The sequence below is a fragment of the Streptomyces sp. NPDC088732 genome (genome assembly GCF_044751205.1).
Taxonomy (GTDB): domain Bacteria; phylum Actinomycetota; class Actinomycetes; order Streptomycetales; family Streptomycetaceae; genus Actinacidiphila.
The window spans coordinates 85,299-140,246 of record NZ_JBIVLI010000010.1 but is presented as its reverse complement, the minus strand read 5'-3'; the positions used below and the strand labels follow the sequence as shown (position 1 = coordinate 140,246).

Annotated in this window: 57 protein-coding genes and 2 pseudogenes; 22 read left to right on the top strand and 37 right to left on the bottom strand. The window is 73.6% G+C overall.

The window, feature by feature from the left end; translation table 11 throughout:
* Positions 1-343 precede the first annotated feature (343 nt).
* A complete protein-coding gene (locus tag ACIP9H_RS18750; protein ID WP_401959823.1) occupies positions 344-994 on the top strand; it encodes a TMEM175 family protein in 651 nt (216 codons plus the stop codon).
* A gap of 22 nt (positions 995-1,016) precedes the next feature.
* Here the strand turns inward: ACIP9H_RS18750 and ACIP9H_RS18745 are convergent, their stop codons facing one another.
* Entirely contained in the window at positions 1,017-1,982 is a 966-nt protein-coding gene (locus tag ACIP9H_RS18745) for a zinc-binding alcohol dehydrogenase family protein (RefSeq protein ID WP_401959821.1), read from the bottom strand.
* Positions 1,983-2,083: 101 nt separating this feature from the next.
* Between ACIP9H_RS18745 and ACIP9H_RS18740 the strand changes: the two genes are divergently transcribed.
* Both ACIP9H_RS18740 and ACIP9H_RS18735 read left to right on the top strand, forming a co-directional pair.
* Complete coding sequence (locus ACIP9H_RS18740) at positions 2,084-2,530, top strand: MarR family winged helix-turn-helix transcriptional regulator (protein ID WP_401959820.1); 447 nt, start codon at positions 2,084-2,086, stop codon at positions 2,528-2,530.
* Between the two features lie 117 nt (positions 2,531-2,647).
* Complete coding sequence (locus ACIP9H_RS18735) at positions 2,648-4,285, top strand: phosphonate degradation HD-domain oxygenase (RefSeq protein WP_401959819.1); 1,638 nt, start codon at positions 2,648-2,650, stop codon at positions 4,283-4,285.
* Positions 4,286-4,391: 106 nt separating this feature from the next.
* Here the strand turns inward: ACIP9H_RS18735 and ACIP9H_RS18730 are convergent, their stop codons facing one another.
* The 5 genes from ACIP9H_RS18730 to ACIP9H_RS18710 form a co-directional block, all read right to left on the bottom strand.
* Positions 4,392-5,777, bottom strand: coding sequence for a Fic family protein (locus ACIP9H_RS18730; RefSeq protein ID WP_401959818.1), 1,386 nt, complete (start codon positions 5,775-5,777; stop codon positions 4,392-4,394).
* Positions 5,778-5,832: 55 nt separating this feature from the next.
* Positions 5,833-6,201, bottom strand: coding sequence for a hypothetical protein (locus ACIP9H_RS18725; protein ID WP_401959816.1), 369 nt, complete (start codon positions 6,199-6,201; stop codon positions 5,833-5,835).
* A 47-nt stretch (positions 6,202-6,248) separates the two neighbouring features.
* Entirely contained in the window at positions 6,249-7,028 is a 780-nt protein-coding gene (locus tag ACIP9H_RS18720) for a GntR family transcriptional regulator (RefSeq protein ID WP_401586946.1), read from the bottom strand.
* A gap of 156 nt (positions 7,029-7,184) precedes the next feature.
* Positions 7,185-9,158, bottom strand: a complete 1,974-nt coding sequence (locus ACIP9H_RS18715; protein ID WP_401586944.1) for a phosphocholine-specific phospholipase C — start codon at positions 9,156-9,158, stop codon at positions 7,185-7,187.
* A gap of 25 nt (positions 9,159-9,183) precedes the next feature.
* Positions 9,184-10,950 (bottom strand): hypothetical protein, encoded by a 1,767-nt coding sequence (locus ACIP9H_RS18710; protein ID WP_401586942.1) that lies wholly within the window; start codon positions 10,948-10,950, stop codon positions 9,184-9,186.
* A gap of 435 nt (positions 10,951-11,385) precedes the next feature.
* Between ACIP9H_RS18710 and ACIP9H_RS18705 the strand changes: the two genes are divergently transcribed.
* Together ACIP9H_RS18705 and ACIP9H_RS18700 are read left to right on the top strand one after the other, a co-directional pair.
* Positions 11,386-11,967, top strand: coding sequence for a dihydrofolate reductase family protein (locus ACIP9H_RS18705; protein ID WP_401586940.1), 582 nt, complete (start codon positions 11,386-11,388; stop codon positions 11,965-11,967).
* 143 nt (positions 11,968-12,110) lie between these two features.
* Positions 12,111-13,343: a PP2C family protein-serine/threonine phosphatase gene (locus ACIP9H_RS18700; RefSeq protein ID WP_401586937.1), complete on the top strand. Its 1,233-nt coding sequence runs from the start codon at positions 12,111-12,113 to the stop codon at positions 13,341-13,343.
* Between the two features lie 27 nt (positions 13,344-13,370).
* Here ACIP9H_RS18700 and ACIP9H_RS18695 read toward each other — a convergent pair whose 3' ends face one another.
* From ACIP9H_RS18695 to ACIP9H_RS18660, 8 genes are all read right to left on the bottom strand, one after another.
* Complete coding sequence (locus ACIP9H_RS18695) at positions 13,371-14,342, bottom strand: aldo/keto reductase (RefSeq protein WP_401586935.1); 972 nt, start codon at positions 14,340-14,342, stop codon at positions 13,371-13,373.
* A gap of 72 nt (positions 14,343-14,414) precedes the next feature.
* A complete protein-coding gene (locus ACIP9H_RS18690; protein ID WP_401959813.1) occupies positions 14,415-14,576 on the bottom strand; it encodes a PQQ-binding-like beta-propeller repeat protein in 162 nt (53 codons plus the stop codon).
* A gap of 177 nt (positions 14,577-14,753) precedes the next feature.
* Entirely contained in the window at positions 14,754-15,608 is an 855-nt protein-coding gene (locus tag ACIP9H_RS18685) for a DUF4232 domain-containing protein (RefSeq protein WP_401586929.1), read from the bottom strand.
* On the bottom strand, positions 15,592-16,080 hold the full coding sequence (locus ACIP9H_RS18680) for an RNA polymerase sigma factor (RefSeq protein WP_401959812.1): 489 nt from the start codon (positions 16,078-16,080) through the stop codon (positions 15,592-15,594). Before ACIP9H_RS18680 ends, ACIP9H_RS18685 begins: the two co-directional genes overlap by 17 nt.
* A gap of 55 nt (positions 16,081-16,135) precedes the next feature.
* Entirely contained in the window at positions 16,136-17,377 is a 1,242-nt protein-coding gene (locus tag ACIP9H_RS18675; protein ID WP_401587326.1) for a hypothetical protein, read from the bottom strand.
* 196 nt (positions 17,378-17,573) lie between these two features.
* Positions 17,574-18,095, bottom strand: coding sequence for an AAA family ATPase (locus ACIP9H_RS18670; RefSeq protein WP_401959810.1), 522 nt, complete (start codon positions 18,093-18,095; stop codon positions 17,574-17,576).
* Between the two features lie 392 nt (positions 18,096-18,487).
* Complete coding sequence (locus ACIP9H_RS18665; RefSeq protein WP_401959809.1) at positions 18,488-19,369, bottom strand: YegS/Rv2252/BmrU family lipid kinase; 882 nt, start codon at positions 19,367-19,369, stop codon at positions 18,488-18,490.
* Between the two features lie 52 nt (positions 19,370-19,421).
* On the bottom strand, positions 19,422-21,017 hold the full coding sequence (locus ACIP9H_RS18660) for an FAD-binding oxidoreductase (RefSeq protein ID WP_401959808.1): 1,596 nt from the start codon (positions 21,015-21,017) through the stop codon (positions 19,422-19,424).
* Between the two features lie 79 nt (positions 21,018-21,096).
* Between ACIP9H_RS18660 and ACIP9H_RS18655 the strand changes: the two genes are divergently transcribed.
* From ACIP9H_RS18655 to ACIP9H_RS18635, 5 genes and pseudogenes are all read left to right on the top strand, one after another.
* The gene (locus ACIP9H_RS18655; protein WP_401586918.1) at positions 21,097-21,699 is read left to right on the top strand and encodes a TetR/AcrR family transcriptional regulator; all 603 of its coding nucleotides are present in this window, start codon (positions 21,097-21,099) and stop codon (positions 21,697-21,699) included.
* The gene (locus ACIP9H_RS18650; RefSeq protein WP_401586915.1) at positions 21,696-23,294 is read left to right on the top strand and encodes a glycerol-3-phosphate dehydrogenase/oxidase; all 1,599 of its coding nucleotides are present in this window, start codon (positions 21,696-21,698) and stop codon (positions 23,292-23,294) included. Before ACIP9H_RS18655 ends, ACIP9H_RS18650 begins: the two co-directional genes overlap by 4 nt.
* Positions 23,295-23,607: 313 nt before the next feature.
* Positions 23,608-23,778, top strand: a complete 171-nt coding sequence (locus ACIP9H_RS18645) for a hydrophobic protein (RefSeq protein WP_360903042.1) — start codon at positions 23,608-23,610, stop codon at positions 23,776-23,778.
* Between the two features lie 139 nt (positions 23,779-23,917).
* Positions 23,918-24,136, top strand: coding sequence for a DUF5133 domain-containing protein (locus ACIP9H_RS18640; protein ID WP_401586911.1), 219 nt, complete (start codon positions 23,918-23,920; stop codon positions 24,134-24,136).
* Positions 24,133-25,156 (top strand): annotated as a pseudogene (locus ACIP9H_RS18635) (glutamate--cysteine ligase). Before ACIP9H_RS18640 ends, ACIP9H_RS18635 begins: the two are co-directional and overlap by 4 nt.
* A gap of 23 nt (positions 25,157-25,179) precedes the next feature.
* Here ACIP9H_RS18635 and ACIP9H_RS18630 read toward each other — a convergent pair.
* Positions 25,180-25,611, bottom strand: a complete 432-nt coding sequence (locus ACIP9H_RS18630; RefSeq protein ID WP_401586908.1) for a response regulator — start codon at positions 25,609-25,611, stop codon at positions 25,180-25,182.
* Between the two features lie 321 nt (positions 25,612-25,932).
* On the opposite strand from ACIP9H_RS18630, the gene ACIP9H_RS18625 reads away from it, so the two are divergent.
* From ACIP9H_RS18625 to ACIP9H_RS18610, 4 genes are all read left to right on the top strand, one after another.
* Positions 25,933-27,525: an ATP-binding protein gene (locus ACIP9H_RS18625; protein WP_401959807.1), complete on the top strand. Its 1,593-nt coding sequence runs from the start codon at positions 25,933-25,935 to the stop codon at positions 27,523-27,525.
* Complete coding sequence (locus ACIP9H_RS18620; protein WP_401586903.1) at positions 27,522-28,703, top strand: PP2C family protein-serine/threonine phosphatase; 1,182 nt, start codon at positions 27,522-27,524, stop codon at positions 28,701-28,703. Before ACIP9H_RS18625 ends, ACIP9H_RS18620 begins: the two co-directional genes overlap by 4 nt.
* On the top strand, positions 28,700-29,050 hold the full coding sequence (locus tag ACIP9H_RS18615; RefSeq protein WP_401586900.1) for a hypothetical protein: 351 nt from the start codon (positions 28,700-28,702) through the stop codon (positions 29,048-29,050). Before ACIP9H_RS18620 ends, ACIP9H_RS18615 begins: the two co-directional genes overlap by 4 nt.
* Positions 29,051-29,173: 123 nt before the next feature.
* Complete coding sequence (locus ACIP9H_RS18610; RefSeq protein WP_401586898.1) at positions 29,174-29,977, top strand: thioesterase family protein; 804 nt, start codon at positions 29,174-29,176, stop codon at positions 29,975-29,977.
* 18 nt (positions 29,978-29,995) lie between these two features.
* Here ACIP9H_RS18610 and ACIP9H_RS18605 read toward each other — a convergent pair whose 3' ends face one another.
* Positions 29,996-30,184, bottom strand: coding sequence for a hypothetical protein (locus ACIP9H_RS18605; RefSeq protein WP_360903017.1), 189 nt, complete (start codon positions 30,182-30,184; stop codon positions 29,996-29,998).
* Between the two features lie 218 nt (positions 30,185-30,402).
* Between ACIP9H_RS18605 and ACIP9H_RS18600 the strand changes: the two genes are divergently transcribed.
* The gene (locus ACIP9H_RS18600; RefSeq protein ID WP_401586894.1) at positions 30,403-31,545 is read left to right on the top strand and encodes a glutathione-independent formaldehyde dehydrogenase; all 1,143 of its coding nucleotides are present in this window, start codon (positions 30,403-30,405) and stop codon (positions 31,543-31,545) included.
* 71 nt (positions 31,546-31,616) lie between these two features.
* On the opposite strand, the gene ACIP9H_RS18595 is transcribed toward ACIP9H_RS18600, so the two are convergent.
* Both ACIP9H_RS18595 and ACIP9H_RS18590 read right to left on the bottom strand, forming a co-directional pair.
* Positions 31,617-32,405, bottom strand: a complete 789-nt coding sequence (locus tag ACIP9H_RS18595) for a VOC family protein (protein WP_401586892.1) — start codon at positions 32,403-32,405, stop codon at positions 31,617-31,619.
* Positions 32,406-32,543: 138 nt separating this feature from the next.
* Positions 32,544-33,110 carry a nitroreductase/quinone reductase family protein gene (locus tag ACIP9H_RS18590; RefSeq protein ID WP_401959806.1) on the bottom strand — a complete coding sequence of 189 codons (567 nt, stop codon included), beginning with the start codon at positions 33,108-33,110 and terminating at the stop codon, positions 32,544-32,546.
* 157 nt (positions 33,111-33,267) lie between these two features.
* Between ACIP9H_RS18590 and ACIP9H_RS18585 the strand changes: the two genes are divergently transcribed.
* The 3 genes from ACIP9H_RS18585 to ACIP9H_RS18575 all read left to right on the top strand — a co-directional run bounded on the left by ACIP9H_RS18585 (position 33,268) and on the right by ACIP9H_RS18575 (position 34,757).
* Positions 33,268-33,615, top strand: a complete 348-nt coding sequence (locus ACIP9H_RS18585; protein WP_401959804.1) for a hypothetical protein — start codon at positions 33,268-33,270, stop codon at positions 33,613-33,615.
* A 66-nt stretch (positions 33,616-33,681) separates the two neighbouring features.
* Entirely contained in the window at positions 33,682-34,335 is a 654-nt protein-coding gene (locus tag ACIP9H_RS18580; protein ID WP_401586883.1) for an RNA polymerase sigma factor, read from the top strand.
* Entirely contained in the window at positions 34,332-34,757 is a 426-nt protein-coding gene (locus ACIP9H_RS18575) for a hypothetical protein (protein WP_401586880.1), read from the top strand. Before ACIP9H_RS18580 ends, ACIP9H_RS18575 begins: the two co-directional genes overlap by 4 nt.
* 21 nt (positions 34,758-34,778) lie before the next feature.
* Here ACIP9H_RS18575 and ACIP9H_RS18570 read toward each other — a convergent pair whose 3' ends face one another.
* The 10 genes from ACIP9H_RS18570 to ACIP9H_RS18525 all read right to left on the bottom strand — a co-directional run bounded on the left by ACIP9H_RS18570 (position 34,779) and on the right by ACIP9H_RS18525 (position 44,366).
* The gene (locus ACIP9H_RS18570) at positions 34,779-35,078 is read right to left on the bottom strand and encodes a hypothetical protein (RefSeq protein ID WP_401959802.1); all 300 of its coding nucleotides are present in this window, start codon (positions 35,076-35,078) and stop codon (positions 34,779-34,781) included.
* A 29-nt stretch (positions 35,079-35,107) separates the two neighbouring features.
* Positions 35,108-35,419, bottom strand: coding sequence for a hypothetical protein (locus tag ACIP9H_RS18565; protein ID WP_360909207.1), 312 nt, complete (start codon positions 35,417-35,419; stop codon positions 35,108-35,110).
* Positions 35,420-35,537: 118 nt separating this feature from the next.
* A complete protein-coding gene (locus ACIP9H_RS18560) occupies positions 35,538-36,944 on the bottom strand; it encodes an MFS transporter (RefSeq protein WP_401959801.1) in 1,407 nt (468 codons plus the stop codon).
* Between the two features lie 74 nt (positions 36,945-37,018).
* Positions 37,019-38,272, bottom strand: coding sequence for a hypothetical protein (locus ACIP9H_RS18555; RefSeq protein WP_401959800.1), 1,254 nt, complete (start codon positions 38,270-38,272; stop codon positions 37,019-37,021).
* Complete coding sequence (locus tag ACIP9H_RS18550; protein WP_401959798.1) at positions 38,269-39,510, bottom strand: glycosyltransferase; 1,242 nt, start codon at positions 39,508-39,510, stop codon at positions 38,269-38,271. Before ACIP9H_RS18550 ends, ACIP9H_RS18555 begins: the two co-directional genes overlap by 4 nt.
* Positions 39,511-39,660: 150 nt before the next feature.
* Positions 39,661-40,275 (bottom strand): hypothetical protein, encoded by a 615-nt coding sequence (locus tag ACIP9H_RS18545; RefSeq protein WP_401959796.1) that lies wholly within the window; start codon positions 40,273-40,275, stop codon positions 39,661-39,663.
* 26 nt (positions 40,276-40,301) lie between these two features.
* Positions 40,302-40,808 carry a SigE family RNA polymerase sigma factor gene (locus ACIP9H_RS18540; protein ID WP_401586867.1) on the bottom strand — a complete coding sequence of 169 codons (507 nt, stop codon included), beginning with the start codon at positions 40,806-40,808 and terminating at the stop codon, positions 40,302-40,304.
* Between the two features lie 179 nt (positions 40,809-40,987).
* On the bottom strand, positions 40,988-41,863 hold the full coding sequence (locus ACIP9H_RS18535) for a LysR family transcriptional regulator (protein WP_401586864.1): 876 nt from the start codon (positions 41,861-41,863) through the stop codon (positions 40,988-40,990).
* A gap of 69 nt (positions 41,864-41,932) precedes the next feature.
* The gene (locus tag ACIP9H_RS18530; RefSeq protein ID WP_401586861.1) at positions 41,933-42,802 is read right to left on the bottom strand and encodes an NAD-dependent epimerase/dehydratase family protein; all 870 of its coding nucleotides are present in this window, start codon (positions 42,800-42,802) and stop codon (positions 41,933-41,935) included.
* Between the two features lie 118 nt (positions 42,803-42,920).
* A complete protein-coding gene (locus tag ACIP9H_RS18525) occupies positions 42,921-44,366 on the bottom strand; it encodes a hypothetical protein (protein ID WP_401959795.1) in 1,446 nt (481 codons plus the stop codon).
* Positions 44,367-44,442: 76 nt separating this feature from the next.
* Here ACIP9H_RS18525 and ACIP9H_RS18520 point away from each other — a divergent pair, with 76 nt between their 5' ends.
* Together ACIP9H_RS18520 and ACIP9H_RS18515 are read left to right on the top strand one after the other, a co-directional pair.
* Positions 44,443-45,189 (top strand): TetR/AcrR family transcriptional regulator, encoded by a 747-nt coding sequence (locus tag ACIP9H_RS18520; protein ID WP_401959794.1) that lies wholly within the window; start codon positions 44,443-44,445, stop codon positions 45,187-45,189.
* 10 nt (positions 45,190-45,199) lie between these two features.
* Positions 45,200-45,661 (top strand): GNAT family N-acetyltransferase, encoded by a 462-nt coding sequence (locus ACIP9H_RS18515; RefSeq protein ID WP_401586853.1) that lies wholly within the window; start codon positions 45,200-45,202, stop codon positions 45,659-45,661.
* A 39-nt stretch (positions 45,662-45,700) separates the two neighbouring features.
* On the opposite strand, the gene ACIP9H_RS18510 is transcribed toward ACIP9H_RS18515, so the two are convergent.
* The gene (locus tag ACIP9H_RS18510) at positions 45,701-45,898 is read right to left on the bottom strand and encodes a hypothetical protein (RefSeq protein ID WP_360909228.1); all 198 of its coding nucleotides are present in this window, start codon (positions 45,896-45,898) and stop codon (positions 45,701-45,703) included.
* Between the two features lie 164 nt (positions 45,899-46,062).
* Positions 46,063-47,082: an aldo/keto reductase gene (locus tag ACIP9H_RS18505; RefSeq protein ID WP_401586850.1), complete on the bottom strand. Its 1,020-nt coding sequence runs from the start codon at positions 47,080-47,082 to the stop codon at positions 46,063-46,065.
* Positions 47,083-47,223: 141 nt separating this feature from the next.
* On the opposite strand from ACIP9H_RS18505, the gene ACIP9H_RS18500 reads away from it, so the two are divergent.
* Complete coding sequence (locus ACIP9H_RS18500) at positions 47,224-48,201, top strand: AraC family transcriptional regulator (protein WP_401586847.1); 978 nt, start codon at positions 47,224-47,226, stop codon at positions 48,199-48,201.
* Here ACIP9H_RS18500 and ACIP9H_RS18495 read toward each other — a convergent pair.
* The 4 genes from ACIP9H_RS18495 to ACIP9H_RS18480 form a co-directional block, all read right to left on the bottom strand.
* Positions 48,122-48,352, bottom strand: a complete 231-nt coding sequence (locus tag ACIP9H_RS18495; protein WP_401587324.1) for a S1 RNA-binding domain-containing protein — start codon at positions 48,350-48,352, stop codon at positions 48,122-48,124. The genes ACIP9H_RS18500 and ACIP9H_RS18495 overlap by 80 nt on opposite strands.
* Positions 48,353-48,389: 37 nt before the next feature.
* Positions 48,390-48,743 (bottom strand): hypothetical protein, encoded by a 354-nt coding sequence (locus tag ACIP9H_RS18490; RefSeq protein WP_401586845.1) that lies wholly within the window; start codon positions 48,741-48,743, stop codon positions 48,390-48,392.
* 110 nt (positions 48,744-48,853) lie between these two features.
* Positions 48,854-50,407, bottom strand: coding sequence for a CehA/McbA family metallohydrolase (locus ACIP9H_RS18485; protein ID WP_401586843.1), 1,554 nt, complete (start codon positions 50,405-50,407; stop codon positions 48,854-48,856).
* Between the two features lie 139 nt (positions 50,408-50,546).
* Positions 50,547-52,070 (bottom strand): aldehyde dehydrogenase family protein, encoded by a 1,524-nt coding sequence (locus tag ACIP9H_RS18480; protein WP_401586840.1) that lies wholly within the window; start codon positions 52,068-52,070, stop codon positions 50,547-50,549.
* Positions 52,071-52,241: 171 nt separating this feature from the next.
* Here ACIP9H_RS18480 and ACIP9H_RS18475 point away from each other — a divergent pair, with 171 nt between their 5' ends.
* The gene (locus tag ACIP9H_RS18475; RefSeq protein WP_401586837.1) at positions 52,242-53,543 is read left to right on the top strand and encodes a GAF domain-containing protein; all 1,302 of its coding nucleotides are present in this window, start codon (positions 52,242-52,244) and stop codon (positions 53,541-53,543) included.
* 21 nt (positions 53,544-53,564) lie between these two features.
* Here the strand turns inward: ACIP9H_RS18475 and ACIP9H_RS18470 are convergent, their stop codons facing one another.
* From ACIP9H_RS18470 to ACIP9H_RS18460, 3 genes and pseudogenes are all read right to left on the bottom strand, one after another.
* Positions 53,565-54,314 carry a GNAT family N-acetyltransferase gene (locus ACIP9H_RS18470; RefSeq protein WP_401586834.1) on the bottom strand — a complete coding sequence of 250 codons (750 nt, stop codon included), beginning with the start codon at positions 54,312-54,314 and terminating at the stop codon, positions 53,565-53,567.
* A 129-nt stretch (positions 54,315-54,443) separates the two neighbouring features.
* Positions 54,444-54,635: pseudogene (locus ACIP9H_RS18465) on the bottom strand (zinc-binding dehydrogenase); the annotation flags it as partial.
* A 48-nt stretch (positions 54,636-54,683) separates the two neighbouring features.
* A partial coding sequence (locus ACIP9H_RS18460; RefSeq protein WP_401959792.1) for a zinc-binding dehydrogenase occupies positions 54,684-54,948 on the bottom strand: 265 nt, incomplete at its 5' end.

The following is a 54,948-nucleotide window of genomic DNA, read 5'->3' as shown; positions in this document are numbered from 1 at the left end:
TTCGGACGGTCAACGGTCAACCGGCGGCAGGGGACGACCTGTAAGGGACATGACCGGATCAGGAAGGGGAACTGTGAATATCACCTTTTCCCTGAGTGAACGGACGGCCAATCGGCATGGTCCGGCGGGGGCCGCTCGGGAGTGGAGTCCGGTCCGACCTGGGAGGATCCGTCCGGCGCACTCCCCCGCGGCGCCGCGACCGGCACCCCGGTCGGCACGGACCGGACGCGCCGGCCGACGGCCCGCGGCGCGCCCGGCGCACCGCGAACCTGTCCGTAAGATCCCTTGCATGACGGGCCAACACCATGGTGACCATGCGTCGGATTCGTCCGGTGAGGGCGGTATGCGCCTGTCGGACACCGGCCGGGTCGAAGCCTTCAGCGACAGCGTCTTCGCCATCGTGATCACGCTCCTGGTGCTCGACCTCTACGACCACGACGTCCGGCCCGGCGACCTCGCGTCGGACCTGCTCGCGCGGTGGCCCGCCTATGCGGCGTTCGTGGTCTCGTTCGTCTACGTCGGCGTCATCTGGCTCAACCACCACGCGCTCTTCCGCCGGATCCACCGGATGGACGGCGGCCTGCTGTGGATCAACCTCGCGATCCTGTTCAGCACGGTGATCGTCCCCTTTCCCACCTCCGTGCTCGGGGACGCCGTGGCCGAGGGCGGGGGCACCGACGACCAGCGGGTCGCCGTCGTGCTCTACGCCCTGGTCGCCGCCGTCATGTCGGCACCGTGGTGGGGGGTGTTCTCGTACCTGTGCCACCACCCGGAACTGCTCGAGCCGGGCGTCCCGACCGGCTACCTCCGCGCGCAGCGGATCCGGCCGTTGACCGGTCTCGTGCTGTACGTGGTCTGCGGGGTCGGAGGCTGGTTCGTCGGCCCGGCCTTCGGGATGGCCTGCATCGCCGTGGTGATCCTCTACCACGCGCTCACCAGCGAGGGCCTGCGGGAAGGACCGGCCGGCCGCCTCCTCGGCGCCTTCAGGCGCTGACCCCGGTCGTACGTCGGGCGGGTCAGGCGTCCGGGGTCAGCACGGTGCGCTGCCCGGGGGCCTCCGGGGTGGTCCAGGCGTGTTCGACCCGGGAGAGCGGGACCGGCAGGGTGTCGACGGCGAAGGTGCCGGAGTCGATGAGGCCCGCCAGGGAGGGGAGTTCGGCGAGGATGCCCTCGGTGCTGACGGAGCCCTGGCCGCTGCCCATGAGCCGCAGGTTCGCGCCGCGCAGGTAGGCCGAGGGCAGCGTGATGTCCGGTCCGGCGACGGAGCCGATCTGGACCCAGGCGAGGGGCTTGGCACGCTCGGCACGGGCGGTCAGCACGGCGGGCAGGGCGTGCTCGGCGGCGGGGCCCCACAAGTAGTCCAGGACGACGTCGGCGTCGCCGGCCGCGCGCCCGAGCCGGCCGGCGGTCCGCTCGGGGTCGCCGAGGAGGGGGACGGTCTCGTCGGCGCCGAGACCGGGGAGGAGCTCCAGGCGTTCGGGGTCGCGGCCGGCGGCGACGACACGTGCGGCGCCGAGGTGCTTGGCGACCTGGACCGCCAGCCGGCCGGCGCTGCCGGTGGCGCCCAGGACCAGGACGGTGGCGCCGGGCGGCAGGGGGGCGCGGCGGCGCAGGGCGATCCAGGAGGACATCGCGGGGTTCATCGCAGCGGCCACCGCGACCGGGTCGGTGCCCGCGGGCAGGCCCACGGCCCGGCGGCGGTCGACCACGGCCCGCTCGGCCATGGTGCCGGCCACCCCGTCCGGGGCGACGAAGTAGAGCAGTTCGCCCTGCGGGGTGCGGCCGACCGCGTCGATGCCGGGGACCAGCGGCAGGACGCCCTCGGAGGTGCAGTGGCTCCCGTCGGCTCCCGAGCGCACCCGGGGGTGGAGCCCGGCGGCCAGGACGTCGACGAGGAGCTCGTGCTCCCCGCGCGGCTCGGGTTCGGCGACGGTGCCGTAGCGGGGAGGTGCGTCGAAGGAGTGGACGACGGCTGCGTGCATGGCGGCCTCCAGAGAGGTGGGAGGGGCGGACGCATATAGTTTGTATCGCGTACCACTTTCAAAGTAGTTTGCGTCACGTACCAAGTCAAGCGGAGGCAGCCATGACCGAACAGCGCGAACCGGACCTCACCGACGGCCCCGCGAACACGACCGACGCGCTCGCCCAACTGTCGTTCCTGGTCCACGGAACGCTGGCACGCGTCGCGGCGCGGCACGACCTGTCCCTCGTCCAGATCCGCCTGCTCGGCATCCTGCGCGACCGCCGGCCGGGCATGCTCGAACTGGCCCGCCACCTGGACCTGGACAAGTCCTCGATGACGGGGCTCGTCGGCCGCGCCGAGAAGCGCGGACTGGTGGAGCGGCTGCCCTCGCCCCACGACGGGCGCGGCGTCCTGGTCGCCCTCACCCCGCTCGGGAAGCGGCTCGCGGAACAGTGCACCGCCGAGATGGACGAGCACGTCGCGGCGCTGACCGAAGTCCTCACGCCCGGCGAGCGCGCGGCGATCCGCGCCGTGAGCACAAAGCTCCTGCGTGCTGCCGGAAAGTGACCGAGTCCCGCGGGTCGGCGGGGCTTCGCCGCACCGACACCTCCCGGTCACCGAACGGTCGTGTCGCCCTGTGACGGTCGGGGAAGTTGGCTATACAACTTTCGCCGAGGAGTGAGCATGACCCCCCTGACCGCCTTCCCGGTCGCCGAGCTGCCCGCGATGTGGCTGCGCGACAACTGCCCCTGCACGGACTGCCGCGACCCGCGGTCGGGCCAGAAGCTCTTCCAGATCGGCGCGCTGCCCGACGGACTCCGCGTCGAGACGGCAACCGATGCCACCGGCACCGCCGGGGAGCCCGCGATCGAGGTCGTCTGGGCGCCCGACGGCCACCGCTCGACGTACCCCGTCACCTGGCTCACGGCCCACCGGCCCGGCGGCACCTCGTACGGCGACCGGCGCACCGAGGACGGCAAGGAGCTGTGGAAGGCCCGCGATCTGGCCGGGCGGCTGCCCGAGGCGGACTGGGACGCCTACATCGCCGAACCGGGCCTGCGGGCGCGCCTGCTGGAGTCCGTCCTGCGGCTCGGCTTCATGCTGCTGCACAAGGTGCCCGAGCGCGACGAGCAGGTGCTCGCCGTGGCCGAGACCTTCGGCTTCGTCCGCGAGACCAACTACGGCAAGCTCTTCGACGTGCGCGTCGAGCCCGACCCGAACAACCTCGCCTTCACCTCGGTCGCCATCACGCCGCACACCGACAACCCGTACCGCGACCCGGTCCCGACGATCCAGCTGCTGCACTGCCTGGTCAACGACGCCGAGGGCGGCGACTCCGGCCTCGTCGACGGCTTCGCCGCGGCCGCGCTGCTGCGCCGCGAGGACCCGGAGGCCTTCGCCGTCCTCAGCCGGACGCCCGTGCCGTTCGTCTTCCGCGACGCGGGGACCGAGCTGCGCGCCGATCACCCCCTGATCGGCACCGACGCACTCGGCCGGGTGCGCGAGGTGCGCTTCAACAACCGCTCGATCAGCGCGCTGCGGCTGCCGGCCGCCGAGCTCGACGCCTTCTACGCGGCGTACCGCACCTTCGCGGAGCTGCTGCTCCGCCCCGAGCTGCAGCTGAACTTCCGCCTGTCGCCGGGCGACTGCCTGGTCTTCGACAACACCCGCCTCCTGCACGCCCGCACGGCCTTCGCCCAGGACGGGGCACGCCACCTCCAGGGCTGCTACGCCGACCTCGACGGCCTCGCGAGCAGCCTGGCCGTGGTGCGGCGCGCGGACACCGTGGAGCCGCTGGCCGAGCTGTTCGCCGGGGCGGGCTCCGCGGAGTACCTGGGCGAGGCGGTCTCCATGGCCGAGCACATGCTCCAGGCCGGCGCCCGCGCCGAGGCCGCCGGCGCCCCGCCGCACCTGGTGGCCGCCGCGCTGCTGCACGACGTCGGGCACTTCGCCGGCGAGGTCACCGGCCAGGACCTCATGGACGGCACCGACAACCGCCACAGCCACACCGGCGCCGACCTGCTGGCCCGCTGGTTCGGGCCCGAGGTCACCGAGCCGGTGCGGCTGCACGTCGCGGCGAAGCGCTACCTGTGCGCGGTGGAGCCGGAGTACTACGACCGGCTGTCGGAGGCCTCCAAGCACACGCTGGCGGTCCAGGGCGGCCCGATGACCCCTGAGCAGGCGGCCGTTTTCGCCGCCCTCCCGGGCGCGGCCGACGCGGTCGCCGTCCGCCGCTGGGACGAGGCCGCGAAGGACCCGGAAGCCTTCACGCCGGCGTTCGAGCACTTCGTCCCGCTGCTCACCGCGCTGATGCGCGGCTGAGGCACGACGGGTCGTCCTCGCGTCCCGCGCCGGCGCTTGCCCGGCGGCGCGGGTCCGGGAATGCGCCCATCGGCAACGGCCCTTGCCCGCACCGCGCTTACCTGCCTCAGGCCGGAGCACGGGAGCCGGAGGGAACGGCGGCGAGCCGGGTCTCCGCGATGTGGAGGCCGACGTACTCGGCAAGCTGCTGCGCGTCCCGCGGTTCTTCCGCCCTGAACGAGATACGGCGGATCAGGCCGACGTTGTCGAGCCCGACGCCCTCGCGGGCAAGGACGAAGACCAGCACGAGGAAAGCGGACCGGGCGTTGCCGTCGTCGAAGGGGTGGAAGAAGCAGACGTCGAGAAAGGCGCGGGCGGCACGGGCCGACAAGGCCAAGGTGTTCTCGCCGCCCGGCGCGCTCTCGGCCAGGCAGGCGTCCAAGCGGACGGGCGTCGCCGCGCCGATGCCGTAGCGCTCCCTGCCCTCCTTGGCGAAAGCGGGCAGGCTGCGGAACGCCGGCGGCTGCGGTGTGTGCAGGACGTGCTGCTGCCAGCCGCGCAGCAGTGCGAAGTCGAGCGGGGCGGAGCGGGCCGCGTCGAACCGTGCCAGGGCCAAGGCGTCGAGCAGGCCCTTCTCGCGGTCGGGGTCCAGGGCGCCGTCGAAGACACGGATGTCCTCCGCCGCTCCGTCGCGTGAGGGGCTGACCGGCCCCTCCGACGCCCCGTCCCGGGCGGCCTCCCACGACACGGCTTCGCGCACGGCGAGCCACCGCTCCAGATGGTCGGGCGTCGCGGGTTCGGGGAGCCACTTGCCGTCTTGCGGCCACAGGGACAGCGCGAGTCTTTCCGCGACGTCTGCGACGAGAGCAGCGTCGGGGCCCGTCCAACTCAGGAACCGCCCGCCGATCGCCCGGTCGACCAGGTCCCCCGCGATGCCGGGTCGGACTCCCCAGTGGCTGAGGAACCAGGTGAGCACCTGACGGCAGTGCCCGTACCAGGCGCTGCCGCAGCCCGTGCGGTCCGTCACGTACAGGATCAGGTTCCTCGCGGCACACTCCCACAGGATCCGCTGGTCCTCGACAGCCGCCGGCTCCAGCGCGTACGCCTCGAACTTCTCGGCCAGGCTTTCCAGCCACTCGCGCCACTCGCAGAGCGACGCGACGACACGGGCGACGGTCTCCTCGGGGGTGGTGATCGAGCCTGCGGCGCCGCGCCAGCTCCCGACCGGCCCGCCGTCGAAGTCCTCCTCGTCGTGCGCCCAGCGCCAGCCCACGACCCAACGGCCGTACGTCTTCACCAAGGCATGCGACATGGCGTCGGCCCAGGGGCGCGCCTCGTTCCAGCGCCAGGCGTCCAGCACGGCATCGCCGGCCGGGACATCGGGGCGACGTGGCACGCGCCGGGCCGGCCCGAGCGACCGCACCACCCGGTTCGCTGACGCGCTGTCGAAGGGGTGACGGGCTGGGTCCACCTCGTCCCAGCTCAGATCGCGAGGAGACAGCTCTGGGTTCACCGGGCAAGCCTGCCACGGTCACTCGGTACGCGTACGCGTGAACAACCGCGGGAGGTCACCGATCGCGGGCGGAGGCGAGGCGGCGGATGCGCTTCGTGCGGCCCGTGGTGGCGAGGCGGTGCAGGACGGCGGGTTCCTGCGAGGAGGCGGCGAGGCGGAGTTGGAGCCAGTCGGACCAGGAGTCCTGGACGGACGGGTCGGCGAGCTGGGCGGACAGCGACGGGCTTTCGAGGACGCCGAGTTCGCGGGCGCGGCGGGCGGCGTAGGCGCGGGCGCGCGCGGTGCCGAGGCGGTCGGTCCAGGCGGGGCGGTCGGCGGCCGGGACGTGGCCGAGGGCGTGCAGGACGATGCCGAGCGCGATGGCGTCGTCGGGCTCGGTGGCGACGGCGTCGAAGAGTTCGGGCAGGCGGGCGGGGTCGTCCATGGCCAGGCGGTACCGGGCCCACCGTTCGTGCTCGCCCGGCGGCCCGGTCAGGCCCGGTCCGTGCGCGGGCTGTGGTGGCGGCCGAGGGTGGAGGCGGCGACCGAGTTGTGCACCGTGAAGGCGATGGTGCCCGGCAGGTAGCGGTCCTCGGACCACTCGACCGGCACACCCGCCGGGTCCGTCGTACGGCGCCGCTCGCGCAGCAGGACCTGGCCGGCCGGGCACTTCAGGAGCCGGACGTCGTCCTCGTCGGCCCACGCGATGTCGATGGTGTGGTCGGCGTCGGTGAAGAGCACCCCGTGCCCCACCAGCGCCTCGGTGTGCGACACGACGTCGGGCGCCAGTTCGGCCACCAGGGCGCCCACCCGGGCGGGGTACAGGGAGCGCTCGACCATGACCGGTTCGCCGGACAGGGTCCGCACCCGCAGGACGAGGTGGACCTCCGCGCCGGGTTCCAGGCCCAGTTGCGCGGCCTCGGCCGGTTCGGCCGGCCGCCGTACGACGCGGTCGACGCGCCCGCCCGGCGTCTCGCCGAGGGAGCGGGCCCAGTTGGTGAAGCTCAGCAGTTCGGAGAAGCTCTGCGACCGCGGGCCGCCGAGCACCGTGCGCGGGGTGCCGCGCCGCGAGGTGACCAGGCCGTCCGACCGCAGCACGGCCAGGGCGTGCCGCACCGTGCCGCGGGAGACCCCGTAGCGCTCGGCCAGTGTGCCCTCCGGGGGCAGCTTGGAGCCGGAGGCGTACTCGCCGGCGATGATCGCCGCGCGGAGTTCGGCGGCGACCCTGCGGTACCGCAGGTCGCTGTCGCCGCTGCCCTGGTCCTCACGCAACGTGTCTCCCGGCCGCTCTCGTGTCCACCGGGCCGGCGGTCCGGCCGGCCACGGACAGACCTTATCCGGCCCGGACCGCCGGTCCAGGCGCAGGTGGGACACGGCGAGGGTCCGGGCCGGAGCGAGTGCCCCGGCCCGGACCCCTCGGGACGTCCGTCACACGGCGTGGACGGTGCCCGCGTACCGCTGGACGAAGCGGGTGCCGGTGCCCGCCGTGACGGTCACGTCGTACCGGCCGTCGTCGGTGCGCCACTTCACGGTGTCCTGGTGACCGGCCCGGACCCAGACGATCTCCTCCTCACCGTCGAAGTCGTTCGGCGTGACGGTGAAGGCCACGTCGGAGCCGCCGTCGTTGCGCAGCTCCAACTCGACCGTGGTGTGGCCCGGGTCGTCGGCACGGCGCAGCGCCGCCCCGACGAGCGGCGCGGCCACGTCGTCCTGGCCGTCGCGGACGACGGTGCCCGCGAAGCGGCGGACGAAGCCGTCGGCGCCGTGCACGGAGAAGTCGTAGCGGCCGTCGGTGGCCGCCGCGTCCCACACGTAGGTGCGCGACGAGTGCGGCTGCACCGTGAACGGGGTGCCGACGCGCGGCAGGGCGATGTTGGGCAGCACGGTGAAGTGGTAGCCCACGGTGCCGTCGTTGGTCAGCGTGCAGGTGACCTTGCCGGTGGCCCGGTCGACCGTCACGTCGGCCCACGGCAGGTACGGCAGCGGGCGGTGCGGCCGCTCGCCCTCCTCCTGCGCCGGCATCGACTGCGCGGTGGGGATCTTGACGCCGGGCAGGGAGTTGCCGGCGTCCGCCTTCGCCATCAGCGCGACCGTGTCCGGCAGGGCCGGGATGCTGTAGTCGGGCTTGGTGAAGTCGAAGGCGCTGGTGAGGTCGCCGCAGACGGTGCGCCGCCACTCGGAGATGTTGGGCTCCCGCACACCGGTCACGCGCTCCAGGAACTGCACCACCGACGTGTGGTCGAAGACCTGGGAGTTGACCCAGCCGCCGCGCGACCACGGCGAGACGACCCACAGCGGCACCCGGCTGCCCAGGCCGATCGGCTTGCCGTTCGCGAACTCGTCCTTGGTGCCCGCCTCGGGCATCGGCGGGATGACGTGGTCGAAGTAGCCGTCGTTCTCGTCGTACATGACCAGGAAGACGGTGTGCTTCCAGACCTCGGGGTTGGAGAACAGCGACTGGAGCGCGGTGTTGACCCAGTGGGCGCCGTAGTCGGGGCCGGCCGACGGGTGCTCACTGAACAGGTACGGCGCCACCAGCCAGGAAACGGTGGGCAGGGTGCCGTCCTTGCAGTGCTTGTCGAACGCCGCGGGGTCGAACTTCGTCATGGCGTTGACGTAGCGCGGGTCGTCCTTGGGGAACGCGTGGAACTGCTTGAAGTACGACAGCGCGTTGTCGTCGTAGTCGCCGTAGCGGTCGTCCGAGCCGTCCGGGTTGTGGTAGACGCGCCAGCTGACGCCGGCCTCCTCCAGCCGCTCGGCGTACGTCGTCCAGTCGGCCACCGGGTTGTCGGTGACCGGGGTGTTGTCGGTCCACGGGCCCGTGGTGCCGTCGACGCCGGGGCCGGCGGTGCCGGTCCACAGGTAGAGGCGGTTGGGGTCGGTGGGGCCGTTCAGGGAGCAGAAGTATCCGTCGCAGAGGGTGAAGGCATCGGCGAGGGCGTACTGGTAGGGGATGTCCTCGCGGTTGAAGTAGCCCATGGTGCGCTCGCCCTTGGCGGAGACCCACTTGTCCATGGAGCCGCTGTTGACCGCGGAGTGGCCGGTGTCCCAGTCGTGCGGGAGGCCGCCCGCGTTCTGGGCGTTGTACTTGGTGGTGTCCATCCGGAAGGGCAGCAGGTAGCCCTCGGAGCGGCTGCGGTCGGGCTGGCGGAACACGGAGTCGCCGCTGGGCAGCACGACGGCCTGGCGGTCGCCGAAGCCCCGCACGCCGTTGAGCGTGCCGAAGTAGTGGTCGAAGCTGCGGTTCTCCTGCATCAGGATGACGACGTGCTTGACGTCGGCGATGCTGCCGTCCCGGTCGTCGTGGCTCGCTGCCTCGGCCGTGCCGGGCAGTCCGACGGCTGCGACGGCAGCCCCGGCGGCGGCGGTGCCGATGAAGGCGCGGCGGCTGAACTGGGTCATGGGGTGGTCCTTCGGGTCGTTCGGGTCAGCCGCGGGCGGACAGGGAGAAGGTGACGACGGCGGCGGCGTGGTCGGAGGGCCAGCCGTTGGCCGCCGTGCCGGGCACGGGCCGGGGCCAGCCGGTGACGAGGCTGTGGGCCTCGACGACGCGCAGCGGTCCCGCGTACTGGATCTGGTCGACGCGGTCCTGCGGCTCGGCACCGCTGCCGCTGTCACGCTGCGGCCTGACGGGGGACCAGGTGGTGCCGGGCTCCGCGACGGGGTCGGTGTGCACGGCGCGGAAGGCGTCGGTGAGGCCGGCCTGCTCCAGGGTTCCGGTGACGGGCCAGCGCACGCGGCCCACTCCCCCGTGCTGGTCGGCCGTCTTGGCCGTCCAGTCCAGGTGCGAGGGCGAGGCGAGGCCGGCGGCCAGGACGACCGCGCCGCGGGAGGCGATGTCCGCCCGCATCGCGGCGACCAGCGCCACGGCCTGCCGGTAGCGGAGCGTCTGCTCCTCGGCCGCCTCGACCTGGGCGGCGCTGCTGCCCGCGAGGAGCGCGTACGGCCCGTAGGCCGCCTCGTCCAGCTGGGCGGCCCACAGCCGCACCGCGGGGCCGCCGGGCGGCTGCAGCGTGGCGGCGGCGGCCGGCAGGTCCGCGGTGGGGGCGACGACGTCGGTGAGCGGGTAGCGGCTGACGATGCCGAGGCCGCCGGCCTGGTGGACGTCCCAGCCGAGCGCCTTGGCCAGGTTGCCGGCCGCGGTGCCGCCGGACTCCTGGAGGGCGACGACGTCGAGGCCCTGGGTGAGCACCAGGCTCAGCAGCTTCTCCGCGAAGCCGTCGATGTGGGTGCCGGCGTCCCAGAGGTTCAGCGAGGCGACCTTGAGCGGGATGCGGTCGCGGTTGTCGCGGACCGGCACCTGCACGGTGATCGTGTCGCTGCCCGCCGCGCTGTCGGTGACGGAGACGACCACGCGCCCCGGGTTCTTGGGCGTCGCGGCCGGCGCCTTGCCGGTGACGGTGCCGTCCGCGGCCACCGACAGCCAGGAGTCGCCTCCGGCGCGCCGGAACGTCGCGCTGCCGGCGGGGTTGCCCTCGGGGCGCGCCCACAGGCCCGCCAGCGGCACGGAGATGTCCGTGCCCGTCAGCTGGGGGGCGGTCGTGAGGGCGTCCACCACCGCGTGCGGGCGCGGGATGACGGGGCGGGGGACGAAGCTGAACGGCGCGGTCTTGGCGAGGATGCCGTAGCCGTCCTTCGCCAGCAGGTAGCCGGTGTACGGGCCGCCGGTCAGGCCGGCGGTGTTGATGGTGATGTCGCCAGAGGCGGCGGGCGTGTACTCCCAGGCCAGCGAGCCGCCGTTGCCGGGCTGCCGGTTGCCGTCGTAGACACCGACCCAGTTCGTGGCGTACGGCGTGTCGGTGGTCCAGTGGAAGACGACCTGGTCGCCCTCGTAGGGGTTGGGGGTCTTCAGCGTGATGGAGTCGCCGGTGGGCGCACCGGCGAAGCTGAACGGCGCGGTCTGCGCGAGGATGCCGTAACCGTCCTTCGCGAGGAGGTAGACGGTGTACGGGCCGCCGCTGAGGCCGGAGGTGTCGAGCGTCACCTGCCCGGAGGCACCGGGGGTGTACGTCCATACCAGGGAGCCGCTGCCGCTCGCGGGCTTGCGGTTGCCGTCGTAGACGCCGATCCAGTTCTTCGGGTCGGGGGCGTCCGTCGTCCAGGTGAAGGTCAGCTTGTCGCCCCGCTGCGGGGACGTCGGGGAGCTGAGCGCGATGGTGCTCCCGGACGCGGCGTCACGAGTGAGAGGTGGCACGGTGATGGGTCCTCTCCGCCCGGGGACCGCCGCGGCGGGACCCGGGTGAGCAAAGTTGTCTATATAACTTCGCTCCAGCAAGCCGTCTCGTGGCGACGTCCCGGTGAACGAGGGATTGCCGTCCGCGGGGCGGCAAACGGAATTCTCGCTCCGCGCCGCGCCCGCCCCGCCGTGCACGAGAGGCGGTGAAACACCAGGCCAACTGCGGTTGTCGGGCGGGCGGTGGCGTGCGCCGGGGGTGCGGCGGCACGTGGCGCGCCCGCATCCGGGATGCCGGTGCCTGGTGACGGGGTGGCGGGGTCCGGTCGAGCACACTGTGCGCAGCCCGGCCGTTTCCGGGCCACGGTCCTGACCCGTTCCCGCCGATGGATTTCCTGCACGTGCGGCCGCTCACCACCGGCTAATTTGGGGCACCCCGAAGCAGAGGAGAGCGCCGTGGGCAAGGTGGTCATGTACAGCACGGTGTCGGTGGACGGCTTCGTCGCGGACGAGAACGACCAGCCCGGACCGCTGTTCGACTGGCTGGTCAGTGGTGACGTCCCATTGGACGGGAGCGGCGCGCTGAAGGTGTCGCAGACGTCCTACGACCACACCCGGCCGTACTGGGACCGGATCGGGGTGACCGTCGTCGGCCGCCATGTCTTCGACATGACGGACGGCTGGGACGGGAAGCCTCCGGGCGGGATCGAGCACGTCGTCGTCGTGACCCACCGGGGCAGGCCCGAGGGCTGGCACCCCGAGGCGCCGTTCCACTTCGTCGACGGCGTCGAGGCAGCAGTCGCCAAGGCGCAAGAGCTCGCGGGTGACCGCGTCGTCGAGGTCGCCGCCGGCGACGTCGGTGGCCAGGTGCTTGCCGCGGGCCTGGTCGACGAGGTGCGCATGGACGTCGTACCCGTGGTGTTCGGGTCGGGCAAGCGCTATTTCGGATCGGTCCACGCGCAGCACCTGCTGGAGGATCCCGACGTGGTGATCCAGGGCGACCGGGTGCTTCACCTGAGCTATCGCGTGCGCCGTTGACCGATCCGAACGCGAACCATGACACCGGACCGGAGGCCCGCCCGTGTGGACTCGCGCGGCGCGCGCCCCGGGATGAGCGCCGCGCCGGGGTCCCGTTCGTATGATCGCCAGGCTCAGGACGTCGGCACCGAGGCGGTCGGGACGTGGCACAACCGGGAATCGACTACGAGGCGGTCTTCCGCGGACTGCCCAGCGCGGTGGCGCTCCTGACACCGCAGTTGTTCTTCGTCGACGCCAACGAGGAGTACCTCGCCCTGTCGGGCCGGCCGGCCGCGGAGGTGATCGGGCACTTCCTCTTCGACGTGTTCCCCGACAACCCCGACCACCGCGGGGCGTCCGGGATGCGCAATCTCGGGGCCTCGCTGCGGCGCGTCGCGTCGACGGGCGAACGGGACGCCATGGCGCTGCAGCAGTACGACGTCGAGGACCCCGAGCACCCCGGGCGGTGGGAGGAGCGGTACTGGAGCCCGGTCAACATGCCGGTGTTCGGGGACGACGGGCGCGTGGCACTGCTGGTGCACCGGGTGGAGGAGGTCACCGAGCTCATCCGCGCCCGGGGCGGCCCCGACCGGGACCGCTCCAGGGTGCTGGAGGCCGAGCTGTACGGCAGGGCGCGCGAGTTGCAGGAGGTCAACGAGCGGTTGCGGCGCGCCCACGCCCGCGAGCGGGAGGTGGCGCTCGCGCTCCAGTCGGCGATGCTGCCCGCCCCGCAGCCGCTGCGGCAGCACCGCGTGGCGGTGCGCTACCGGCCGGCCACGGGGGCGCTCAATGTGTGCGGCGACTGGTACGACCTGGTGGACCTGCCCGGCGGGGGCGACCGGATCGGGGTCGCGGTCGGCGACGTCGTGGGGCACGGCCTGCCGGCAGCGTGCGTCATGGGGCAGTTGCGCAGTGCGCTGAGCGCGGCCTCACGGGTCGCGGACGGCCCGGCCGGCGCCCTGGAGGTCCTGGGGCTGTACGCGCGCTCGGTGCCCGGTGCCGAGTCGACGACGGCGGTGAACGCCTTCGTCGACTGGGACGCGCGGACCGTCACCTACAGCAGTGCCGGGCATCCGCCGCCGGTCCTGCTGCACGCCGACGGCACCGTGGACTTCCTCGACCAGGCCACCGATCCGCCGCTGGGTGCCCGTCCGGAGCACGACTCCCGGCCGCAGGCCGTGATCCCGTTCACCGAGGACGACACGCTCGTGCTCTACACCGACGGCCTGGTCGAGCGGCGCGGCGAGGACATCGACACGGGTCTCGCCCGCCTCGCCGGCGTTCTCGGCCGGCACCGCGGCGCCGGGCCGGAGCGGCTCGCCGACGCGGTGCTCGGCGAGCTGCTGCCGCCCGGCGGGATCACCGACGACACGGCACTGGTGGTCGTCCGCCTGTGAGCCGCGGCGCGACGCACTGACGGGCCGTCAGTTGAAGCCGACGACGGAGTGCGGCCGGTAGGGCTCCTCCAGGGACTTCGCTTCCGCCTCGTCCAGGGACAGGTCGAGCGAGGCCACCGCGTCGAGCAGGTGCCGCTCCTTGCCGACGCCCACGATGGGCGCGGTCACCCCCGGTTGCCGCAGCAGCCAGGCCAGGGCCACCTGGGCGCGCGGCACGCCGCGCCGCTCGGCGACGGCCGCCACCGCGTCGACGACGACGCGGTCCTGCTCGTCGTACAGGCCCCGCCCGTAGTCGTCGGTCTCCTGACGGGCGCTGCCCGCGTCCCAGTCACGGGTGAGCCGGCCGCGGGCCAGCGGGCTCCACGGCGTGACGCCGACGCCCTGGTCGGCGCAGAGCGGCAGCATCTCCCGCTCCTCCTCGCGGTAGAGGAGGTTGTAGTGGTTCTGCATGCTGACGTACTTCGTCCAGCCGCCGCGCTCCGCGGTGTGCTGGGCCTTGGCGAACTGCCAGGCGTACATGGAGGACGCCCCGATGTAGCGGGCCTTGCCCGCCTTGACCACGTCGTGGAGTGCCTCCATCGTCTCCTCGATGGGCGTGTCGTAGTCCCAGCGGTGGGTGATCAAGAGGTCGACGTAGTCGGTGCCGAGGCGGCGCAGGCTGGCGTCGATCTCGGTGTGGATCGCCTTGCGCGACAGCCCCGCGCCGTTGGGCCCGGGGCGCATGCGGCCGTGCACCTTCGTGGCCAGGACGATCTCGTCGCGGTTCGCGTGCTCGGCCAGCACCCGTCCCACGATCTCCTCGCTGGTGCCGTCGGAGTAGACGTTGGCGGTGTCGAAGAAGGTGACGCCCGCTTCGAGGGCGGCGCGGATCAGCGGGCGCGCGGCGTCCTCGTCGAGCGTCCAGGGGTGGTTGCCGCGCTCGGGCACGCCGTAGCTCATGCAGCCGAGGCATATGCGCGAGACGTCAAGACCGGTGGAACCGAGTTTCGTGTACTGCACGTTGCTGCTACCTCCGCGAAAGGTGTGTCGTCCGGGGCGGACAGGACGGGCGTGGGCCTGGCTGCCTGGCGGTCATACGCGCACCGCCCAGAGGGTGCCGCCGCCGTCGAGGACGGCGATCAGGTCGCCGCTCGCGGCGGGCGCACCCACGGTCGTGCTGTCGAACTGGCCCGACCAGAGCGTACGGCCGCCCTCCACGTCGACGATCCGCGCACTGGTCCATCGCCGGAACACCCGTGCCTGAACCGTGTCGGAGAGCAGGGCATAGGGGCCGCTGGCCCGCAGTCGTCCGCCTCTCCTTCAGGCCCGAGTCCCCCGGTGGTGATGGGTTTTCACTCGGCAGCGTTGATCGTGGACTGTGCCTCCCGGCTCCCGGGCGCACAGGACCCGGGCGGGAACGCACCGGCCGGTTCAGTGCGACGCGGGACCGTGCACGGCGGTGACGGACAGGGTCTTCACGCCGGTCGCGGCGCAGCCCAGCAGCGCGTCGTCCGGCAGGAAGAGCGCGTCACGCTCGTCGGGCGGGTAGACCCGCAGGCCCCGTGCCTTCTGCGGGTCGCACACCTTCTGGTCGTAGTTGTCCACCTGGGTCATGCGCAGCAGGGCCTCGGCGGAGCCGCCGCGCGGCAGCAGGACGGCCTTGCCGGGACCGCCCGTGCGCTCGGCGGGGTTGCCGACCTGCCGGCCCGCGGCGCCGTCGACCAGGGAGACCCCCGGGAAGCCGTACAGGGTGCAGGAACGCGGCCCGGAGTTGACGAAGACCAGCACGCGCTCCACCGAACCCGCCGCGCCCTGGGAGCCGCCGAAGGCGATCTTGAGCTGTGCGGACCGGCAGCCGGTCACCTGGGACACCGAGGTGGAAGAGGCGGACGAAGGGGACGAAGAGGACGAGGTGGAGGGCCGCACCGAGGGCGACCCCGTCGTTCCGGACGGCGCGGGCGCGGCGGTCGCCGTGCCGCCCTCCCCGGAGGGCAGGCCGCTCACGGACGGCGCGGCGGGCCGCACCGTCGAGACGCCACCGCCCCCGCCGGGCACCGGCGCCAGGAACACTCCCGCTGCCAGGCAGCCGGCCACCGCGGTGCCGAGCGCGAGCGCCCGGCGCCGTCGCACCGACCGGGCCCGGCGCCGGACGGCGTCGAAGGCGCCGGGCGGCGGTGCCAGGAGGACGACGGGCTGCCGGAACACCTCGGCGATCTCGCTCGGCTCGTCCTCGGCGCTCCCCCCACGGGACCCGGGGAGGTCGCCCGGGTCAGACGGTCGTTTCATGAAGCCCCCTGAGAGAGGCCCGCAGGTGCTGCCGGGCGGCGTGGAGATCGCTCTTGATGGTGCCGGGGCGCCGGTGGAGGGCCACCGCGATGTCGTTCACCGACAGGTCGGCGTAGTAGTGCAGCAGGACGGGGACGCGCAGCCGTCCCGGCAGGGCCTCCACCAGGGCGCGGATGTCGGTGCCGTGGTCGGCGGCCGGGGCATGGTCCACGGTCACGACCTCCAGCTGCCGCACGGTGACCTTCTCCCGCTCCTGCCGGCGCCAGTGGTCCTTGACGAGGTTCGCCCCTATGGAGAAGAGGTACGGAGCGGGTTCCCGGACCGTCGTCCACCGGGACCACAGTCGCGTGAACGACTCGGACGCGATCTCGTGCGCGACGGAGTCGCTGTCCACGAGCTTGCGGCACCAGCCCGCCAGCCGCGGGTAGAAGGACTCGAAGAACTCCTCCGCCTCCTCCGCTGCGCTGCTCACACCGAACCCGCCATTCCTGATCTCGCTCCCCCTGACGCGTGCGACGGCACCTCCGTCAGACGGTGACGACGCTCTTCCAGCCGCCGACGGGGCGTTCTCCCAGGTTAAGGCCCTGCAGGTTGCGCACGACGGTGGGGTGCTGCGCCTCCAGCCAGTCGCAGAACTGGCGGAAGGACACCATGCGGACGTCGTCCTTCTCCGCCATGTCGCCGATCACCTGCTCGACGGCGTCCATGTAGATGCCGCCGTTCCACTGCTCGAAGTGGTTGCCGATGAAGAACGGGGCGCGGTTCGTGGTGTAGGCGCGCTCGAAGCCGGCCATGTAGGCGCCGCGGGCCTGGTCGCGCCACGCGGGACGGCGTGCCGGGTCTCCGTGGGTGGTCCCGGACTGGTTGGCGAGCATGTTGTAGTCCATGGAGAGCACTTCGAAGCTGTGCCCGGGGAACGGCACGGACTGCAGCGGAAAGTCCCATATGCCGAGTTTGCGGCGGGGCCAGACCTGGAGTCCGCCCGGCGAGCTGGCGTCGTACCGCCAGCCGAGGGCGGCCGCGGTGGACAGCAGGTTGAACTGGCCCATCAGGCAGGGAGTGCGGCCGCCGACGAGTTCCTTGGTGTAGTCGAAGGGCAGCGGCTCCAGGTCGTCGAAGCCGGTGTTGGTCCGCCACTCCCGCACGAAGCGCGTGGCCTGCTCTATCTCGCTGCGCCACTCGGCGGGCGACCACCGCTTCACCGAGCCGTAGCCGCCGCAGAAGTGGCCGTTGAAGTGGGTGCCTATCTCGTGGCCCTCCAGCCACGCGGCCCGCAGCTGCTCCAGTGTCAGGCGTATGTGGGCGTCGGTCAGGTAGCCGATGTCGGAGGCGCCGACCGGATTGCGGGGCGGGTCGTACAGGTGCTTCTTGGACTCGGGCAGCAGGTACAGCCCGGAGAGGAAGAAGGTCATGGCGGCGCCCGCCTCCTCCGCGACCTTCCGGAAGCGCGCGAAGAGGCCGTTGTCGAGTTCACCGGCGCCGTCCCAGGAGATGACGACGAACTGCGGCGGCCGCTCCCCCGGCTCCAGCCTGCGCACCTCCGGCTGCCGCGGCTGGGCGCCGGTCAGCGAGGTCGAGCCGTCCCCTATCAGCCGCGGCGACTCCACGCTCGGGGGCAGGGGACGCGGCGGCGCGGAGGTCGCGGGGGCGGAGGGCGCCGAGGGGGACGGCGACGGGGAGGAGTTGCCCCGCGCGAAGGCCTCGCCGCCGGCGCCGCGGTACAACGCGTAGCCGCCGGCCGACAACAGGCCCGCGGCTCCCAGTCCCATGAACGCCCTGCGGGGCAGCCGGGACGGTTCCTCGTTCGCACGACCTGACGCGCTCACTTTGTCTCACTCACTGTTGACGGCCGATCACCGGAAGCCATCGCCTTCTTGCGACGCCACTGGTATAGAGACCGGTGCGGTACCCGTGGTTGTCACGGAATGGCAAAAAAGGCGGTCCGCCGGGTCGGGGGCGGGCTGTTCACCCCGTGGTGCCGAGCCAGTCCCGCGCCGACCGCGGGCTGCGCAGCCGTACGACGCGCAGCGGCGCGAAACGCCGGTCCAGGGAGCGCCGTTCGATCTCGGCGCGCCGGGCCGCGTGCTGGGACCAGGCCCACCGCACCGGGTGGTCGGCGCGGAACCACGAGGCCGCGGTCTCGACGTTGCCGCCGAAGACGCGCTCCCGCAGCACGGTCCTCCGCAGCGACCTGCGCAGGACCCGGGGCATGACGACCGACCTGGGGTAGTCGAGCCAGACGACGGTGTCGGCGTGCGTCCACACCAGGTCCCGGACCTCCGGGTAGCCGAAGGAGTCGAAGACCCACCCGGGGCCGGCGGCGATCTCCGCCACCCGCTCGCGGAACGCGGGGTCGGCGGCCCATCCGGGCCCGGTGAACTTCAGCGCGTCCATCTCGTGGAACGTCAGGCCCAGGCGCGCGGCCAGCGCGCGGGCCATGGTGGTCTTGCCCGCCCCGCTGATGCCGACGACCAGGATGCGTCTCATCCGCGCAGGTTATCCGGGGCGTGACGGCCGCCTCCCTCCCCGGGGGGACCGGCGCCCCGGCCGGTGGCGACGCGACGGTCCTCGGCGGGGGGCTACTGCCGATGCCGTGCCGGACGGCGCCTGAACGCCCTTCGCCGGCGAGGCGCTGGCGGTACCAGGCCCGGCGGCGCAGCGCCTGCCGTGGCGGTCACGTCAGGCCGACCAGTCTCGCACCACCGGTGGAACTGCCGTGCGCCCGGCGGCGCTCGGCCGAATGGACGTGACTCGTGAAACGGCAGCGGCCCGCCGCCACCCGTGCGGCCGGGCGGGGCGGGTCCGGTGAGCCGCGTGGCCCCTCACCCCGGCTCGAAGCCCGCTCGCCCGCGCTTCGGCAGAGCCGGCGCGCAGGCCTGTCAGCACAGCACCTTGAGCGCTCCCGGCCGGATGCGCGCGGTGACCGGGAGGACGGCGTCGACCTCCCCGTCCGCGCCGTAGGGGACGTCGCGGTCGGCCTCGATGCGGATCTCCCTGCCGCGGAGGATCTCGACCTCGGGCCGGTTCACGTGGGCGCCGGTCTTGAGTTCGTTCATCAAAGTGAAGAAGAGCCGGCGCGGCGCGTCGCGGATCATGACGACGTCGAGCAGCCCGTCGTCCACGCGGGCGCCGGGCGCGATCGCGCGACCGGAGCCGTAGAAGCCCGAGTTGGCCGCCACGACGGTGTAGCCCCGGCGCTCGTGGAGCTCCCCGTCGACGGTGACGCGGTAGGCGGCCGCGCGCCAGCCGGCGACCGCGCGCAGGCCGCCCGCGTAGTACGAGGCGGCGCCGCTCAGCAAACGGGAGGCGTTGGCGTGCCGGTTGGCGAGGGCGTCGACGCCCGCGTAGACACTGCCCAGCACGACCGTACGGTGGTGGACCGCGGAGTCGACCTCGATGGTGTCGACCGGGCGGGGGTCGCGGTCGAGCAGGACGCGGGCGAGTTCCTCCGGCCCCGCGGGCAGACCGAGGGCGCGGGCGAAGTCGTTGCCGCGGCCGGCGGGCACGAGGCCGAGGACGGCGTCCGTGCCGCTGAGGGCGCCGCCGACGCCACCGGCGATGCCGTCCCCGCCGACCGCGAGCACGACGCGGCCCCGCTCGCCCGCGCGGCGGGCGAGTTCCCGCGCGTGCGCCAGGCTGGTGCTGTACTCCGTCTCCAGCTCCGCTCCGGCCTCGCCCAGCAGCCGGGCGAGCGGCAGGAGGGCGGCGGCCCCGGTGGAGCCCCCGGCGGTGGGGTTGACGACGGCGGTGAACTGTCGCATGCGCGTACCTCCGTGACGGGGACGGGGACGGGGACCGGAACGGGGACGGGGCTCAGCGGCCCGGGAGGAGGATGCCGGGGTTGAGCAGCCCGGCCGGGTCGAGCGCGTCCTTCACGGCCCGCAGCGCGGCGATGCCCAGCGGGCCGGCCTCGCGCACGTACCAGTCGCGGTGGTCGCCGCCCACTCCGTGGTGGTGGCTGATGGTGCCGCCCGCGGCGATGATCGCCTCGTTCGCGGCGGTCTTGGCGGGCGCCCAGTGGGCGACGGGGTCCTCGCCCTGCGCCGAGACGACCGTGAAGTACAGCGAGGCGCCGTTCTCGTACACGTGCGAGATGTGGCACATGACCAGGGGCGGCGTGCCGGCGCCCGCGAGGGTGGCGGTCAGGGCGTGGCGCACCGAGTCGTACAGCTCCGGCAGGCGCGACCAGAACGTCGCGGTCTCCAGGGTCTCGGCGAAGGCACCCGCGTCCAGGAGGGCGTCGCGCAGATAGGGCGCGGAGTAGCGGCCGTGGGCCCAGCGCTGCCCGGGCTCCTCGCCGATGTACTCGCCGCCGCAGTCGCGCAGCACGGCCGCGGCCCGCGCCCGGCGGTACGCGGTGTCCTCCTCGGTGCCCTCGTAGCCGGTGATCGCGACGCAACCCGCCGCCGAGGGCCCGCCGGAGACGCCGATGGCGTCGGGCTGGGCCAGGCCGATCATCGTCTCCGTCTCGTCGGACAGCCGCAGCACCGTGGGGCGGGGGCCGTCCTGGGCGAGCCGGCGCAGCGCGGCCGTGCCCTCGGCGAACCCGGGGAAGCGCCAGCCCTCGTAGACCGCGACCTGCGGGACCGGGCGGATGCGGACGGTGACGGAGGTGATGACGCCGAGCGCGCCCTCGGAGCCGAGGACGAGCTGACGCAGGTCCGGGCCGGCGGCGGAGCGCGGCGCGCGGCCGGCGTCGAGGGTCCCGCGCGGGGTGGCGACGGTCAGGCCGAGCACCATCTCGTCGAAGCGGCCGTACCCGGCGGACGCCTGTCCGCTGGAGCGTGCCGCGGCGAACCCGCCGATGGTGGCCCATTCGTAGGACTGCGGGAAGTGGCCCAGGGTGAAGCCCTGTTCGGCCAGCAGTGCCTCGGCCTCCGGGGCGCGCAGGCCGGGTTGGAGGATCGCGGTGCGCGACACCGGGTCCAGGGACAGCATCCGGTCCATGCGGCGCAGGTCGAGGGCGACGAAGGGGCGGCCGCCCTGCGGGGCCAGGCCGCCGACGACGGAGGTGCCGCCGCCGAACGGCACGACGGCCAGGTCGTGTTCGGCGCACACGGCCAGCACGGCGAGCACCTCGTCGTGGCCGGCGGGCAGCACGACGGCGGCGGGGACGTCGGCGACGTCGCCGGCCCGGATGCGCAGCAGGTCCGGCGTGGACTTGCCACGGGTGTGCCGGATGCGGCTCTCGGGGTCGGTGCGGACGAAGGACAGGCCGCCGACGACGTCGGCGAGCGCCTCGCGGGCCTCGTCGCCGAGCGGGCTCTCCGGGACCTCGATGTCGGCCAGGCCGGCCGGAGCGGCCTCCCGGGGCTTGACCCCGAGCAGATCGCGCAGCAGGCCGATCACGGTGTCGGGCAGTGGGGCCGCCTTGGCCGGGTCGCCCCAGCCGCTCCACAACATGTCCACGTCGTCGTCCTCATCGGTCGAGGGGTCGGGGGTCAGGGGGCCATCTCCCTTTGTTTCCCGGGGCGTTACACTGTGACACATGACGCCTATTCGTCACAACACTCGGACAGCGGTGGATCCAGTGCTCGACGCGGTCCGCGACTGCGTCCTGGCCGTCGGCGTGCGCCGCACGACCCTCACCGACGTGGCCCGCCGCGCCGGCGTCTCGCGCATGACGCTGTACCGGCGCTGGCCCGATGTGCGCACCCTGGTCGGGGATCTGATGACCCGTGAGTGGGTGAACGTCGCGACGGACGCGATCCCCGGGCACGCCGGCGACCGCGACGCCCGGTCTCAGCTGGTCGGCGGACTGGTCGACGGCATCCGCGCGTTCCGGGCGCACCCCCTCTTCGTCAAGATCGTCGACGTCGATCCCGAACTGCTCCTCCCCTACGTGCTGGACCGCCGCGGCGCCAGCCAGGACGCGCTGCTGCAGCTGATCACCACCGCGCTGGAGACGGGCCACGCCGACGGCTCCGTCCGCCGCGCCCACCCCGCCCGGCAGGCGCGGGCGGTGCTGCTGCTGGCGCAGTCGTTCACGCTGTCGCTGCGCACCATGACCGACGAGGACGACCCCGACCTGAACTCGGCCGCGTTCCTGGAGGAGTTGCGGACCATGCTGGAGAGGACCCTGACGCCATGAGCCCCACGAGCAGCCCGGTTCCGCCCCGCCCCGCCGCCACCCCCTCCCCGCCCGGGTCGTCGCTGTCCGCGGCCCGGCGCGCCCGTGAGCTGGCCGAACTCGCGGATGGCGGCGGCGTGGTGGACGTCCTGGTGGTCGGCCTCGGCGCCACCGGCGCGGGGGCGGCGCTGGACGCCGCCTCGCGCGGTCTGTCGGTCGCCGCCGTCGACGCGCACGACCTGGCCTTCGGCACCTCCCGCTGGAGCTCCAAGCTGATCCACGGCGGTCTGCGCTATCTCGCCTCCGGCCAGCTGGACGTCGCGCACGAGAGCGCCGTCGAGCGCGGCGTGCTGATGGAACGCACCGCTCCCCACCTCGTCCAGGCGCAGCCGTTCGTGCTCCCGCTCACCCCGCTGGTCTCGCGCGGCCAGGCCGCCGTGGCCTGGACCGGCCTCCGGGCCGGCGACGCGCTGCGGCTGGCGGCCCGCACCTCCCGCGCCACGCTGCCGGCCCCGCGCCGGCTCTCCGCCGTGGAGACCCGGCACTTCGCCCCCGCGCTGCGCCCGTCCGGGCTGCGCGGCGGGCTGCTGTCCTGGGACGGCCAACTCGCCGACGACGCACGCCTGGTGACGGCGATCGCCCGTACCGCCGCGGCGCACGGCGCACGCGTCCTCACCCGGGTCCGCGCGGTCGCGCTCACCGGCTCCGGCGCCCTGATACGCGACGAACTCACCGGCCAGGAGGCCACGATCCGCGCCCGCGCCGTGATCAACGCCGCCGGTGTGTGGGCGGGCGGGCTGGTGGACGGCATCCGGCTGCGGCCCTCGCGCGGCACCCACCTCGTCCTGCGCTCGGCACCGCTGGGCGACCTCCCGGCGGGCCTGCACATCCCGATCCCGGGTGAGTCCAACCGCTTTGTGCTCGTCCTCCCGCAGGGCGACGGGCGGGTCTACGTGGGTCTCACCGACGAGCCGGTCGACGGCGACATCCCCGACGTCCCGGAGGTCCCCGAGACCGACATCGGCTTCCTCCTCGACGTGCTCGGCACCGCGCTGGACACCGCCGTGGGACGCGAGGACGTCGTCGGCGCCTTCGCCGGGCTGCGGCCGCTGCTGGACACCTCCGCGGACGGCGCCGGGAACACGTCCGACATCTCCCGCAAGCACGCGGTCCTCACCTCGGGCGACGGCGTCGTCACCGTCGTCGGCGGCAAGCTGACCACCTACCGCCGGATGGCGCAGGACGCGGTCGACGCCGCGGTCTCCACCCGCGGCCTGGGCGCCGGGCCGTCCCGTACGGCGTCCCTGCCGCTGGTCGGCGCGGCCCCGGCCGCGGAGCTGACCGGACTCGCGGCGCCGCGCCGCCTGGTGCGGCGGTACGGCACCGAGGCCCCGGCGGTGCACGCCCTCGGCGCGGCGGAACCGGCCCTGCGCGAGCCCGTCGTGGCGGGGCATCCGGTGACCCGGGCCGAACTGGTCTGGGCGGTGCGCCACGAGGGCGCGCTGGACGCCGCCGACCTCCTCGACCGGCGCAGCCGCATCGGCCTGGTCCCCGCGGACCGCCAGCATGCCGTCGAAGCGGCGGAGGACGCTCTGGCCCGCCCGGCCGCGGAATGACGCCGCCGCTCCGAGCGCGGCGGGAAATTCACCGGGCCGCATTCCCGGCCGCGCGACCCGGCAATTCCGGGGCGGAATTCCCGCGTCGGGCACGTGCCGCCGGCGTCGCGGAAAGGGCGGGCGGGCGCGCCGAGTGAAACAGCCCGCGGCGGCGGGTGTTTGCAGGCCGGCATCCGGGGCACCCGAAAATCGCGGTGAACGGTGCAGCCGGGTGCCGGACACCTCTCCGGCCGGTACCCGGCTGCGCACCCGGATCGTCCGGTCGCGTGTTCACCGCGTCATATCGTCGTGCATTCGTTCACGGGAGGCGCACGTGGTTCCCCTTTTGCTGGTTCTGCTTCTGGCCGTCATTCTTTTCGGGGCCGGATTCGCCCTCAAGGCCCTGTGGTGGGTCGCCCTGATCATCCTGGTGCTGTGGCTGCTCGGGTTCGTCATGCGCGGCACCTCCTCGGGTGGCGGCAGGTCGCGCTGGTACCGGTGGTGACCTCCTGCTGACCCCTCGCGGAAGGCGGCGGCCCTCGGGCCGCCGCCTTCCGCATGTCCGCGTGATACCCCGAAGCGGGGGTAAGCGGCTCTCGGACACACCGTTCGGCCCAGTGCCGCGGACTATCGAGGAGAGAACCATGCTCTTGGCCCACCCCGCTGTGCTGAACGACCTCGTCGACCGCTACGAGACGCTGCGCGTGCTCGACCCGGCGGACGCCGAGGTCCGGCGCCGGCTGGAGGACGTCTCGTACACACTGTGCGTGGCGACGGGCACCGGCGACGTGGACGCCGCTCTCGCCGCGGCGCGGCTGCGCCTGCCGGGAGCGAGGCCGCTGGACGACTCGGCCGTCGCGTGAGAGACGTCCGCACCGTCGGCGTCGAGGAGGAACTGCTCCTGCTGGACGCCGAGTCCGGCGAGCCCCGGTCCCTGTCGACAGCCGTCCTGGTCGCGGCGCGCCGCGCCCCGGCAGCCGGGGACGACGTGTTCGAGACGGAACTCCAGCGCCAGCAGCTGGAGTTCGCCACCCGGCCGCAGGTACGGATGGAGGACCTGGGCGCCCATGTGGCCGCGCTCGCCACATCGCCGCTGCCGGTGGATCCCGCCCTCAGCGCCGGCGAGCGCTGCCGCCGGCTGGGCGAGCGGTACGGGCCGACCACGCAGGAGCAGCTCACCTGCGGCTGCCACGTCCATGTGTCGGTGGAGTCGGACGAGGAGGGCGTCGCGGTCCTGGACCGGATCCGCCCGTGGCTGCCGGTCCTGCTGGCGCTGAGCGCCAACTCGCCCTTCCCGCAGGGCCAGGACAGCGGGTACGCGAGCTACCGCAACCGGGTGTGGGGCCGCCGGCCCTCGGCGGGCCCGGTCGAGGTCTTCGGTTCCGCCGACCGCTACCACGCACTGGTGGCGTCGATGGTGGGCACGGGAGCGCTGCGCGACGAGGGCATGGTCCACTTCGACGCCCGCCTGTCCCGCACCTGGCCGACGGTGGAGGTCAGGGTCGCCCACGTCTGCCTCAAGGCATGGCACACCGCCCTGGTCACCACCCGCGTGCGGGCCCTGGTGGAGACCGCGACCCGGCAGTGGGAGGACGGCGAGCCGCCGGCGCGGCACAGTGTCGCGCTGCTGCCGCCGGCGACATGGCGGGCGGCTGCTGCACCCGCTGGGCATGGAGCCCGTTCCCGCGGAGGCGGCGGTGCGCGCCCTGTTCGAGCACGTACGCGACGCCCTGGAGGACAACGGCGACCTCGTCCCGGCGCAGGACGCCCCGGCCGGCCTGCTGAAGGCGGGCAACGGCGCTTGTTTCCAGCGGGACCGGCCGGAGCGGGACGGCGACCTGCGGGCCGTGGTCGCGGCCTGCGTCCGGCACACCCGGGGATGAGCCGCGACGCCGCCCCGCGGCGGTCAGTCGCGCGGCAGCTTGGTCACGGTGTCGAGGTAGAAGGCGTCGATGCTCTGCACCGCGCGGTTGAAGTCGTCGAGGTTGACCGGCTTGGTCACATAGGCGTTGGCGTGCCGCTGGTAGGCGCCGGCGACGTCGTCCGGCGCGGCGGAGGTCGTCAGGACGACGACCGGGATGGCGCGCAGATCGTCGTCGGCCTTGAGGATCTCCAGCAGCTCGCGGCCGTTCATGCGGGGCATGTTGAGGTCGAGCACGATGAGGTCGGGGCGGGCGTTGCTGTCGTCGCGCAGGTAGTCCAGGGCGGCGACACCGTCCTCGACCTGCGTGAGGTTGCGGGCGCCGCGCTCGGACAGGGCGTCCCCGATGAGCATGGCGTCGGCGAGGTCGTCCTCGACCAGGAGCACGTCGTAGGGGCGGGGTGAGGCGATCATCATCGTCGGCTCCGGGTCCGGTCGGTGCCTCGCACGAGGCGGTGGGGGGATGGTGCGGGCCCGGCCGGTCCGCGGACGGTCCGTGCCGGCTGCCGCGGGCGGGCCGGTTCGTGGAGGTGGGCCGGCGCCTCCGCGGCGGTCCCCCGCCCCGCAAGGCGCAGGGGGAGGTGGATGCCAGGCATGGCCCCCACCCTAGGGGGTCGCGATCAACCAGGACAACAGACGTTGTCGCGGGGACGGCTACAGTGAGTGCCTGCCGCACGGATTCCGGGCGGCCGCGGAGGCGGGCAGGAACACGGATTCGGCATCAGAAGGGGCTGCGACGTGGTGGACGAGACGGGCCGGCTTGCGCGGTGGACCACCCGCCGCTGGCTCCGCGTGGGGGTGAGTACGGCCCTCGCGGTGCTCACCGTCCTCGGGGCGCTGGGCATATGGTCGCTCGACCGGAACACCACGCTCACCCGCCAGCTGGTCGACACCCGCTCCCCCGCCCTGGTCAACGCCGTCCGGCTGGAAGCCGCCCTGGTCAACCAGGAGACCGGTATCCGCGGTTACGGCCTCACCGGGCAGAAGGACTTCCTCACCCCGTACACCGAGGGTCTGGCGAACGAGAGGACGGCGCTGGAGCGGCTGCGCCCCCTGGTCCGCGGCGACGCGACGGGAAGAGCGGACCTGGCCGCGGTGGAGAACGCGGCGGACGCCTGGCAGCGGACCATCGCCGACCCCATCGCCGGGGCCCCCGCCGAACAGGCCGTCCGGCTGGCCACCGACCGCGCGGACGCGGGCAGGACCGCCTTCGACGTCGTACGAAAGGCCATGACCCGCCAGCAGAACCATCTGCGGGACGCGCGCCTGGAGGCGGGGGACAAACTCGACCGGTCCATCGTGCTGCGCAACTGGGTGTTCGCCGCGGCGGCGGTGCTGATCGTGGTGCTGGCGGCGCTCGTCTTCGAGGGCCTGCGGCGCGGCATCACCGACCCGCTGACCCGGCTCAGCGACGACGCCCGCAAGGTCGCGCGGGGCGATTTCGACCACCCCATCACCCCGACCGGCCCGGCCGACCTGCGGCAGCTGGCCGACGACGTGGAGGCGATGCGGCGGCGCCTGGCGGACGAGCTCGCGTTCGCCGAGCGGGCCCGGCAGATGCTGGACGAGCAGTCCGCCGAACTCAAGCGCTCCAACGCCGAACTGGAGCAGTTCGCGTACGTGGCCTCGCACGACCTCCAGGAGCCGCTGCGCAAGGTGTCGAGCTTCACGCAGCTGCTGCAGCGCCGCTACGGCGGCCAACTGGACGACCGCGCCGACCAGTACATCGGTTTCGCCGTGGACGGCGCGAACCGCATGCAGACCCTCATCAACGACCTGCTGGCCTTCTCCCGGGTCGGGCGGATCCACAACGAGCACAGCACCGTGGACCTGGACGCCGTCGTCGACCGCACCCTGGACTCGCTGAGCGTGGCCATCGAGGAGTCTGGCGCCGAGGTCACCCGGGACCCGCTGCCCAGCGTCGTCGGGGACACCACCCAGCTCGGCATGCTCTGGCAGAACCTGGTCTCCAACGCGGTCAAGTTCCGCCGCCCCGACGTCCGTCCGAGGATCCACCTGGAGGCGGTCCGCGACGGCGACCTGTGGCGCTTCGCGGTCGCCGACAACGGGATCGGCATCGACCCGGAGTTCGCCGAGCGGGTCTTCGTGATCTTCCAGCGCCTGCACACCAAGGACGCCTATCCGGGCAACGGCATCGGCCTGGCCATGTGCAAGAAGATCGTGGAGTTCCACGGCGGGACGATCGGGGTGGACCCGGAGCACACGCCCGGCACCCGCATCACCTTCACCCTCCCCGTTCCCGTCCCCGCCGCCGCGGACTCCGCCGCGGACTCCGGTGCGGACGACACCGGGGAGCCCGACGCCGGATGAACCCCGCCCCCGCTCCCGTGCAGGAGGAGCCGCGGTACCGCATCGTGCTCGTGGAGGACGATCCCGGTGACGCGCTGCTCGTCACGGAGCTCCTCGCCGACACCGGTCTGCGGTACGAACTGACCTGGCACAAGACGCTGGCCGAGGCACGCTCAGAACTCGCCGCGCAGGCCGCCGACTGCGTGCTGCTCGACCTGCACCTGCCCGACGCCAGCGGGCCCGCGGGCGTTTCCGCGGTGCAGGGTGCGGCGCCGGACGCCGCGGTCATCGTGCTCACGGGTCTCGCCGAGTCCCAGGCCGGCGCCGGGGCCATGGCGGCGGGTGCCCAGGACTACCTGGTCAAGGGCAAGGTCGAACCCGAACTGCTGCAGCGCGCCGTGCGCTACGCGGTCCAGCGCAAGCAGGCCGAGCGCGCGGCGGTCGCCCTGCAGGCCGGTGCCCTGCGCGCGGAGGAGAACTCGCGTCTGGAGCGCGGGCTGCTGCCCCAGCCCCTGCTGACCACCGACGAGGTGACCGCCACCACCCGCTACATTCCCGGCCGCGAACGCGCCCTGCTCGGCGGCGACTTCCTCGATGTCGTGCAGACCGGCGACGGGCTCGTGCACGCCGTCATCGGGGACGTCAGCGGCCACGGCCCGTACGCCGCGGCGCTGGGTGTCTGCCTGCGCATCACCTGGCGGGCGCTCACCCTCGGCGGCCACCGGGGGCACGACCTGCTGCGCCTGCTGGAACGGATCCTGGTCGCCGAGCGCGCGCAGCCGGACCTGTTCGCCACCTGCACCCTGCTCACGCTGGACCTGCCGGCGCGGACGGCGACGCTGCACCTCGCCGGCCACCACGAACCGCTGCTGACCTCGGACGGCGCCACCGGACCGGTCGAGGCCGGGCACGGCATCGCGCTGGGCATCATGCCCGACCTGGCCCACTGGCCGTCCACCACGTTCGCCCTGCCCGCACGCGGGGCGCTGACCCTCTACACCGACGGCCTCGTCGAGGGCCACACCGGTGAGGACGGCGAGCGCCTGGGCCCGGAGGGCCTGCTCACGCTGATCGGCCAGTTCTCCCAGGCCGACCCGGACGCCCATCTCGACCGGCTGATCGCGCGGATCCGCGATCTCGACGCCGACCGCCACACCGACGACCTGGCCGTGCTGCGGCTGGACTGGAGCGCCGCGTGACCGCCCCGCCGACGACGACGCTCTGGCGCCCCACGGGCCCGGTGGAACTGGACCTGGTCCGCGAGCTCGGCTGGCGCGCCTGGCCGCCCCGCCTTCCGGAGCAGCCGATCTTCTATCCGGTGCTCAACGAGGACTACGCGATCAGGATCGCCCGGGACTGGAACGTCCGGCACGACGGAGCCGGTTTCGTCACCCGCTTCGAGGTCGACACCGCGTTCCTGGCGCGCTACCCCGTCCAGCAGGCCGGCGGGCGCACGATCCTGGAGCTGTGGGTGCCGGCCGAGGAGCTGCCGGAGTTCAACGCGCACATCGTCGGGGAGATCCAGGTCGTCCACGAGTTCCGGTGACCGCCACGGCGGACCGGGGGTACGGGGCGGAGCCTTGCCCGGCGGCCAGGGGCACTGATCTACTGGCCCCGCAGGTTCTACCGGCGAGTAGTTTGTGTGCCGTCCACGGACAGGAGAAGCGTCGTGACCGTCCCGTCCAGTGCCGAGGCCTTCTTCGAGCGGGTGGCCGAGGAGCGCTTCGCCCCCACCGCGTACACCCGGGGCCCGTGGGACGCGCACAGCCAGCACGCCGGGCCGCCGGCGGCCCTGCTGGGCCGTGCGGTGCGCGAGCGCCCCGGAGCGCGCGAGGACATGCGGCTGACGCGGATCACCTTCGAGATCCACCGTCCCGTGCCGCTGCTGCCTCTCACCGTCACCACCCGCGTGCTGCGCGAGGGCCGCAGTGTGGAGCTGACGGAGGCGTCGCTCGCCGCGGACGACGGCAAGGAGATCATGCGGGCCAGGGCGCTGCGCATCCGCACGGAGCCGGGCTCGGTGCCCGAGGTGGCGCCCGGGCCCTCGGTGCCGGGGCCGCAGGAGTCGCGGACGGTGCCGTTCTTCCCCGTGCCGTGGGACGTCGGCTACCACACGGCGATGGAGTCGCGCTTCGCCGCGGGCTCCTACCGGGAGCCGGGTCCCGCGACCTGCTGGCTGCGGATGCGGGTGCCGCTGGTCGCGGGCGAGAAGACGGCGCCGCTGGACCGGGTGCTGGTGGCGGCGGACTCCGGGAACGGGGTGAGCAATGTGCTGGACTTCTCGGCCCATCTGTTCGTCAACCCGGACCTGACGGTGCACCTGCACCGTCATCCGGTCGGCGAGTGGGTCTGCCTCGACGCCCGCACCGTGATCGACGGGGCGGGGATCGGCATGGCCGAGGCCGCGCTGCACGACGAGCGGGGGCCGATCGGCCGCGGCGTGCAGAGCCTCTTCGTGGCCCCGCGCGGCTGACCGGGCGGGCCGGCGGCGTCAGAGGTCGGTGGCGTCCTCGGCGTGCCCCTCGGAGAACTCCCACCACGCGAGCGGGAGCCAGTCACCGTCCACGAAGGCGTCGACCGACGACCCGCGCCCGTTGATCACGACGGACGTGCCCACCGGGTAGGTCGTGCCGGACAGCCCCGGCACGGGGACCAGGAGGGTTCCCAAACGCTGCGCCACTGTTCCCGCCTTCCTTGGAAAACAAACCGAAATCAGGCAATACAGGGTAAAGATTAGCTGGCTTGTCCCATTCCTCCCACGGGGGCAGCATGAGAAATAGGTCACGCGGGTCGAAACGCCGCGGCCCGCTCACCATGCGCGCTCACCGCGACACGGTGGGCTGACGGCGGCGTTCGCCCCTGGAACGTACGAGAGCACGACACCAACGGAGGTGTCAGGTGAAGGCCGTAGTCTACAAAGCACCGTTCGAAGTAGCAGTGGAGGAAGTCGAGAAACCCCGGATACAGCACCCCAACGACGTGGTCGTACGGGTGACGTCCACCGCCATCTGCGGGTCCGACCTGCACATGTACGAAGGACGCACCGCCGCCGAGGCGGGGATCGTCTTCGGGCACGAGAACATGGGGATCATCGAGGAGCTCGGGCAGGGCGTCACGTCCCTGAAGAAGGGCGACCGCGTGGTCATGCCCTTCAACGTCGCCTGCGGATTCTGCAAGAACTGCTCGGACGGCCTCACCGCATTTTGCCTCACCGTGAATCCGGGATTCGCCGGCGGAGCCTACGGATATGTCGCCATGGGCCCCTGGCCCGGCGGCCAGGCGGAATTCCTGCGGGTGCCGTACGCGGACTTCAACTGCCTGAAGCTGCCCGCCGGCTCCGAGCACGAGACGGATTTCGTCCTGCTGGCCGACATCTTCCCGACCGGCTACCACGGCAACGAGCTCGCCGACGTCAAACCCGGCGAGAGCGTCGCGGTGTACGGCGGCGGACCCGTCGGGCTGATGTCCGCGTACTCGGCCCTCATCCGCGGCGCGTCCAAGGTGTTCGTGGTCGACCGGGTGACCGAGCGGCTGCAGAAGGCCGAGGAGATCGGCGCGGTCCCGATCAACTTCGCCGAGGGCAACCCGGTGGAGCAGATCAAGGAGCACACCGGCGGCACGGGCACCGACAAGGGCATCGACGCCGTCGGCTACCAGGCCCAGGCGAAGAGCCAGGACCGCGAGGAGCCCGCGGCCGTGCTGAACTCGCTCATCGACACGGTGCGCGCGACCGGGGCACTCGGCATCCCGGGCCTGTACGTGCCCTCGGACCCCGGTGGCCCGGACGCGCAGGCCAAGAGCGGCCGGCTGCTGGTCGCCATCGGCCGGCTCTTCGAGAAGGGGCTGCGCCTGGGCACCGGCCAGTGCAACGTCAAGCGGTACAACCGGCAGTTGCGCGACCTCATCATCGAGGGGCGGGCCAAGCCGAGCTTCGTGGTCTCCCACGAACTGCCGCTGTCCGACGCCCCCTCGGCGTACGAGAAGTTCGACAAGCGCATCGAGGGCTACACCAAGGTGGTCCTGCACCCCGGTCAGAAGTAGTCGCGGGGCGCACGACCGTCACGGCCGGGGCCGCCGCCCCGTGATGGGCGGCGGCCCTGGCCGGTGCGCGCTCAGGGAAGTTCGGGACCGGCGGCGTCGATGAGCCCGAACACCGCGCCCTGCGGGTCCTGGACGACCGCGAGGCGGCCCGCCGACATGTCGAACGGCGGGGCGAGCACATTGCCGCCCGCACGGACGAGGGCGTCCACGGTGCTGTCGGTGCTGTCCACGCAGAAGTACGCCAGCCAGTGCGGCCCCGCCTGCGGTGGCAGGTTGTCCAGCCCCTGCGCGCCCCCGACGACCCGGCCGTCCACCGTGAGGGAGAAGTAGTCGGAGGCGCCGTCCATCGGCACGGTCTCCAGGCCCAGGGCCGCGGAGTAGAACGCCGAGGCGGTCTTGAGGTCGCCGGAGGCGAGCTCGCTCCACACCAGCGATCCGGGCTCGTTGACGATCTGGGCGCCCAGGAACTCACCGGCCTGCCACAGCCCGAACACCGCGCCGGTGGGGTCGGCGGCGATCGCCATACGGCCGAGGCTCATGACGTCCATGCCCGGGGAGAGCACCGTGCCGCCGTGCTTGGTGATCGCCTCCGTCGCGGAGTCGGCGTCCGCCGTGGCGAGGTAGGTGGTCCACGCGGTGGGCGGGGTGGGGGCGCCGTCGGGCGCCATCGTCGCCATGATGCCCGCGACGGGCCTGTCCTTGAGCGTGCAGACCGAGTAGCCGCCGGTCTCGGGCGGTCCCACTTCGCCCTGCCAGCCGAAGAGGTCGCGGTAGAAGTCGAGTGCCGCCTGCTGGTCGGGGACCATGAGGTCGATCCAGCAGGGTGTTCCGGGCCGATAGGGGGACGTGGCGTACGGCATGGGGCCTCCAGCGCGTCAGGGTCAAAGGTGCCGCCGTTGCGGTCATTCTGCGCCGTACGTCACGGTTCGCGGGTGCGCCCCGCCGGATGCGTCCGCTCCCGGCCACGCGCAGCCGCCGGCGTCGGGCCCCGGCGGGCGTCAGTCGCCCGGGCGCAGCACGGCGACCGGGATGACGCGGCCGGACTTCTCCTGGTACCGGCCGAAGAACGGCGCGCGGGCCAGCACCACCGTGGTCCACAGATGGTCGCGCGTCCCCCCTTCGGTGATGCGCGCGCTCATCACATGGCTCTCGCCGCCGAGTTGCACATGCGCCTGCCGGGCCGCCCTGAGGTTGGAGATCCATCGCGGATCCCGCTTGGCGCCCCCGGCCGAAGCGGTGACCACGTAGCCGCCGTCGTGGGGGAAGTACCCCACCAGGACGCTGCGAGGTCTGCCGGTCCTGCGGCCCGGAACGGTCAGCAGCAGGAGCGGAACGCCCTTCGCGCTGCCCGCGACCCGGCCGTTCGTGCTGCGGTAGATCCGGACGGCGACCGCGTTGGCCGCTCGCCCCGCCATCCTGACCGCCGGGTGCATGCCGCGGGGCGGTGCGCCGCGCACGCGCCGGATGTAGCGGGCGTACTGTCCGCGGCCCAACAGCCGCCACATCGCGCGTGCGGGCAGCGGAAGCCTGCCGAGGAACAGTCCGGGCGGGGTACGTCGGTCCACGCGTCGGCCCGCTGTGGATTCGCCAGGCGGCAGGGCCCCGCCGGGCGGAGGCCGGAACATGTCGTGGGTCACATCCGCAACCTCGGACGGCTCCGCGCGTCTGTGGGAGTGAAGGCGCTTTCGACCCCGCTCTCCCCCTGATGATTCGAGGAACGGTATGACCGCACGTCACGCCCTCGCGGGCCTGGCCCGCCGGCACCGGGCACGTATCGTGGTCGGCACGTCCACGGTCGCGGCGGCCCTAGCCCTCGGCGGCGCCACCATGACCGCGAACGCCGCCACGCCGAAGCCGGCGCCGGCGCCCGCCGCGCAGGCCGACACGGACCCGGAGGCGTCCGCGCCCGCCCCCGCCCCGGCCCCGGCGCAGGGCAAGGGCCGCACCGCCCCGGCCCCCGCGACGGCTCCCGCCCACGGTGCCGCCCCGGCGCCCGCGAAGGCCGGCACGGCGCCCGCTCCGGCGCAGGCCGGGACCGGCACCGCGCCGGCGCCCGTCCCCGCGCGCTGATCAAGGGCGGTCGCCGGGCCGGGCCCGGCCCGGCGGCCGCCTTCCGAACCGCTCTCCAGGAGATCCATGAGCACAGCGGCGGTGGGGTCGCGCCCCGCCTTCCCGGCACACCCGCTCCGGCACGTCTGGGTGCGGCTCCGCGGCGTCGTGTCCGGGGAAGCCCGGCGCCCCGCGGCGGAGCGGCCGGTCCGCCCGTCGCCGCAGGCGCGTACCGGACCGGCCGGTCACACCTCGCCGCCGGAAATCGACGAGCTGTACCACCACCGCAGGCTGGACCTCGTACGGCTGGCGCTGTTCCTGGTCGACGACCTGCCCACCGCGGAGGACGTCGTTCAGGACGCCTTCGCCGCGCTCTACCGGCGGCACGGCGAACGGCTGGCCGGCGTGGACGACCCGGAGGCGTACGTGCGCACCAGCGTGGTCAACGGCGCCCGGTCCGTACTGCGCCGGCGCAGGACGGTGCGGGCCCACGTACCGGAGCGCGAGGGGCACGCGCCGCCGCCGGAGGAGTACGTGCTGCTGCGCGAGGAACACCAAGAGGTGCTGACCGCACTCGGCCGGCTGACGCGCAGGCAGCGCGAAGTGCTCGTCCTGCGGTACTGGTCGAACCTCACCGAGGCGCAGATCGCGGACACGCTGCGACTGTCCCGCGGCACGGTGAAGTCCACCGCGAGCCGGGCGCTGGACGCCCTGGCCCGCCACTTGGAGGCATCGTCATGACCGCTGTCGTCGACCGGCCCGACCGGGCCGCGACCGAGGAGCGCCTGCGCGCCGCCCTGGACGCGAAGGCCCGCACCGTGGGCCCGGACAGTCTGCGCCGGGCGGTCCCGCCGTCCGCGCTGGCCCGCCCGCGGGTCCGCATGCGTACCGCCGCGGTGGCCGTGCTGGGGCTGGCCGCGGCGCTGGCGTGCGTGCTGCTCGCCGTGACCGCCGCGCAACGGGACAACCGCCCCGTACCGCCGGCCAGCCCCACCCACTCCCCCACCGTCCCCGAACAACGCCGGGACGGCCCGCACCCCTCACCGGTACCGACCGGCAGAACACCGACCGGCGAGGGCACACCCGGCACCGCGCCGCTCCCCGAGCCGGCCGAATCGGGCGCCGCGCAGAGCGGGCCGGGACCGGCCGCCGTGACAAGGTGAGCCGCCCGGGGCAGGCGGTGATCAGCAGAACCAGCCGTCCTGGACCCAGCCGTGGCGGTTGATGTCGCCGTAGGCGAACCCGTAGGCCCAGCCGCTCTGCTTGCTCTCCACGGTGAAGGTCTGGCCGGTGTAGAGGGTCCCCATCCAGGCACCGCCGGGGGCAGTGCGCACGTACAGGTCCTGGGCGCAGACGGTCTCGCGCTTGCCGATGGTGCCGTTGGCCGCCTGGGCTGGACCCGCGGTCACCAGCAGACCCGCGGTCAGGGCGACGGCGACCGCGGCCGCGCGGACGGTCCGGTGTCTGCGGAGTACGGGGGTCATGGTGGTTCCTTCCTGCGTCGTGGGACGGCTCACCAGGAGCCGTAGCCGCCGAGGCACTCGATGCGGACGTAGCCCCAGTCGCCCTTGCCGAAGTCGAAGGTGGCGGCCCAGCCGTTGTAGACGGGGTGGGCGCCGCGGGTGTGGCCGACCTTGTTGCCGTAGCCCAGGACGCGGATCAGGCCGCTGGGTCCGGAGGAGCTGTCGTAGTTGGCGTAGAAACTGGCGCTCTGGCACACGATGACCGCGTGCTCGGGCGGCACCACCGCGTGCGCCGGCTGGGCCACGACGGTGAAGGCCGCGGCGGTGGCCGTCGCGGCCAGCGCCTTCGTCAACGTCCTCATGTGTCGTCCTCTCGTGCGTCGCCTGGATCACCGAGTCCGCGCATCAGAATGACGTGACGAGATCTATGCGGGTAGAGCGGCGAGATGAATTTTACGTGGCCATGACACTCGTCCCCGCTCACTGCCCTCCGGCACGCTCCGACGCCGCCCCCGCGGGCGTCCCGCGCCCGGCGGGCACACCGTCCTCGCACGCCTCGGCGCGGCTGAGGGCCGCGGCGCGGGTGTCCGGCATGAGCACGTAGACGACGAGCGAGACCAGCGCGCAGCCGGACACGTACCAGAAGAACGCGCTCTCGTGCCCGGCGTTCTTGAACCACAGGGCCACGTACTCCGCCGTCCCGCCGAAGAGCGCGTTGGCGAGCGCGTACGGCAGCGCGACGCCCAGCGCCCGGACCCGGGTCGGGAACAACTCGGCCTTCACCACGGCGTTGATGGAGGTGTAGCCGGTGACGACCGTGAGGGGGATCAGGCACAGCCCGAGGGCGGGCCAGTAGGACGTCACCGAGCCGAGCGCGGTCATGACCGGGTAGGTGCAGACCGCGCAGCCGACGGCGAAGCCGATCAGCAGGGGGCGCCGCCCGACGCGGTCGGACAGCGCGCCCGCGAGCGGCTGGAGCAGCGCGAAGATGGCCAGGGCCGTGAAACTCACCAGGGTGGCCGTGGTCCTGGCCATCCCCGCGCTGCCGATGAGGTACTTCGTCAGGTAGGTGGTGTACGTGTAGTAGGCGACCGTGCCGCCGAGGGTGAGCGCCATGACCAGCAGCGCCTGGCGCCGGTGCTGCCACAGCAGGAGCAGCGATCCGCGCGCGTCGGCGGGCTCGGCGGCCGCCTCCTCCGCGAAGGCGTCCGTCTCCTCCAGCCGGCGCCGGATCCACAGCACCACGACGGCGAGGAGCGCACCGAACACGAAGGGGATCCGCCAACCCCAGTCCGTCAACTGGGCTTCCGTCAGTGCCTGCTGAAGGGCGATCAGCACCGCGAGCCCCAGCAACTGCCCGCAGGTCATGGACACGTACTGGAAGGAGGAGCCCAGCCCGCGCCGGTCGCGGGCCGAGGCCTCCGTCAGGTAGGTGGCGCTGGCCGCGTACTCGCCGCCGATGCTCAGTCCCTGCACCAGCCGGGCGGCGAGCAGGACGACCGCGCCGAACGGACCGGCCGAGGCGTGGGCCGGCGCGACCGCGATGAGCAGCGCCGCGACCGACATCAGGGTGACGCTCAGCGTCAGCGCGCTCTTGCGGCCGTGCCGGTCGGCGGCCCTGCCGAGCAGCCAGCCGCCGACCGGGCGCATCAGGAAGCCGACGGCGAAGACCCCGGCGGTGTTCATCAGCCGGGTGGTCGGGTTGCCGCCGGGGAAGAAGGACTCGGCGAAGTAGACCGCGAAGCTCGCGTAGACGAACCAGTCGTACCACTCGACGAGATTGCCCAGCGAACCGCCGGCCAGGGCGAGGCGGCGCCTGCCGCGCTCGTCCCCCGGCGGCCGCTCTGCCTTGGCGGGAGGCTGCGGCGTGGCGGCGTTCGACGGCATGGCGGCTCCAGAGGGAAGGCCCGGTGGGGGACGGGGTCCGGTGCCGGGGTCCAACGCGCCGCGCGGCGCCGCGGTTACGGGACGCCGAGCTCGAAGAGCGCGTACCCCGCGTACGAGCCCGAGGCCAGGGCGGCCATCCCCAGCAGCACGGCCCGGTGCGGGGCCCTGAGCCGGCCGAGGGCGAGGGCGAGCGGGATGAACAGCGGGAAGGCCGGCAGCAGGTAGCGGGAGACATTGCAGAAGATCTGCTGGGTGCCGAGCACCGTGAGGACGGTGAGCACCGTGTAGACGACGAGTTCGACGGGCGGCCGCAGCCGGATCAGCAGCGGGATCAGCGCGATGTCCAGCAGGACCACGGCGACGCCGATGAGGTCGGCGAACGGGAACGCGGACAGGTAGTCGAAGCGGCCCACCGGCACCGAGGTGAACACGTCGACCGTGTAGCGCCCCCAGTCGAAGGTGTGCGCCCAGGCGCCTTCTTGGAGCTTGAAGTAGCCGCCGTAGTCGCCCATGCGGTACCCCACCCAGCCGAGGTAGCCGAACAGCCCGAGCGGCGCGACGGCGATCGCGGTCAGGGGGCGCAGCACGCCGGAGCGCCGCCGGTCGCGCACCACGGCGAGCAGCGCCGCGACCGTGAGGGCGGCGATCAGCGCGGTCGCGGTGGGCCGGGCGAGGCCGGTGGCGAAGGTCAGCAGTCCCGCCGTGATCCAGCGGCGGTCCATGACGGCGTGGCAGGCCCAGACCGCGAGGGCGACGTAGAGCGATTCGGAGTACCCCGTCCACTCCATGCCGGAACCCGGCCACACGGCCCACAGCCCCGCGGCGGCCAGGCCCGCCCGGTGCCCGCCGAAGCGCGCGGTGACGGCGTACACGCCGAGTGCCGCGACGAACGAGCAGACGACGGAGACGAGCATCCCGGCGCCGTACAGGCCGAGGCCGGTGCACTCGGCGACCAGCCGCATCACCGCGGGGTACAGCGGGAAGAAGGCCGCGGAGTTGCCTTCGAGGGTGATCAGGCCGGTGGCCCCGGGCACGGGGACCAGGGCGGGGTGGTAGCCGTGGGCGGCGATCTGCTGGTACCACCAGCCGTCCCAGCTGGCGAGGACGTCCCAGGGGTGGGCGCCGCCCCCGAAGCGCGGGTTCTTGGTGCGGTAGTCGCCCGCCCACGACAGCAGCAGCAGGAAGACCGCGAAGCCGGCGAGCTTCAGCGTCCCGTACGTCGCGAGGACCTGGAACCGGCGGGCGGCGCGGGAGGGTTCCGGGCGCGGGTCGGCGGCCGGGGGGCAGGCGTCGGCGGGCACGTCGAGGGTGCCGGGCGCGAGGGTCATCGGGAACCGGCCTCCGTCCGGGGAGCGTGCCGGCCGGGGAAGACCCAGGACCGCAGCAGCAGGAAGCGCAGGAGCGTGGCGGCAAGGTTGGCGGCCACCAGCGCGCCGGTCTCGACGCGGTGTCCGGCGCCGGGTGCCGCGTGGTGCAAGGCGGCCAGCGCCCCGCTGGTGAGCGCCAGCCCGATCAGGAACGCCGCGAGCCCGCGGGCGTGGTGGCGGGCGGCGCCCGCGCGGCCGCGCACGCCGAAGGTGAGCCGGCGGTTCGCCGCGGTGTTGGCGACCGCGCAGACCAGCAGGGCGAGCGCGTTGGCGGCCTGCGGGCCGGCGGCGGGGCGGAGGGCCGCGTACAGCAGCAGGTAGCCGGCGGTGCTGACGACGCCGACGGCCGCGAAGCGCAGCAGTTGGGGAAGCAGGCCGCCCGGCGGCCCGGTCTCGGCGGCGCTGCGGCGCAGTTCGGCGAGCGGGAGCCGGCCGGCGGCCAGCGCGCGGCCGATGCGCGCGATGCCGCGCAGGTCGGCGAGGGCGGTGGACAGGATGTGCACCCGGCTGTCGGGGTCGTCCACCCAGTCGACGGGCACTTCGTGGATGCGCAGACCGGCGCGCTCGGCGATCACCAGCAGCTCGGTGTCGAAGAACCATCCGCCGTCCTCCACCATCGGCAGCAGCCGTTCGGCGACGTCCCGGCGCACGGCCTTGAAACCGCACTGCGCGTCGCTGAAGCGGACGGCGAGGGTGGAGCGCAGGATCGCGTTGTAGCAGCGCGAGACGACCTCGCGCTTGGGTCCGCGCACGACGCGGGAGCCGCGGGCGAGCCGGGTGCCGATCGCGATGTCCGAGTGCCCGGAGATGAGCGGGGCGACGAGCGGGAGCAGGGCGGCCAGATCGGTCGACAGGTCCACGTCCAGGTAGGCCAGGACGGGCGCCGTCGAGTGGGACCATGCGGTGCGCAGCGCCCGGCCCCTCCCCTTCTCGGCCAGGTGCAGCCAGCGTGCCTCGGGGAGTTCGTCCGCGAGGCGGGCGGCGATCAGCGGGGTCCGGTCGGTGCTGGCGTTGTCGGCGACGGTGATCCGGAACGGGTACGGGAAGGTCTCGCGCAGATGGGCGTGGAGCCGCCGCACGGACCGCTCCAGGTCCGCTTCCTCGTTGTGGACGGGGACGACCACGTCCAGGACCGGTTCCTCGTGCCGGGCCGGCAGCGGGAGGCGTTCCCTCAGGGCGCCGGGAGGTTCGTTTCTCATGGTCTGTCCGCATCTGCTCTCTGCGTCGGGGCATGCCGGAGCGCGCCGGGGCATGCCGGGCCGTGCCGGGGCCGCCTCTTGGGCGTGCCGACGGCACCGGGGGCGTTCGGTGAGGTGGTGGCGTGGGGGGGGCGGCGGGCGCCCGGGGGGCTATCCCGTGCCGGTCGCGTTCCCGTACGGGCTGACCGGCGGGGAGGTCGTGGAGGTGGCCCCGCCGGACGCGGTGCCGCCTGCGGTGGCACTGTTCGTGGCGCTGCTGGTGGCACTGCCCGTGGCACCGCCGCCCACCGACGCGGTGGCGGTCGACGGGCTCACGGGGAGGTCCGAGCCGGCCGCGGTCGAGGTCCCGCCCGTGGCCGTGCCGCTCGGTGGCGAGAACGTGGGGCTGGAGGTCGCGCTGCCGCTGGGGCTCGGGGCGTCGGACGAAGTGGAACTCGGGTACGAGGTACCGGACGTCGGCGCACCGCCGGGGCCCGCCGGTACGACCTGGCCGGACGAGGAACCGGGCAGCAGGACGAGTGCGCAGGCGATGGCGGTCACCGCGACCGCCGAACTCCCGGCCTGCCAGACGGTACGCACCCGGCGGCGTGAGGCGACTCCGCCGCGCAGCCGTTCCCGGTGCCGGGGCTCGAAGGGGGTGTGCCGCTCGGAGGCGTGCATCATCCGCGCGAGCCGCCGCTCGAAGTCGTCCATGGAGCCCGTCGAGTCCATGGGGGGCACGGGGTCCGTGCGGTCGCCGGCGTCACTGCGGTCCATGGGGTCCATCCCCTCTCCCTCCTCCCTCATCTCCCTCACCCCACCGGCTCGGTGACGTCGGCCAGCAGCTGCCGCAGTCGCGCGATGCCGCGTGAGGCGTGCGACCGGGCGGTGCCCAGCGGGCAGCCCAGCGCCTCGGCGACCTGCGCCTCCGGCAGGTCCTGGTAGTAGCGCAGCACCACCGCCGCGCGCTGCGGTGACGGCAGTTGCGCCAGGGCCGCCTCCAGCCGTGTGCGTTCGGCGACGGCGGCGGAGACGTCCCCGGCCGCGGCCCGTTCCGGTACCTCCCCCACCGGCCGCTCCCCCCACCAGCGACGCCGCGCGGAGCGCGCCGCCGCCCGGGCCAGCACCTTGCGCACATACGGCTCAGGTGCCTGGGAGCCGACCCTCGGCCAGGCGAACCACAACTTGACCAGCGCGTCCTGGAGCAGGTCCTCGGCCCGGTGCCGGTCGCCGCCGGTCAGCAACCGTGCAAGGTGGAACAAAGCGGACCAACGGGCTGCCACGAACTCATCGAACTCGTCGGTCCGCGTCGAACCCATCAGCACCGCCCCTGCCCCTCACAGCCTCTTGCACCTCTTGAAAGACGCCGGACCCCGCGCCACTATGCGGCCGACGGCCGTGATCCCCGTCACACGCCTGTGCCCCCGGTCCACGAGGGCCGGGGGCACGGGAAGCGGGAAGCGGGAAGCGGGAAGCGGGAAGCGGGAAGCGCACTGAGCTACGGGACGGGGTGGCGGTGCGCGAGGGCGACGGAGACGAACTCCTGGACGAGCGCGTCGTGGCGGCTGCCGTCCCAGGCCAGGCACACACGGTTCGGCCCGATGTCGGACAGCTCCACATGGGTGACGTCGGGCCGGGTGTAGTACGAAGCGGTGGACAGCGGCAGCACAACCACCCCGCGTCCGGCCGCGACGCTCTCCAGCTTCTCCTCGACCGTGCGGAACGCCGGGACCGGGGCCGGGCCGGCGGTGCGCAGCTCCCGGGCGATGTCGCGCCACTCGGGGACCGCGTCGGGATCCTGCAGCAGGTGCTCCCCGGCGAGGTCGGCAATGGAGAGGGAGTGCTTGCCCGCGTAGCGGTGGTCGGCGGGCAGGACCGCGACGCGCGGTTCGGTCATCAGCTCGCACATGCCGAGGCCCCGGGCGTCCAGCGGCATCCTCACGTACCCGACGTCGACCCGGCCGTCCCGGACGGCCTCGGCCTGGTCGTTCCAGCCGGTCCTGACGACCTCGACGGACAGCCCCTGGTGGCGCCCGGAGAACTCCCGGACCGCACCGGTGACGATCAGGCCCGGCATGAATCCGACGGTGAACGTCCCGGGGCCGCCGTGCGCCGCGCGGGCCACCCGGCGCTGCGCCGCCTGCGCCGCCGCCAGCAGGGGCCCGGCGTCGGCGAGGAGCTGCTCCCCCGCCGGCGTCAGTGCGGTGCTGCGCCGGTCGCGGGAGAACAGCTGCGCCCTGAGCTCGTGCTCCAGCGACCGGATCTGCCGCGACAGCACCGGCTGCGCGATGTGCAGCCGCTCCGCGGCACGCCCGAAGTGCAGTTCCTCGGCCACCGCGACGAAATACCGCAGCTTGCGCAGATCGAGGTCCACGGGCACCTCCTCGCGGCGGGACTCCTCCCGACCGAGCCTATGCGCGTTCGGGCGAACGGACGACGCGGTTCAGGAGCCGTTCGCGAGGGCGGCCAGCGGGTCCAGGCGGGTCGGGGCCCAGCCCAGCTCGCGGCGGGCGCGGGCGCCACTGATCCGCTGGTCGAGGGCGAAGGCCTGGGCGATCGGGCCCATCCGCTCCTCGGCCTCGGCGAGCGAGAGCCGGCGGACCTCGCCGGACCGGCCGATCGCCCGGCTGACCGCCTCGCTGATCTCCGCGGCGGTCGGGAACACGTCGATGGTGCCCGCGTAGACCGAGCCCGCCGGGGCGCCCAGGGCGAGCGCGTACAGCTCGGCGATGTCGTCGACGTGCACGACGGACCAGTGGTTGGCGCCGTCCCCGATGCACGGCACGGCGCCGTCGGCGCGCCCCGTCCCGGCGTAGAACGTCTCGACCAGACCGGCCGAGCGGCCGAGCACCACGCCCGGCATCACGACCACCGGACGCTCGCCGGTGGCGGCGCGGGCCAGGACCCGCTTCTCGTTCTCCAGCCGCCAGGCGGTGAGCCGCGGCGGGTCGAGGGGCGCGTCCTCGTCGACGACGCCGTCGGTGTCGCCGTACACCCAGATCCCACCGGTGTGCACGTACGGGCGGGGGCCGGCCCCGTCCTGCAGCGCCTCGGCGGCCGCCCGGTCGACGTCCGCGGTGTCCGGGCCGGCGTGCTGGCCCAGGTGGACGACCCCGTCGGCGGCCCGGGCCGCCTCGGTGAGCAGGGCGGTGTCGGTCAGCGTGCCGCGGACGGCGGCCGCCCCGAGCCCGTTCACGACCGCCGCCGACTCCTCGCTGCGCACCAGGGCGCTGACCTGGACTTCCCGGCGCACCAGCGCCTTGATCGTCGCCTGTCCGATGTACCCGGACCCTCCGGTGACGAAGACCTTCATGCCGCTCACCTCTCTGGTCGGCCCGCCGGCTCCTGGCGGATGCGCTGCCATCGAGTCTTGCCGCGCGTCGCGGGGGCGGTCCAAGACCTGTCCCGGCGTCTGTGATGCCCCGCGGGTATCACTCCTGGCCTGCGGGGGTCAGGAAGAGCGGCGTGACCGAGACCGGGACGCGGACGGTGCCCTCGCCGCCCTCGACCGCCACCGGGGCACCGAAGGCGTCCACCGCCTCGGGCACGGCGTGCGGCCACGGCAGGTCGAGGGGCACGGCGGGCAGGTCCTCGCCCGTGAGGAGATCGCCCGCGGACCACAGGACGTACAGCGGCGCCCTGCCGTCACGGGTGATCTCGAAGGCGTACGGACCGGTGTCCGCGCCGGTGTCGAAGGGGCGCACGGCCGTGGCGCCGTCGAGGTGGGCGGCGAGGCGGGCGAAGGCCTCGCCGGAGGGGTGTCGCCGGGTGAGAACGCTGCCGTCGTAGTCCATCAGGGCCAGCTTGCCGAAGAGGAATCCCATCACGTTGAGGCGGTCGCGGTACCCGGGGATCTCGGGGGCCAGGTTCCAGCAGACCGTACGGGTCACGCCGGAAGCGAGGGCGAGGATGTTGCGCGTGACGATCTGGCGGCAGTTAATCCGGTCCCGACGCGCGGCGAGCCCGGGCGGGCAGTCCTCCATGAACATCCGCAGTTCCGCGGGCAGTTCGTCCGCGCGTGCGTAGAGGTCGCGCATGGTGCGGCGGTCCGGGGTGTCCTCGGGGTCGGCGGGGTCGGCCGGCGCGGCCCGGCCGGTGAAGGCCGCCGTCATCGCCCGCTCGAACTCCGCCTGAGCGGCAGGGAGTTCGAAGAGCGTGGGCCCGTTGTACTCCCCCGCCACCACGGGCCGTTCGTAGCCGTGCCGGCGCATCATCGCGCGCGCCAGCCCGATCTGGGCGGGGATGTCGTGCGGGTTGCCGTACAGGTGGACGGAGAAGAGGTCGAAGGCGTCGCGGCCGTGCTCGACGAGGTGGTCGAAGAAGAGCCGGGCCGGACCGTCCTCGGGGCTCGACCACACGTCGTACCCGCAGCCGCCGAGCACCACGTGGGCGCCGGGGTCCGCGCCGCGCACGGCGCGGGCGAAGGCGGTGAGCTGGGCGACGTACTCCGGCGCCGTCCCCGCCCACAGCAGGCCGGTGTTGCTGGGCTCGTTGTCGCACTGCCAGTACGCCACGCGGCCCCGGCAGCGGCTCACCAGGCGGGAGACGAAGGCTTCGTACCGCCGTATGTCGTGGGCGGGCGAGGAGGGCAGGAATCCGGTGGGCCGGCGGGTGGCCCACGGGGAGCTGGAGCACACCGTGATCCACACCTCGGCCGTGGGGTCCAGCTGGGCGAGGATCGCGTCCACGACCGTCCAGTCCTCGCGGTCCGGTTCGGGCTCGACCCGGCCCCAGTGGACGTAGACGCGGACGAGGCCGGCGCCGAGTCCGCGCGCCTGCGGCACGAAGCCGTCGGGCGCGCCGAACAGGCCGTAGCCGATGCCCCGGGCGATGCCGAGGCGGATGCCGGGCGGGCCGGCGGTTGCGGTGCTGTTCATGAAGACCTCCTGGTGCGGGCGCCGCGACTGCTTACGTATATGACATAAACTCTACCTGACGCGATAAACTCGCCTCGTGAAGGAGACCCCGCACGGCGCACCGGCGCCGTTGATCTGGACCCGGCCCGCCCCGCGCCGGCGTCAGAGCCCGCTCGACCGCGACGACATCGTCCGGGCCGCCGTCGAGGTCGCCGACGAGGGCGGCGCGCAGGCGCTGACCATGGCCGCGGTCGCCGGTCGCCTCGGGCCGTACACCCCGATGGCGCTCTACCGGCACGTCCTCAGCAAGGACGGCCTGGTCGACCTCATGCTCGACGCCGTGACCGCCGAGATCCCGCTGCCCGACGCGCCCGGCGACGACTGGCGCGCCGACCTGCGCACGGTCGCCACCAGCAGCTGGGCCATGGTCAAGCGGCACCTCTGGTACGCGCGGCTCGCCCCCACCCGGCCCCCGCTCGGCCCGCACACCATGCGCCGCACCGAATTCCTGCTGCGGGTCCTCGTCGGCCGGGGCGCGAACGTCGGTGAGGCGATGACCTACGCGGCCCTCCTCGACCGGCACATCCTGGGCAGCGCCCAGCAGGAGGCCGAGGAGCTGGCCATGCGCCACCGCCACGGGCTGCACACCCCGGCGCAGCTCGCCGAAGCGGTCACCGCCGCCCGCGAGCTCGCGGCGGAGGGCGGCCGGCACCCCCTGCTCGCCCAGTGGATGGCGGCGCCCGAAGGCCCGGGCCTGGACGAGCAGTTCGCCCTGAGCCTGACCTTCCTCATCGACGGTATCGCGACCCGCCTGCCAGGCGGCGGCGGGAACCCGGATCGGTAGTCTGCCGATCATGGCGGAATGGGAGATGCGACCCGCTGCGGCAGCGGACGTCGAGGCGGTGGCCGAGTTGCGGGCCGTGGTGCTGCGGGCGGACCTGCAACGGCTCGGGCGGTACGACGAGCGGCGGGTACGGCAGCGGCTGCGCGAGGGCTTCACCCCGGCGCACACCCGGGTGATCGAGGTGGGCGGCGCCTTCGCCGGATGCGTGGCACTGCGCCCGTCCGCCGCCGTCCACTGGCTGGAGCACTTCTACCTCGCCCCGCACCTCCAGGGCGGCGGCATCGGCACGGCGGTGCTGCGGGCGGTGCTGGAGGAGTGCGACCGCGAGGGCACATCGGTGCGGCTGAACGTGCTCCAGGGCAGCCCGGCCCGGCGGTTGTACGAACGGCACGGCTTCACCCTCGACACCGAGGACCCGGTGGACGTCTTCATGGTGCGCCCGCCGGCCGCGCCGGCTCCGGCGGCGTCCTGAACGGCCCGCGCGGGGCGGGGAGTTCCCCGCCCCCGCGGTTCAGCTGCGGCCGGCGCTGTGCTCCTTGCGGGCACGCCGTTCCAGGGTGCGGCGCCGGCGCTCCGCGGCCGCCGCCTTCAGCCCTTCCTCGCGGCGCTTGTTGTACCCGGGGGGCTCCACGGTGAAAAGGCACAGGCCGCAGACGTAACCGCCCTCGGGGCCTTCGATGACGGGTTCGAGGCAGCGCTCACAGTCCATGCCGACCTGTCCTTACTCCTCAGCCGGATGCGCCGCAGTTGTTGCAGGACCAGCGCCCTCCGGGGCCCTGGAGCACGGACGCGCCACAGTTCGTACAGTTCACTCGTGCAGTCGTACCGTACAGGGCGCCGGTGTGCCAGCGGTTCCGCTGAGTTCGCAGAGCGTCACGCCCTGTTGGGGAGCCGGTCCGAGAAGCCGTGGATCCAGCCCGGGTACTCCACCGGGAGGCGGCTGGCGGCGTCCAGCTCCTCCAGGTCCTGCGCGGAGAGCTCCAGGTCGAGGGCGGACAGGTTGTCGGTGAACTGCTCGGGGCGGCGGGCGCCGACGATCGCGCTCGTGACGCCCGGCCGGCCCAGGACCCAGGCCAGCGCGACGCTCGCGACGGAGGCTTCGTGGCGCGCGGCCACCACGCGCAGGACGTCGACGACGTCGTACACGCGCTCGCGGTCGACGGGCGGGAAGTCGATCGTGGTGCGGCGGGCGCCCGCGTCGCTCCGGCCGCTGCGGTCGAACTTGCCGGTGAGCATGCCGCCGGCGAGCGGGCTCCAGACGAGCATGCCCAGCTTCTGGTCGCGGACCAGCGGCAGGATCTCGCGCTCGATGTCGCGCCCGGCCAGCGAGTAGTACGACTGGAGCGAGCAGTAGCGGGCCAGGCCGAGGCGGTCGGAGGCGCCGAGGGCCTTCATCATGTGCCAGGCGGCGAGGTTGGAGGCGCCGATGTAGCGGATCTTGCCCTGGCGCACGGCGTCGTCGAGGGCGCCGAGGGTCTCCTCCACCGGCGTGATCGGGTCGACGTTGTGGATCTGGTAGAGGTCGATGTGGTCGGTGCGCAGGCGCCGCAGGCTGTCCTCCAGCGCCTGCATGATGTGCAGCCGCGACTGGCCGACCTCGTTGGGCCCGGGGCCGATGCGGGCGGTCATCTTCGTGGCGAGGACCACGTCGCGGCGGCGCTTGCCCAGCACCTCGCCGAGCAGTTCCTCGGACTCGCCCGCGGCGTAGACGTTCGCCGTGTCGATCAGGTTGATGCCGCTGTCGAGGGCGAGGCCCACTATCTCGTCGGTCCGGCGGAGATCCAGCCCGCCGACCGAGTCGTAGGGCGGGGTGCCCGCTCCGCCGAAGGTCATCGCGCCGAGGGCGATGCGGGACACGAAGACTCCGGTGCTGCCCAGCTGCTCGTACTGCATTGCTGTATCACTGCCTCTTGTGGTGCGTGCGGAACGTCTGCCGGAGGCCCGCGGCGCCTCCATATGTGCACGTTAGGACGGTGACGGCGGACAATCCATGAGAGAAAGTCCTTCGAAGTTGCGTGATCGTCCGGAGTGACCATGGATCCGCTGTCCGACGTCCTGAACCTGCTGCACCTGCGCGGCGCCGCGCCCTCCCGGATGGAGGCGGGCGGGCGCTGGGCGCTGCGCTTCCGCGCGTATCCGTACGTCAAGGTCGGTGCCGTCCTCGCCGGCACCTGCGTGCTCGCCCCGGACGGCACCGATCCGCTGCGGCTGGAGGCGGGCGACTGCTACCTGCTCACGGGCAACCGGCCCTACCAGGTGGGCAGCGACCCGATGCCGGAACCGGTCGACGGGCACGCCGTCTACGCGGCCGCCCGGGCCCGGGCGGCCGGCAACTCCATGACGGTGCGGTACGGCGATCCCGAGGCGCCGGACCGCACGGTCCTGGTCGGCGGCAGCATCGAGTTCGACGACGTCACCGCCGGACTGCTGCTCAGCAGCCTGCCGCCGACCGCGCGCATCGCCGCCGACAGCCCGCAGGCACTCGTGCTGCGGCCCACGCTGCGCCTGCTCGCCGACGAGACCGCGGCCGAACGCCCGGGCTCGGCCGTCATGGCGGCCAGCCTCACCCAGATCCTCTTCCTCCAGGCCCTGCGCGCGTACCTCGAACTGGCCGCCGAGGCGGGCGAGTCCGGCACCGGCTGGCTCGGCGGCCTGAGCGACCCCCAGATCGGCGCCGCCCTCGGCCACATGCACCGGCAGCCCGCCCACCCCTGGACGGTGGGCGAACTCGCCTCCGCCGTCGGCATGTCACGCTCGGCCTTCGCCCAGCGCTTCAGGTCGCTCGTCGGCCGGCCGCCCCTGGACTACCTGATGCGCTGGCGCATCCAGCGCGCGGCCGCCGCCCTCCGCGGCGGCGACCGCACCGTCGCCTCCGTCGCAGCCGAGTGGGGCTACGCCTCGGAGAGCGCCTTCAGCAACGCCTTCAAGCGCGTCACCGGCCAGCCGCCGGCCCGCCACCGGGCGCTGGCGCTGCGCCGGCCGGAACGGGGCGCGGCGACGGCGACAGGGTGAGACGGCGTCGCGGGAGATCGACATCGGCGACCACGACGAGGACCTCGTCACCGACCGCCGCATCCGCGGCGAACGCCTCCGCGGCCGGCACCAGCCCCTCGACGTGCTCCGCGACACGGACGAAGACCCCGAACGGCAGCCGGGTGGTCACCGTCCCGGCGAGGATGTCGCCGACGGGGCCCGGCACGTCAGAGGCTCTTCCGGGCGGGGCGGGCGCCGTCGAGGAGGACGAGTGCGGCGCCGGTGGCCGCGGCGGCCGTGGCCGCGGTGAGGATGGCGCGGGAGGAGCGCCAGGACAGGACGGACCAGCGGGACTGGGCGGACAGCAGGGAACCGACGCTGAGCCACGAACCGGCGGACAGCAACGAGATGCTGGAGCCGATGGAGGCCGCGGACAGCGCGCTGCCGACGGAGCCCACGGAGAGGACGGAGCCCACGGAGCCGATCGAGAGGACGGAGTCGACGGAGCCGATGGACAGGACGGAGCGCTTCGACCACAGGGAGAGCGAGGACCCCTCGGGAATGGCAGTCATGAGTGCCATCCTGCCGGACGCGGCGGGGCGGCGCGGGTGCTCCGGGAAGGGGGCCGGCCCGGCCCCGGCCGGGCGTACGCCGGCCTTCGGCACCGCGGTGCCGAAGGCCGGCGCCCCGGTTACTTCCGGCCCAGCCAGATCGGGTTGGTGATCGCCAGGGCGGGCCCCGGCAGGCCCGAGGCGCCCCCGTCGGCGGCCGGGCGCCGTACCTCGGCCCGGACGTAGGAGGCGATCGACGCGGTGGTGTTCCACTCCAGGACACCGGAGGCGGGCAGCAGCGCGCCCACCATCTGGCCCTCGTCGGTCATCAGCCGTACCACCGCACCGGCCGGCACGCCGCTCGCCTCCAGGCGGACGGTCACCGACGCGTCGCGCGCCACCGGCAGCCGCTCGCCGATGCCCGCGTGCTCGCCGCGCGGACCGCTCGCGGAGAACGAGACCTGGACGGCGGCGCTCTCGGCGATCCAGGAGGTCCCGGCCCGCAGACCGGCCTGCACGGCCCGGCGGTTGAGGCCGTCGGCGAGCACCACGGTCTGCGGCAGGCCGACGACGTCGGGGTCGCGGTGCGCGTCGGAGTTGCCCATCGCCGGAATCCAGTGGCCGTCGCCGCGACGCGCGGCACCGGTCAGCAGGTTGTCCCAGGTGAGGAGCGTGAGCTCGTCGTCGAGGGTCCAGGGGCCGTTCCACACCTCGATGGCGTCGACGTCGTCGTAGCCGAACTTCCACTGGCTGGCCAGGCTCGGCGCGTACGGGTGGGCCGGGACCACGATGCCGCCGGCCCGCCGGATCTGCCGGGTGAAGCGGCCGAAGGCGTCGTCGCGGGCGCGGTAGCGCCAGTCGATCCACTCGCCGGCGTCCAGGCCGATCGCCAGGTAGTGGCCGTTGCGGGTGGTGACCTCCTCGCCCGTGAGGACCAGCAGGTCGTCGCCGGACACGTCGCCCAGGTAGGCGTGCGCCGACGTGGTGTTGTGGTCGCTGGAGTTGATGAAGTCCAGCCCGGCGGCGCGGGCGAGCGCGGCCAGCTGCTCCACGGTGCGCTTGCCGTCGGAGTGCACGGTGTGCAGGTGGCAGTCGCCCCGGTACCAGGCGCGGCCGCGGCCGGGCGCGTGGTCCGGCGGGTAGTTCGGGACCTGCGGGGCGGCCGGGGCGCCGTAGGTGAGGGTGACGGTGACGGAGTAGTCCAGGCCCTGCGGCGCCACCGTGTACGGCCCGAGGACGACGTGCCAGGTTCCCGTCCCGACCGGTCCGGCCAGGTAGCCGGGGGTCGCCGTCTCCGCGCTGATCGTGAACTCCGTGCGCGCGCCGCCCGACCAGCCGCGGAAGCCGCGCCCGCCGACGTCCGTGCCGTGCTGGTCGAAGATGCCGATGTCGCAGGCGTTGCCCTGCGTCCCCGGCGGCACGGCGGGCCGGTCGTAGCTGTACGACACCGCGATCTGCCGGACGCCGCGCGGTACTTCCACGGGCAGGTAGACGAAGTCGGCCGCGCCCGTAGGCAGGTGGCCGGTGACGACCCGGCTCTGCACGGTCCCCTCCGGGGGGACGCCGCCGGAGCCGTGGGAGTGACCGCCCGCCGATGCGGAGTCGGATGCGGCCGCGAAGCTCACGGGGGCCAGCGTCAGCACGCTGGTGGCGCCCGCGAGCGCGGAAAGCTTCAACACATCGCGTCGTTCCATCCCTTCAGCCTCACGCGTCCGGGTAACGGGAGCGTGGCGGCCTGTTGTGCGCCGGGCTGACGGACGCCGGCTCCGCAGTGGCCGCGCACAGGCGCCCGGCCGGGCCGACGGGCCGGGCCGGGCGCCTGCCGCCGCGCTCCTAGAAGAAGCCGAGCTTCTTCGGCGAGTAGCTGACCAGGAGGTTCTTGGTCTGCTGGTAGTGGTCGAGCATCATCTTGTGGTTCTCGCGCCCGATGCCGGACTGCTTGTAGCCGCCGAAGGCGGCGTGCGCCGGGTAGGCGTGGTAGCAGTTGGTCCACACCCGGCCGGCCTGGATCGCGCGGCCCGCGCGGTAGGCGGTGTTGCCGTTACGGGTCCAGACGCCGGCGCCGAGGCCGTAGAGGGTGTCGTTGGCGATGGAGACGGCGTCGTCGAAGTCGTTGAACGACGTGACGGCGACGACCGGGCCGAAGATCTCCTCCTGGAAGACCCGCATGCGGTTGTCGCCCTCCAGGATAGTGGGCTGGACGTAGTAGCCGCCCGCCAGTTCCCCGCCGAGCTGGGCGCGCTCGCCACCGGTGAGGACCTTGGCGCCCTCCTGCTGGCCGATGTCGAAGTAGGAGAGGATCTTCTCCAGCTGGTCGTTGGACGCCTGCGCGCCGATCATGGTGGCGGTGTCCAGCGGGTGGCCCTGGACGATCTTCTCGGTGCGGGTGATGCCCGCCTCCAGGAAGGCGCTGTAGTGGCCGCGCTGGATCAGGGCGCGGGACGGGCAGGTGCAGACCTCGCCCTGGTTGAGGGCGAACATCGTGAAGCCCTCGAGCGCCTTGTCGTAGAAGTCGTCCTCGGCGGACGAGATGTCCTCGAAGAAGATGTTGGGGCTCTTGCCGCCGAGTTCGAGCGTCACGGGCTTCAGGTTCTGCGACGCGTACTGCATGATCAGGCGGCCGGTCGTGGTCTCGCCGGTGAAGGCGACCTTGGCGACGCGCGGGCTCGACGCGAGCGGCTTGCCGGCCTCGACGCCGAAGCCGTTGACGATGTTGACGACACCGGGCGGCAGGAGGTCGGCGATCAGGCTCATCCACACGTGGATGGAGGCCGGGGTCTGCTCGGCGGGCTTGATGACGACGGCGTTGCCGGCGGCCAGGGCCGGGGCGAGCTTCCAGGTCGCCATCAGGATGGGGAAGTTCCACGGGATGATCTGGGCGACGACGCCCAGCGGCTCGTGGAAGTGGTACGCGACGGTGTCGTCGTCGAGTTCGGCGAGGCTGCCCTCCTGGGCCCGGACGGCGCCCGCGAAGTAGCGGAAGTGGTCGATGGCCAGCGGGATGTCGGCGGCCAGCGTCTCGCGGACCGGCTTGCCGTTCTCCCAGCTCTCGGCGACGGCCAGTTCCTCCAGGTGCTGCTCCATGCGGTCGGCGATCCGGTTGAGGATGTTCGCGCGGTCGCCGGCCGAGGTGCGGCCCCAGGCCGGTGCCGCCGCGTGCGCGGCGTCCAGGGCCCGCTCGACGTCCTCGGCGGTGCCGCGGGCGATCTCGGTGAAGGGCTGTCCGGTGACGGGCGTCGGGTTCTCGAAGTACTGCCCGCGCGCGGGTGGGACGTACTCGCCGCCGATCCAGTGGTCGTAGCGGGGCTGGAAGCTGACGACGGAGCCCTCGGCACCGGGGTTGGCGTAGCGGGTCATGGGGCGGCCTCCCATGGATGGGCCGCCCGCTCCGTTGCGGACGGCGGTGGGGGGACCGTAGAACGCGGAAGGTTGCAGGAGGGTTGCGACACGGCGTACCTGCGGAACTACACTCGGCAGCAGCCGGCCGGTGCCGCCGGGCGCCGGCCCACCCCCGACCCAGGGGCGCTCATGACTGCCTCGTACGCGGCCTCGTACACGGCCTGGCCACCCGGGACCGATCCGCAGTTGCTGCGCCGGGACGTCGCGCGTGCCCACGAGGAGTTCCTCAGCACCGGGAGAGCGCCGCGGCCGGTGCGCGACGTGGTGCGGGACTCGTGGCAGCGCTCCCGCAGCCGCGGGGTCGACCCGGAGGTCGCGGGGCCCAGCGTCCCCGCCCTCGCGGGGCCGGAACTGCGGGCCTACCGCGAGAGCCACCCGCTGGCGGCCGTGCTGCCCGTGGTCCGCCGGCTGCTGGTCGAGTCGGCGCAGGAGAGCAACGAACTGGTGGCCGTCGGCGACGAGCACGGCCGGCTGCTGTGGGTCGAGGGAGCGCCGGGCCTGGCGGCGCGCGCGGAGCGGATCGGCTTCGTCGAGGGGGCCGTGTGGGCCGAGGAGGCCGCCGGCACGAACGCGCCGGGCACGGCGCTCGCCCTCGGCCGGCCCTTGCAGATCTACGCGGGAGAGCACTTCGTGCGCCCGGTGCACCCCTGGAGCTGCTCGGCGGCGCCGGTGCGGGACCCGGACACCGGCCGGGTCATCGGCGTGCTCGACCTGACCGGCGGCGACCACATCGCGGCGCCGCACGCGCTCGCGCTGGTGCGTGCGACGGTCGCGGCGGCGGAGGCGGAGTTGCGGGTACTGCGGCTGCGGGGGCAGATCCCGGCGGCGGTTCCGGGGTCGGTTCCGGGGTTGTCCGCCCCCGCACCCGCGTGCCGGCTGGAGGTGCTGTCACGCGACCGCGCGCGGTTCGTCTCGCCTTACGGCAGCACCGAGTTGAGCCCCCGCCACTCCGAGATCGCGTTCGTCCTCGCCCTGCACCCCCGCGGGCTCGGCGCCGACGCGCTCGCCGTACGGCTGCACGAGCACGAGGCGGCCCGCGTCACCGTGCGCGCCGAGATGTCGCGGCTGCGGCGCCTGCTGGGCCCGCACGTCCTCGGCTCGCGCCCCTACCGGCTGCTGCTGCCCACCTCCAGCGACGCCGCGCAGGTGCACACGCTGCTGGCCCGCGGGGCGTACCGCGAGGCGCTCGCCGCCTACCCGGGGCCGCTGCTGCCGGGGTCGGCCGCGCCCGCGGTCGCCGAGGCGCGCGACGAACTCGACTGCGAGATGCGCCGCGCGCTGCGGCACCGCGGCGACGCGCGGCTGCTGCTCGCCTGGCTGGAGCGCCCGGAGAACCACGTCGACGCCGAGATGCTGCAGGCGGCGATCAACGCCCTCCCGCAGGGGTCGCCACGTCGGCTGACGCTGCGGACGCTGCTGGAGCGGGCCTGAGCGGCGCGGCCCCGGCCGGCGTCACGCGGTGGCGTCGCCCGGCGCCCTGACCAGGAGGAAGAGCGGGCGGCGGCGGAGCGTGAAGCCCATGGACTCGTACAGCCTGATGGCATTGGCGTTGTTGCCCGCGGCGTGCAGGAACGGCAGCTCCCCGCGGTCCGCGATGACCGCGCCGACCGCACGGATCAGCCGGCTCGCCAGGCCGCGCCCGCGATGGTCCGGGTCGGTGCAGACGGCGCTGATCTCCGTACCGCCCGCCGGGCGCATGCGCTCGCCGGCCATGGCGATCAGGCGCCCGTTCTCCCGCAGCCCGAGGTAGGTGCCGAACTCGATGGTGCGCGGCATGAAGGGGCCGGGCTTCGTGCGGTCGATGAGGCCCATGACCTCGGGGACGTCGCCGGCGCCCAGCCGGACGGCCTGCGGATCGTGCGCGACCGCCAGGTCGGTGCCGACCAGTTGCACCGCCTCGCCGCCGTCCAGGATCTGCCAGTCCTCGGGTACCACCGGCGAGCCCGTCACGAGCGCGGTCCCGCCGGGGCCGAGCAGCGCGGCCAGATCCGCCCAGGCCGCCGGGTCGGCCTGGTCCTCGACAGCGGCGAACGGCGACATGTCGCCGGGGTAGCGGGCGGCCCGGCCGTGCCGCTCGGCGAACTGCGCGTGCGCGCCGGTCAGCGAGGCCCACGCGGGGTTGTCCAGGGGGTGCGGCGCACCGGTGGCGAGCGGTTCCGTGCCGGGGTCGGACGGATGGGCGGGGTGGACGCTGGTCGACATGGCGGGGCGGTTCTCCGATCCGTGGGGCGGTGCGGGCCACTGGGTGCAACGGCCACGGAGCCGCTTCCCTTCCTGCCCTGACGAGCGTTTCCACCCTACGGCCCGGCCCCGCGGCCCCCGGTCCCGCCCTCACACCCGCAGCACCGGCTTGCCCCGCACCTCCCCGGCCCGCAGCCGGCGGACCGCCTCGGGGGCGTCCGCCAGAGACGGATACACACGGTCGACCGCAGGGGTGACCGCACCCGCGTCAACGAGTTCCGCGAGGCGCTCGAGATCGGCGGCCGGGTGCGTATCCGGTGCCGGACGACGGACGACAGCAGCAGCCCGCGCAGTTGCCTGCCGATGCCCCCGCGCCCGCCGGGCGCGCCCTCACACCCGCAGCACCAGCTTGCCCCGCACCTCCCCCGCCCGCAGCCGACGAACCGCCTCGGCAGCGTCCCCCAAAGACGGATACACACGGTCGACCGCAGGAACGACCGCACCCGCGTCAACGAGTTCCGCGAGGCGCTCGAGATCGGCGGCCGGCTGCGTCGCCACCAGGGTGCGTATCCGGTGCCGGACGACGGACGACAGCAGCAGCCCGCGCAGTTGCCTGCCGATGCCCCCGCGCCCGCCGGGCGCGCCCTCACACCCG

Coding starts and splice junctions, on each gene's coding strand:
- ACIP9H_RS18750 (WP_401959823.1), top strand. CDS start 344: ATGCGCCTGTCGGACACCGGCCGGGTCGAAGCCTTCAGCGACAGCGTC.
- ACIP9H_RS18745 (WP_401959821.1), bottom strand. CDS start 1,982: ATGCACGCAGCCGTCGTCCACTCCTTCGACGCACCTCCCCGCTACGGC.
- ACIP9H_RS18740 (WP_401959820.1), top strand. CDS start 2,084: ATGACCGAACAGCGCGAACCGGACCTCACCGACGGCCCCGCGAACACG.
- ACIP9H_RS18735 (WP_401959819.1), top strand. CDS start 2,648: ATGACCCCCCTGACCGCCTTCCCGGTCGCCGAGCTGCCCGCGATGTGG.
- ACIP9H_RS18725 (WP_401959816.1), bottom strand. CDS start 6,201: ATGGACGACCCCGCCCGCCTGCCCGAACTCTTCGACGCCGTCGCCACC.
- ACIP9H_RS18715 (WP_401586944.1), bottom strand. CDS start 9,158: ATGACCCAGTTCAGCCGCCGCGCCTTCATCGGCACCGCCGCCGCCGGG.
- ACIP9H_RS18685 (WP_401586929.1), bottom strand. CDS start 15,608: ATGAAACGACCGTCTGACCCGGGCGACCTCCCCGGGTCCCGTGGGGGG.
- ACIP9H_RS18675 (WP_401587326.1), bottom strand. CDS start 17,377: ATGGGACTGGGAGCCGCGGGCCTGTTGTCGGCCGGCGGCTACGCGTTG.
- ACIP9H_RS18670 (WP_401959810.1), bottom strand. CDS start 18,095: ATGAGACGCATCCTGGTCGTCGGCATCAGCGGGGCGGGCAAGACCACC.
- ACIP9H_RS18665 (WP_401959809.1), bottom strand. CDS start 19,369: ATGCGACAGTTCACCGCCGTCGTCAACCCCACCGCCGGGGGCTCCACC.
- ACIP9H_RS18655 (WP_401586918.1), top strand. CDS start 21,097: ATGACGCCTATTCGTCACAACACTCGGACAGCGGTGGATCCAGTGCTC.
- ACIP9H_RS18650 (WP_401586915.1), top strand. CDS start 21,696: ATGAGCCCCACGAGCAGCCCGGTTCCGCCCCGCCCCGCCGCCACCCCC.
- ACIP9H_RS18640 (WP_401586911.1), top strand. CDS start 23,918: ATGCTCTTGGCCCACCCCGCTGTGCTGAACGACCTCGTCGACCGCTAC.
- ACIP9H_RS18630 (WP_401586908.1), bottom strand. CDS start 25,611: ATGATGATCGCCTCACCCCGCCCCTACGACGTGCTCCTGGTCGAGGAC.
- ACIP9H_RS18620 (WP_401586903.1), top strand. CDS start 27,522: ATGAACCCCGCCCCCGCTCCCGTGCAGGAGGAGCCGCGGTACCGCATC.
- ACIP9H_RS18595 (WP_401586892.1), bottom strand. CDS start 32,405: ATGCCGTACGCCACGTCCCCCTATCGGCCCGGAACACCCTGCTGGATC.
- ACIP9H_RS18585 (WP_401959804.1), top strand. CDS start 33,268: ATGACCGCACGTCACGCCCTCGCGGGCCTGGCCCGCCGGCACCGGGCA.
- ACIP9H_RS18580 (WP_401586883.1), top strand. CDS start 33,682: ATGAGCACAGCGGCGGTGGGGTCGCGCCCCGCCTTCCCGGCACACCCG.
- ACIP9H_RS18575 (WP_401586880.1), top strand. CDS start 34,332: ATGACCGCTGTCGTCGACCGGCCCGACCGGGCCGCGACCGAGGAGCGC.
- ACIP9H_RS18570 (WP_401959802.1), bottom strand. CDS start 35,078: ATGACCCCCGTACTCCGCAGACACCGGACCGTCCGCGCGGCCGCGGTC.
- ACIP9H_RS18565 (WP_360909207.1), bottom strand. CDS start 35,419: ATGAGGACGTTGACGAAGGCGCTGGCCGCGACGGCCACCGCCGCGGCC.
- ACIP9H_RS18560 (WP_401959801.1), bottom strand. CDS start 36,944: ATGCCGTCGAACGCCGCCACGCCGCAGCCTCCCGCCAAGGCAGAGCGG.
- ACIP9H_RS18555 (WP_401959800.1), bottom strand. CDS start 38,272: ATGACCCTCGCGCCCGGCACCCTCGACGTGCCCGCCGACGCCTGCCCC.
- ACIP9H_RS18550 (WP_401959798.1), bottom strand. CDS start 39,510: ATGAGAAACGAACCTCCCGGCGCCCTGAGGGAACGCCTCCCGCTGCCG.
- ACIP9H_RS18545 (WP_401959796.1), bottom strand. CDS start 40,275: ATGGACCCCATGGACCGCAGTGACGCCGGCGACCGCACGGACCCCGTG.
- ACIP9H_RS18540 (WP_401586867.1), bottom strand. CDS start 40,808: ATGGGTTCGACGCGGACCGACGAGTTCGATGAGTTCGTGGCAGCCCGT.
- ACIP9H_RS18530 (WP_401586861.1), bottom strand. CDS start 42,802: ATGAAGGTCTTCGTCACCGGAGGGTCCGGGTACATCGGACAGGCGACG.
- ACIP9H_RS18525 (WP_401959795.1), bottom strand. CDS start 44,366: ATGAACAGCACCGCAACCGCCGGCCCGCCCGGCATCCGCCTCGGCATC.
- ACIP9H_RS18515 (WP_401586853.1), top strand. CDS start 45,200: ATGGCGGAATGGGAGATGCGACCCGCTGCGGCAGCGGACGTCGAGGCG.
- ACIP9H_RS18510 (WP_360909228.1), bottom strand. CDS start 45,898: ATGGACTGTGAGCGCTGCCTCGAACCCGTCATCGAAGGCCCCGAGGGC.
- ACIP9H_RS18505 (WP_401586850.1), bottom strand. CDS start 47,082: ATGCAGTACGAGCAGCTGGGCAGCACCGGAGTCTTCGTGTCCCGCATC.
- ACIP9H_RS18500 (WP_401586847.1), top strand. CDS start 47,224: ATGGATCCGCTGTCCGACGTCCTGAACCTGCTGCACCTGCGCGGCGCC.
- ACIP9H_RS18490 (WP_401586845.1), bottom strand. CDS start 48,743: ATGGCACTCATGACTGCCATTCCCGAGGGGTCCTCGCTCTCCCTGTGG.
- ACIP9H_RS18485 (WP_401586843.1), bottom strand. CDS start 50,407: ATGGAACGACGCGATGTGTTGAAGCTTTCCGCGCTCGCGGGCGCCACC.
- ACIP9H_RS18480 (WP_401586840.1), bottom strand. CDS start 52,070: ATGACCCGCTACGCCAACCCCGGTGCCGAGGGCTCCGTCGTCAGCTTC.
- ACIP9H_RS18475 (WP_401586837.1), top strand. CDS start 52,242: ATGACTGCCTCGTACGCGGCCTCGTACACGGCCTGGCCACCCGGGACC.
- ACIP9H_RS18470 (WP_401586834.1), bottom strand. CDS start 54,314: ATGTCGACCAGCGTCCACCCCGCCCATCCGTCCGACCCCGGCACGGAA.